This window comes from Zunongwangia sp. (assembly GCF_048269745.1).
Lineage (GTDB): Bacteria > Bacteroidota > Bacteroidia > Flavobacteriales > Flavobacteriaceae > Zunongwangia.
Map to the genome: position 1 here is coordinate 57672 of NZ_JBLXIB010000007.1, position 57671 is coordinate 115342.

The window sequence follows — 57671 nt, forward strand, 5'->3', positions numbered from 1 at the left end:
ACTTATGGAATATATACCAAAGAGTGGTTTTCTAAAGAACAACAAACCGAAAGGTCTAGTCTTATTTATGGAGGCTTAAAATCTCAAGATGTAAAATTGTTGAAACTTCTGAAACAACAGCATAAGCTGATAATAACCGAATTCAATACATTTGCTTCTCCAACTTCAAGTAAAAATAGACGTGATTTTGAAGAGTTATTTAATGTGGAATGGACAGGTTGGACAGGCCGTTATTTTGCAACTTTAGATACTTTGTTGAATCCGGAATTACCACGGTGGTTAATTAAAAATTATAAGGAACAACATAAAAATACCTGGCCTTTTAAGAAATCCGGGATTGCATTTGTGCATGCTAATAATACAGTAATAGTTTTAGAAGACAGTTTACATTTGGAGCAACCTTTGCCAAAAATTATTAGTAATAATTATGGGGAAGAATATTTTAATTTACCCGCTAGTATTAAATACCCTTTTTGGTTCGATGTTATTAAGTTGCCAGATACCATAAATAAAACAGCTGCAAATTTTCAGATAACACCCTCCAAAAAAGGAAAAAAAGAATTGGCTAAATATGGGATACCAACAAAATTTCCGGCGGTAACCTACCATAGCGGTGACGATTATACATTCTATTATTTTTCAGGAGATTTTAGCGATAATACTATAAATTTTAATTTTTCTTATTTTAAAGGAATAGGTTTTTTTAATCGATTTTTTTACGATCAAAAAGATCCTTTGGGGCGAGAAAGCTTTTTCTGGAAATTTTATAAACCCATGCTTCAACAAATTCTGGAAGACTATATTGAAAGGTGAAAAAATGGTCTACTTCTTATTCCAATTTTTTTAAAAATAAAGTCTAAAAAGGATTCTAAAACTGCCTAATTCGAGTTGTATACATTTAATTAAGATTAAAGAATTTAAGTCTATATTTTTTCTCTTAAACATATTTAAAATCTGTCGTTAAAATTTCTTAATCGAATACAGCAATTCTAGTCCTTCTACTACCTTTAAAAGAAAAAACTATGGATTTAGGGATTAAAGGAAAAACTGCAGTTATTACTGGAGGAGATTCAGGAATAGGTTTTGAAACTGCTAAAAAATTAATAGATGAAGATGTTATTATAATTCTTTCAGATCTTAAAAAAGACGAATTAGAAAAAGCAGAAAAAGAACTACTAGTATATAATAAAGAAGCAAAAATTGCTTCAAAAGCTTGCGATTTAAATGATAATACTCAAGTTAAAGATTTTGCTAAGTGGGTAGCTGACAATTATGGCGGTGCCGATATTTTAGTAAATAGTGCCGGAGCAAGAGGAGCTGCAGGAGATTTTTTAAAGCTTACTGATGAAGATTGGTTAGAAACTATCCAGATTGATTTAATGGGAGCAGTACGGATTTCTAGAGCATTTATCCCACAGATGCAAGCTAAAAAATGGGGCCGTATGGTTATGGTTTCTTCTGAAAATGCCTTTCAACCTTATGTAGATGAGAGTCCATATAATGCCTGTAAAGCAGCAATTATTAATTTATCGAAATGTTTATCTAGAAAATATGGTGAAGAGGGAATTTTAGTAAACACAGTTTCTCCTGCTTTTATTGAAACACCAATGACAGATGCTATGATGGAGCAATTAGCAGAAGATAGAAATACTGATATTGATAGTGCCGTTGAATGGTTTTTACAGAATGAGCGCCCGCATTTAACCGCTAAACGAAGAGGAAAACCGGAAGAAGTAGCGTCCGTAATTAGTTTTCTATGTTCTGAAAAAGCTAGTTATGTAAACGGAAGTAATTATCGAGTAGATTCCGGCGCAGTAGAATCTGCTTTTGGATAAAATAGTGTTTTATAAAAAGGAAAGTCCCCGTTTTCGGTTTTTAAGTTGAATTCGGGGGGGGTTATTTAATTTTTTAGCCTCAATCGTGATGATGATCTTTTTCTTTTTTTTCAGAAATTAATAAATCACAGCTTTCAGAATCTAATTCTGTTTCAATAGTATAATGATTAAAATTGAATTTTTTCAGAATAGATTTTACCTCTTTTTTTACTTGTAACAAGCTTTGGAAGTCTGTTATGTTTTTCAATTTTAAATGAGCCGTAAAAACATGATTTTCTCCTTCTAAAGACCAAATGTGCATATGATGTACAGATGCTACATTATCGATTTTCAATATTCTATTTTCTATTTCTTTTGGTTTTATTTCTTCAGGAACTCCTTGTAAAAAAATAAAGAGCGTGTCTTTAAGTCTCAGAATTACATTATACAAAATGTAAAGTGTAATTAATACCGATAAAGCAGGATCTAGATATTGATTATCGGTAAAGTTTAGCACAATAGCTACAATAAGCACAGCGACCCAGCCTAGAACATCTTCTAATAAATGCCAAGAAACGGTTTTTTCGTTTAAGCTTTTACCACCGCTTAGTTTCCAAGCGGCATATCCGTTTACTAATACGCCAAATATGGCAAAAATTATCATTCCTTGCGCATCTGAAGGTTGCGGGTCTAAAAGCCGCTGAATAGCTTCAGAAATAACATAAATAGAACCGCCTATTAAAACAATACTATTAATTAATGCTCCCAAAAGTGAAAATCGACGATAACCAAAACTAAATTTCTCATCGGCTCCTTTATGCGATTTTTTATCTAAATACCAAGCTGTCCCTAAAGAGAGGCTATCACCTAAATCGTGTACTGCATCAGAGAGTATTGCTACACTATTTACATATAAGCCGCCAAATATTTCTAAAATGGTAAATCCTAAATTCAGAAAAAATGCAATTTTTAGGTTTTTTCCCGATTGGTGTTCGTGGTGATGGTGGTGTGAATGTGACATGCCACAAAATTAGGATTCAATTTCTGCAATTAGAGTGCATATTTTGTTTTAATAATTATTTCTATCAAAATTAATATTGGTTACAAAAGCACGATATTTTAAAAGCGCTACAAATACTACTCCTCCAATCGAATTCCCGATAATTGCAAAACATTGAAATTTTAAATAATCTAAAAACGTAATTTTAGAAGAAACAATTAAACCACTAAATACTTCTACATTGCCTACAATACTGTGGTGTAATCCTGTGAAAGCCATTGTACCGGTTACAAAATAAATCATAAAAATACGACTCATCGTATCTCTAGATGAGGTAATAAGCCAAGAAAGTAAGCCCATAAGCCAACCGGCTAAAATTGCGCTAATAAATATAACAATGCCATTATAATCAGTAACATGATGCGCTATTTTTTCGATAGCATTATGCTCAAAAATACCGAGTTTAGGGCCTATCCAAATTAGAATGAAAGACATGATGTACCCACCAATTAAATTTCCAAGAATTACAATTCCCCAAATTTTTAGGAGGCTCTTGATAGATCGTTTATTATTTAGCCACGGCAGTGTAAGCAACGATGTTTGTTCGGTAAATAAAATAGATTGGCCTAAAATTACAAGAACAAATCCAACAGGGTATACTGTTGCCATTAATTTAAAAAGTGCTTTTTCATCGAGATAATCGCTAAAAAAAGAAAATACAGTACATAATAAAAGGTAGCTAAAACCAATTTCGAGTCCTGCAGTAATCGAACTTAAAAAAATGCTACTTGGAGACCGATTGTAGGTTTCTTGGCCTTCAATTATTTGTTGTTTTAAAATTTCTCCATGTGATTTTGTACTATCACCCGAAACTGATTTTGAATGTTTTAATTCATTATCGATATTTTTTTGCATTTCTTTTTCCTGCTGCTCTTCTTTATATTTAGAAGTCTCTTCGTGGGTCTCTTTTTCCATAGTCGTTCAATTATTTTTAGCGAAGATTAATTCCCTAAAAAATTTGAAACGAAAATAGCTAATTAAGTGTTTAGTATATGGAATGTATTCTAACTTAAGGAATTTTTTAACAGCTTTTGTAATTTTAGCAAGTTTTATTGTATTATTGAAAAATCATAAAAATGTTTAATTTTTGCGAATTAATCTATTTTTATTGTAAATTACCATAGCCCTAACCAATGCCTTTTTGACTTTTTTTGCCTATTAAAATGTTATGAAGTACAGTGATTTATCTTCCTTTTTTTATACTTTAATTATCAAGAAACCTAAAATATGGGCATGGCTTGGAAAGTATACTTTTGATGTTATTTGGTGCATTGATATTGCAGATGAACTTATTTGGAATAACAAAAATACTGCGGAAGAAATAGCGAGTCATTTAACAGAAAGCGAACATTCTTTAGAGAATTATTCTGGATTTTTTAAAGATTTAGTTTTATTTATTGCCAGTAAAAAAAAGAAAACAACTTTTACCTATAACCAAAGTGATAGCGTTAAAACAATAGAAATTCGTCGGTTTAAGTATAAAGAAAAAAAATATATTCTTGCTCTAGAAAAAAATAGAAATCGAAAAAAAGAATTAATGAGTTTTTTTGATGAGGTTTCTTATTTTGAAAAATTAAATGAGATTTACGAGAAAACAAATGAGTTGGCTAAAGTTGGTGGGTGGATGGTTGATTTTGTTTCTGAAAAAATTTTATGGACAAAAGTTACTAAACAAATTCACGAAGTTCCGGAAGATTATGAACCCGATTTAACCTCTGGAATTAACTTTTATAAAGAAGGAGAAGATAGAGAACGTATCAGTAAACTTTTTGGAGAGATATTTGAAAATGGTGGGTTTTATCAGGATAATTTTCAATTAATTACAGCTAAAGGGAATGAAATTACCGTCCAAGTATACGGAAAAGCTGAACAAGAAAACGGAAAAACAGTACGTGTTTATGGTTCGTTTCAAGATATAACAGAGAAAAAAAGAAAGGATCAGGAATTAGCTATAACACAATCACGTTTTAAAGAAATTTTTGAAAATTCTCCGTTGGGTATTATTTTAATAAAACCTAACAGAGAAATTTTTCATATAAATAAGTCAGCTTTAAATATTTTTGGATTTAATGATATCGATAAGAAAAATATTTCACAAATTTCTTTTTCAGAGGTAATACATGAAGATTATTTAGAAGAGGTAATTGAAAAAGGAAAACAATTAGTTGAAGGGAAGTTGAGCAATTATAAACTAGAATCGAAGTTTTATAGAAAAAGTGGGGAAGAATTTTGGGCACAAATACATAGCTCTTTACTACGAAATGAGAATGGAGAACCACGAGTAATTATAACTCAAGTAGATGATATAACCGAACGGAAAAGGTTAGAATTTGTTTCTCGAAAAAATGCAAAAGAATTTAAAAGTGCTTTTGATTACTCTCCAAACGGAATGGCTCTTGTAGGCTTAAATGGTGAGTGGCTGCGAGTAAACCATAATATTTCTAAAATGTTAGGTTATTCAAATGAAGAATTGGAAGGAATGTCGTTTATGCAAATAACCCATCCTGATGATCTGGATTCTGATTTGAATGAACTTCGAAAATTATTAGAAGGAGAAATTAATAGTTATACTATTGAAAAACGATATATCCATAAAAATGGAAGCTTTTTTTGGGGATTACTAACTGTATCATTATTACAAGATGAAAATGAACAGCCACTATATTTTATTTCTCAGATAAACAATATTACAGCTATAAAGCAAGCACAGCAACAAATCCAAAAAGCACTGCTTGATTTTCAAAATTTGATGGATGCTACCAATCAAGTTTCTATTATAGGAACTGATTTGGAGGGTAATATTACAAAATTTAATAAAGGAGCAGAAAATTATTTAGGCTATTCGGCAGAAGAGGTAATTGGAAAAAAAGTTTTCTTATTTCATGATGAAGATGAAATGAAAAAACGATCGGAATATTTGTCTAACAAATATAACCGTAAAATTGAAGGTTTCGAAATTTTCACTTTTAAACCTCATTTGCTCAATTACGATGAGTTAGAATGGACATATATTAGAAAAGATAAAACTACATTAACGGTTAATTTAATAGTTACTGTTGTTAAAAATCCGGAAGGTGAGGTTATTGGATATCTAGGTGTCTCTACCGATATAACGCAACGTAAAGAAATGGAAAATAAGTTGGTAGAAGCAAAATATAGAGCAGAAGCCGCTAGCCGATCTAAATCAGAATTTTTGGCAAATATGAGTCATGAAATTCGAACGCCATTAAACGGAGTTATTGGTTTTACAGATATATTAATGCGATCTGAATTAAGTAAGAATCAGCGCCAATATATGGAAACAGTATATACCTCTGCCAATACACTGTTAGATTTAATTAATGATATTCTCGATTTCTCTAAAATAGAAGCCGGAAAATTAGAATTGAATATTGAGAAAATTAACATTTTTGATTTATGCCAAGAAACTATAGATGTTATAAAATATAAAGCTCATAATAAAGGATTAGAAGTTTTATTAAATATAAATCCAGAAATGGATAACTACATTTATGGAGATCCTATTCGAATTCGTCAAATTCTAATAAACTTATTGGGAAATGCTGTAAAATTTACCGAGAGTGGCGAAATTGAATTAAAAATTCAAGTAGAGGCTATAGATTCTGAAAATAAATCAGTCTATAAATTTAGTGTACGAGATACCGGAATTGGTATTGCCCAGCATAATATAAAAAAGGTTTTTAATGCTTTCGATCAGGAAGATTCAAGTACTACACGTAAATACGGAGGTACCGGTTTAGGGTTAACCATAACCAACAAACTCTTGTCTTTAATGAATAGTGAATTAAAAGTAAAGAGTGAATTAGGATCTGGTAGCGAATTTTACTTTAGTATTAGCTTTAAAACTGAAAATGAAGATGATCCAGTAAACGATTATCTTGATAAAATAAATCGAGTTTTAATTGTTGATGATAATTATCAAAATCAAGTTATTCTGCAAGAAATGCTGAGTATTAAAGCGATAACCTGCGAAACAGCATCTAATGCTATAGAGGCTCTTCAAGTTGTAGAAAATAATAATTTTGATGTTGCTATTATAGATTTTAAAATGCCTTATATGACAGGCTTAGATTTAATAAATCATATTAGAAATCAATTACATATAGATTCAGAAAAACTTCCTGTAATTTTATTGCATAGTTCTTCTGAAGAAGAAAATATTGCAAAAAAAGCTAAAGAATTAAATATAAATAGCGTATTAACAAAACCCATAAAGACTGAACAACTTTATAAAATGTTGAATCAAATTAAAGCCCCAAAAGAAGTTGATTCGGAAGAGAAAAAGCAAGAAACAACAGTAGCATTTTTTGAATCAGAATTTAAAATTTTAGTAGCAGAAGATAATCCTGTAAATACCTTTTTAGTTAAAACAATTTTACTAAAGGTAATTCCAAATGCTAATATATTAACGGTAGAAAACGGATTAGAAGCGTATAAAACATATACACAACAGCACGAGAGTTTGGATATTATTTTTATGGATATACAAATGCCTATAAAAAGTGGTTTTGAAGCAACTGAAGATATTCGAGATTATGAAAAATCAGAACAACTTTCTGCAATGCCAATAATAGCATTAACAGCTAGAACAGTAAAAGGTGAGCGAGAACGTTGTATAGATGCCGGCATGACAGATTATATAACCAAGCCTGTAATATTAGATACTATAAAAAATATTATTCAACAGTATTTAATAGATAAGAACCACCAATTACAAGAAGCAAAAACGGAAAATGAATTGGGAAATCTTGAGCATTTTGATAAACAAAGTTTATTAGAAAAGTTTGATGGTAATCAGGATAGTTATCAGGAGTTACTAAAAATTGTAAATAATAGTTTCGATGAAGCTTTAGTAGCGATTAGAAAAGGTATAAAAAAGGAAGATTTACAGGAACTTCAAAAAATAGGTCATAAGCTTAAGGGTTCGGCTCAAAATTGCTGTTTTAATTATTTAGAAAAATTAGCTGCCAAATTAGAGAATTTGGTAGTTTTTGAAGTAGATGAACTTCGTTTACTTCAAAACGAAATTCAAAATGAAATAGATTTACTAAGAAAGCAGTATTAAATTAAATTTGTAAGATGGAGGAATACCCTCAAATATTAATTGTTCATACTAATTATGATAAAATATCGGCTATTGCAGATTTTTTAAAAAATAACGGTTTTTTAGTTAAACATATTGTTTCTCCACTGGAGGCCTTCAAATTAATTCCAACTCTAGATCATGTAGTTGGATATTTATTGCAAAAAGAGTCGAAACCGTTATCAGCATATAAGATGATAGATTATATTAAAACGGAACTAAGACAGAATAAAATTTTTATTGTAATTTCAGAAAACAAAACAGATAATTTATCGAATGTTGAAGAGGAATTGGCAGATTTCGAATTACCGGAAAATCCAAATAAAAAAGATTTAGATAAATTATTATTGATATTTAGTGGAACGCAAAAAATACAAACTAATAAAGAGAAAATTTATAGTTTAGATTATTTAAAGGAAGTGTCTGATAATAATCTGGACTTTATACAAGAATCTTTAGAGCTTTTTAAAGAATCTTTAATTAAAGATTTAGAAGATTTAGAATTTAATTTAAAATTAGGCGCTTATAAAGAGATAAGAAGTTTGGCACACAGAATAAAACCATCTTTTGCGATGTTATGTAACCAAAAGGGGGTTAAAATTTGTGATGAAATTACTTATGATTCTGAAGATTCAGAATTACCAAAATTAATTTCAGAATTAAAAAATACGTATCTTGAGATGATAAATTTAATTAAGAGCGATTTCCCAAATTTAAAATAAAAAAATGGAAAAGATATTAATAATTGAAGATAACACGATGGTTGTAAAATCTCTTCAGTTTAAACTAAAAAAGGATGGTTACGATGTATCGGTTGCTGAGGATGGTAGAGAAGCATTACGACTTATAAAGGAAACGACATTCAATTTAGTGTTAACCGATCTTAATTTGCCTTTTGTAACCGGTAATGAAATTATAGCCTACTTAAAAGAAAATCAACCAGAAATACCAATAATAGTATTATCTACCTCCACACAAGAAGATATCATTATGAATGCGTTTAATATGGGAGTAGAGGATTTTATAACCAAACCATTTAGTCCGAATGAGTTATCGTTGAGAGTTAGACGGTTATTGTCCAAATAGAGGCCAATATAGCTAAGGCATACATTTTAAGTAATGATAATAGATACTATAAAATATTTTAAGCCTTTTAATCAGCTGCTAGACAATTTACCTTCTGTAATGAGGGTAAACATTATAGTAAGTATAGTTTTTATAGTATTCATTGTCATATTTATATCGCTGATAATTTATTTACGATATTTTAAAAACTCTAGAAATAATAAAAAAGAAAAACAACGCTTACTTTTAGAAGAATTTCTTAATTCATATTTATTCGATGAGGATTTCGATGCTGAAAAAGAAATACTAAACTTCAAAAAACAGCATGTTATATCTAATTTGCAAAAGAAAATAGCTTCTCGCGAGATATTACTTTATAACAGTAATTTAAAAGGAGAAACTTCAGAAATGTTACGGAATCTGTTTTGTAAATGGGAATTAGATGAATTTTCTAAAAATCAGTTATTAAGCTCCAAGTGGTATTTAAAATCTAGAGCTATATTCAGTCTATCCGAAATGTTAATAGAGGTAGATCTAAACCTAATTATTCCTTTATTAAATCACCCTAAAGATGAAGTCCGCCAACAGGCTCAATTATATTTTATAAAAACAGCAAAAGCGGAGCCTTTAAATTATCTTACTCAGCTGAAACGACCGCTTACACTTTGGGAAGAAATTTTTGTAGAAGATGCTTTAAAGAATGAATATCATGGCGAAATTCCAGACTTTTCAAAATGGTTATATAGTAACGATGGTTTTACAATTTTTGCTATCCGAATGATTGCCCGATTTAATCAGTATGAAAATATACCAAAGTTATTACCATTATTAAACCATGCGTCTATTTCTATTAGATGTGCCGTGCTAAATACACTTGCTAAATTGGAATATTTCAGTATTTTACCAATCGTTAAAAATATGTTTGATGATTCAGAATATGAATTAAAAATGACAATTTTAGAAGTGGTAGAGCATTTTGAAGATACCGATTTATTACATGATTTAAAGACAAAAATTACTATAGAAGATTGGAATTTGAATTTAAAATTCTATACTATTGCTCAAAAGCTTCTTCCTGACGAAAAAGAAAATTTATACTTGACATTTAAGAAAGAAAAAGCAGTAGTAATTTAAATGAATATATCTTTTGAAGACATAGTAGAGTTTGCAAGCTGGTTCTTTCTAGTTTATGGAGTCTTAATAGCTTCAGGATATTTATTTTCTGCTTTTTTTTCAATTTTCGAAATACGAGAATATAAACGGAAAAACAATTTTGGTAACGAAACGGCTTTATTACAAACATCCGATTTGCCAAAAATTTCTATACTTGCTCCGGCATATAATGAGGGCTTAAATATAGTTGAAAATGTACGTTCCTTGCTTACCATTAATTATCCCGGATTTGAAATTATAATTATAAATGATGGTAGTAAAGATGATACTATGAGCCTTTTAAAGGAAGAGTATCAGTTAGAAGAGTATCAACATATCTATAATCAGGATTTATCAACCAAAAAAATAAGGGGCATCTATAAATCGAAAAATTCAGCTTTCGATAAATTAATGGTAATTGATAAAGAAAATGGAGGTAAGGCAGATGCTTTAAATGTAGGTATAAATGTATGTAATTATAATCATGTTTGTTGTATAGATGTAGATTGTATTCTAGAGTACGATGCAATGATAAAGCTAATTAAGCCCTTTTTAAATAATACTAAAAAGGTAATAGCATCTGGAGGAGTTATACGTGTAGTTAATAATTGTATAATAGAAGATGGACGAATTATAAAAGTTAGTCTTCCCACTAAATTAGTTGCAAGAGTTCAGGTTATAGAATATTTTAGAGCATTTTTAATGGGAAGAATGGCTTGGTCTCGTGTAGATGGATTATTACTTATTTCAGGAGCATTTGGTATGTTTGATCGTTCTATCGCTATAGAAGCTGGCGGCTACAATACCAAAACAGTAGGAGAAGATATGGAACTTTTAGTCCGTATGCGCCGTATGATGCGAGAAAAAAAACAACCTTATAGTGTAGGTTTTGTACCGGATCCTTTATGCTGGACAGAAGTTCCGCAAACATGGGAAATATTGAATAGACAGCGTAATAGATGGACAAGAGGAACCGCGGAGACGCTTATAATTCATAAAAAAATGTTATTCAATCCCAATTATGGGATTTTGGGAGTTTTAAGTACTCCATTTTGGTTGTTTTTTGAATGGATGGCGCCATTAATAGAATTTTTCGGATTTATTTTTCTGATTATTATGGTCTGGTTCGGTTATTTAAATTGGGAGTTTTTCTTAACTTTTTTGGTAGCAGCTTATTTATTTGCAGTTTTGTTTTCGGTAACGGCTATTTTTTTCGAAGAGTATTCGTTTCAGCAATATAAAAAACCAAAGTATATCTTACAATTATTAATAACTGCATTAGTAGAACCTGTTGTGTATCACCCTAGGGTTATGTGGGCTGCAGTTTGTGGTAATTTTGATTTGCTTAGAGGAAAAAAAAGTTGGGGAGAGATGAGCCGTGCAGGATTAAAAAAAATGTCTAAATAAATATTGAAGACCTATTGAAAACATATTACAATTTTTTGTTGCTATTAGTATTGAGTAGTTTTTCTGTTGTTTCTCAGACAACAACTAGACCTTCTGAAGATTTTATAGAACGTTTATATGTATCTGCAAATTTTGGAATTATAAACTACGATTATGGCTTTAATTTATTAAAGAATGGAAATACAGCTAATTCAATATCCAATACTTCTACTTTTGCCGGTAGGTTTGCTGTTGGGACGCATTTAAAAAAGGGGTGGGATGTGCAATTAAGTGTTATGCGTCCTGCAGAATGGGTACAATATGAAAATGTAAACGGGAATACTTATAATAAATCGGTCTGGACAAATATTTGGGGTATAAGTGCTCGTAAAAATTTATTGGTATTTCATCGATTTCGAGTTTTTTTAGAAGCAGGTGTAAGTAATGTAATGCGAAATGGCTTTGAATTGAATGGAGAAGAAATAATTAAAGATGTTCAGTATATCTATCCTATTTTTGGAGTGGGTATCTATTATCCTATCGGAAAAAAAATAGATGCAGTAATTAGCACAACATATTCGCCAGAGAAATCTAAAGATAATCAACCTGCTACCTTTTTTATTAGTGGAGGTATTACTTTTAATGTAGGAGAACAATCTGAAGAAGTTTTGCGGAAAAAAAAGGAGTCACCTTACTATTTTCCTCGAGATTTGTTTCAGGTAGGATATGTTAGTGATGAATTTGGATTCGATATCAATAAACAATTTTCAAGCGGACTATCTACTAGTATTCCTGTATTCTGGTTGGGAGATGTATTTGTAAAGCAAGGAATAATTGCTACGTATCAGTACGATTTATTCCACACTTATAAAAATTTCTCATTAAGTGCTGGAATAAATTATGCACATTACGAAACTCAAAAAGGAGATCAATTTTCTGCAATTTCAATATATCCTTTAATAAAATGGTGGTTTCTACGTACTAACCCTATTGATGTATATTTCAACTATTCGTTAATAGGACCTGCTTACATTTCTTCAAGTCGGCTAGATGGAATCGATACCGGAGAAGAGGCTACTTTTCAGGATTATTTAGGAATCGGATTTTTATTTGGTAAAAACCGACGTTATAATTTAGATTTCAGGATAGCTCATTATTCAAATGGAAATATATTTGGAGATAATCCTGGTGTTGCCATTCCATTAAGTATAAATTTAGGCTATGCTTTATATTAACTAACTTCTAAAAGCCGTTAATCATATCTTCCATCGCTTTTACATCTTCAATTTTAGTCTTTTTTGCTTTTGTTGAAATGTAGCCTTCTTTTTTTAATTCAGAAATTAAGCGAATAGCAGATTCTGTAGCGGTACCAACAATGTTCGCTAGATCTTCTCTAGATAAGTTTATTGATAGAAATCCTTCATCATCGGTTCCAAAATTGGTGTAAAGGTATAGAAGAGATTCTGCAATACGTTGTTTTACGTTGTTTTGAGACATATTAACAATAAAGTTGTCTGAAGCTCGAAGATCTTCAGCCATAACTTTTAACAAGTTCCTTGTAAATTCTGGATTGTCGTTTATTTTGTCAATAATTAATTGCTTTGGTATAAAACACATTGCAGTATCATTAAGGGCTACAGCACTTAAGTTGGTTTTTTCATCAGAAACCACCGATCGTTGTCCTAATATTTCACCCTTTTTAGCAATTTTAACAATTTGATTTTTTCCGTTAGGGCTTAGTTTAGAGAGCTTAGAGACTCCGTCTCGAACACAAAAAACACCATTTAATTTTTCACCTTCTTTAAATATAAGATCACCCTTTTTATATTCCATCATTTTTTTCTGATCAGAGATGGATCTAAGCTCTTCTTTGCTGAAGGCTTTTAGCGCATTAAATTGGCGAATTACACAGTTCTCACACCTATTTTCTGGCTTTTTCATTTAGAGGGTCTTTTAGATAAATTGTTGGAGAACAAATATAACAAATTCTAGGCATACTGATAATTATCATATTTTATATTTTATAAATATTTAAAATTTGCACCACGGTTTAAGTTGTGCAAAATATGAATAAGTGTTACCACTGCGGAGAAGATTGCAGGGAGGATACTTTCTTGTTGGATGGAAAGTATTTTTGTTGTAACGGCTGCAAAACGGTTTATGAAATTTTAAGTACTAACGATCTCCAATATTATTATGAATTGGACGATCGGCCAGGTATTTCGCCCAAAACTCAACAAGGCAAATACGATTATCTTCAAAATGAAGAGATTGTTGCTAAATTGTTGGAGTTTGACAGCGATACTGTTAGTATTGCTAATTTTTTAATTCCCGATATTCATTGTAGTTCTTGCATTTGGATTTTGGAGAATTTGTCGCGCTTACACCCGGGGGTTTCTAATTCTCAAGTTAATTTCCCGGAAAAGAAAGTTAGAATCACTTTTTATTCAGAAGCAATTACATTAAAACAAGTTGTTGAATTGCTTTGTAAATTAGGGTATGAACCTTATTTGTCTTTATCAGATTCTAAAAAGGAAGCAAAAGATATAGACCGTAGTTTAATTTATAAACTAGGCGTAGCTGGTTTTGCTTTTGGTAACGTAATGTTTTTATCGTTTCCAGAATATTTTGAAGTAAAAGAATTTTGGCTCGATCAATTCAAATACGTATTCCGCTACTTAATGTTTGCATTTACATTACCGGTTGTATTTTATTCAGCCAGTAGTTATTTCGTTTCAGCGTTTAAAGGACTAAAAGCAGGTATTCTAAATATAGATGTGCCAATTGTTTTAGGTATTTCTGTTTTATTTATTCGTAGTGCTGTTGAAATTATATTGGATATCGGAACCGGATTTTTCGATAGCCTTACCGGATTAGTTTTCTTTTTATTGTTAGGACGTTATTTTCAGCAAAAAACATATTCTTATCTTTCTTTCGAACGTGATTATAAGTCGTATTTCCCAATTGGAGTTACCCGAATTAATCATAAAGGAACCAATAACGAAAACGAAGAACAGGTTGAGGTTTATAAGTTACGAAAAGGCGATTGTATACTAATTCGTAATCAAGAATTGATTCCTGTAGATGCTATTTTAAAAGAAGGTAATGCTTATGTAGATTACAGTTTTGTAACTGGGGAGGCAGAACCCTTAGCCGTTGAAGAAAATAAAAAAATATACGCCGGAGGTCGGCAAACAGGAGGTATAATTCATGTAGAAGTGTTAAAGCCTGTAGAACAATCCTATCTAACTCAGCTTTGGAATAACGAGGCTTTCGATAAATCTTCTAAATTAACTTTTCAAGATATAACCAATAAAATAAGCGGCTATTTTACAAAGGCTATTTTGATAGTGGCAGTTGTAGCTACAATAGCTTGGTTTTTTATAGATAGTAGTAAAACTTTAGAAGTTTTTACCGCAGTATTAATTATTGCTTGTCCTTGTGCTTTGGCATTAGCAGCACCTTTTACATTAGGAAATTTGCTACGTGTTTTCGGACAAAAAAAGTTTTATTTAAAAGAAGCAAACGTCATTGAGAAAATGGCACATATAGATACTGTAGTTTTTGATAAGACCGGTACGCTAACAACTAACAATTCTAATAAAATTGTTTATGAAGGAGAAGATCTTTCTGAAGAAGAAAAAGTATTATTGAATAGTACTTTGCGTGCTTCTAATCATCCGCTAAGCAGATCCTTGTATCAGCTTTTAGAACAACATAATATTAAGACACTTGACCATTTTTCTGAAAAAGTAGGAAAAGGTATTGAAGCATCTTCTTTAAAAAATTCAATTAAAATAGGTTCTCGGAAATTTGTTGATGAAGCTACCAATAATAAAGAGCAAATCAATCAAACCAGTGTTCATATAAGTACTAATAATGCTTACAAAGGTTGTTATATTTTAAAAAATGAATATAGAAGCGAAGTAGTTCCGCTTTTTAATGAATTAAGTAAAAAGAAAAAATTATTTGTGCTTTCAGGAGATAATGAAGGAGAGAAAGATGTATTAAGTAAAATGCTGCCTATAAGTACTAAAATGTGTTTTAATCAAAAACCACATGATAAGTTGCAGTTTATTAAAAAATTGCAACAAGAAGGAAGAAAAGTAATGATGGTAGGAGATGGACTAAACGATGCAGGGGCATTAAAACAAAGTGATGTGGGAATTGTAATTTCAGAAAATATTAATGTTTTTTCACCAGCTTGCGATGCTATTTTAGATGCTTCCGTTTTTGGTAAATTAGGTAGTTTTTTTCGATTATCTGAAAAGGGCCACAAAATAATAAAAGCTAGTTTTATATTTTCGCTTTTTTATAATTTAATAGGGCTTGGTTTTGCTATTTCAGGGAATTTGTCACCAATTGTAGCCGCTATTTTAATGCCGCTTAGCTCTATTAGTATAGTAACGTTTACTACCTTGGTTTCTCAAGTAGTATCACGTAACGAATTTAAGGAAAATAAAAACTGATAAATGTCATTTTTTACGAGTGAGTATCATAATAATTTTACAAAAAATTAAGAATCAATGAATATCATCTACGTTTTGTTAGGTATTAGTGTTGTAGTAGCGGTGATTTTCTTTGTTGCTTTTATAATTTCAGTCAAAAAAGGGCAATATGATGATACATATACACCCTCAGTTAGAATGTTGTTTGATGATGAAGTTGTTGAATCCAAGAAAAAATCAAAAATCACCGATAAATAATTCTTTTAAATCTTATGGAAAAAGATCAGTTTTATTACGATAATAAAATCGTAAGGAAATTTATCAATGCCACCATTTTTTGGGGCGTTGTAGGGATGAGTGTAGGGCTACTCCTCGCTTATATGTTTTTATTCCCGAATGTTACCGACGGAATTCCTTGGTTAAGTTTTGGGAGGTTAAGACCTTTACATACAAATGCTGTTATTTTTGCATTTGTAGGTAATGCGATATTCGCAGGGGTTTATTACTCTTCCCAACGCTTATTAAAAGCCAGAATGTGGAGCGATGCTTTAAGTAATATCAACTTTTGGGGTTGGCAACTTATAATTGTATCCGCAGCAATTACATTACCACTAGGATATACTACTTCTAAAGAGTACGCCGAATTAGAATGGCCTATCGATATAGCAATTGCTTTAATTTGGGTTGTATTCGGAGCTAATTTAATTGGAACGATTTTAAAAAGGCGACAACGACATTTATACGTAGCTATTTGGTTTTATTTGGCAACTTTTGTTACGGTAGCTGTACTACATATTGTAAACAGTATAGAAATACCGGTAACTGCTTTAAAAAGTTATTCTGCATACGCAGGTGTTCAAGATGCATTAGTACAATGGTGGTATGGGCATAACGCAGTAGCATTTTTCTTAACAACTCCCTTTTTAGGACTTATGTATTATTTTGTGCCAAAGGCTGCTAATAGACCTGTTTATTCTTATCGTTTATCTATTGTTCACTTTTGGTCATTAATATTTATTTATATCTGGGCAGGGCCTCACCATTTATTGTATACTGCTTTGCCGGATTGGGCACAAAATTTAGGAGTTGCTTTCTCGGTTATGCTTATTGCTCCGTCTTGGGGAGGTATGATAAACGGTCTTTTAACATTACGTGGTGCATGGGATAAAGTAAGGACAGATCCTGTTTTAAAATTTATGGTAGTAGCTATTACAGGATATGGTATGGCTACGTTTGAAGGACCAATGCTTGCATTAAAAAATATTAATGCCATTGCCCATTATAGTGATTGGATTATTGCGCACGTACACGTAGGCGCATTGGCATGGAATGGTTTTTTGACATTTGGTATGATCTACTGGTTAATTCCAAGATTATTTAAAACAAAATTATGGTCTACAAAATTAGCTAATATCCATTTTTGGATTGGTACATTAGGTATTATTATGTATGCATTACCAATGTATGTCTCTGGTTTTGTTCAAGCTTCTATGTGGAAACAATTTAATCCTGATGGAACATTAACCTATGGAAACTTTTTAGAGACTTTAACTGAAATTATTCCAATGTACTGGATGCGCGCTATTGGAGGTACTTTATATATTATAGGAGCACTTATTGCTTTATATAATGTTGCTAAAACAGCACGTCAGGGTAGTAAAGTTACTGATGAACTTGTAGAAGCAGCTCCATTACCAAAAATTACAAGTAGCAGAACTAATAAAGAGGGCTACCATACTTGGTTAGAAAGAAGACCAGTAAAATTAACTATTTATGCTACTATAGCTATTTTAATAGGTGGGGCAGTACAAATTATTCCATCACTAATAGTAGACGATTATGTGCCAATTATATCTAGTGTAAAGCCATATACGCCATTAGAATTAGAGGGTAGAGATATTTATATTCGAGAAGGTTGTGTAGGGTGTCACTCCCAAATGATACGCCCGTTCCGAAGTGAAGTGGAACGATATGGAGAATATTCTAAATCTGGAGAATATGTGTATGACCATCCATTTCTTTGGGGTAGTAAACGTACCGGTCCTGATCTATTCCGTGTAGGAGGTAAATATTCTGATAACTGGCATTTAAATCACTTGTATGATCCACAAAGTACGTCTTCAGGTTCTATAATGCCTAGTTATAAATGGTTATTGGACAGAAAGCTAGATAAGTCTAATACTGAAAGTAAAATGGAAACCATGGTTGGTTTAGGGGTTCCTTATACTCAGGCACAAATTGATAGTGCGCAAGCTTGGATGGATACTCAAGGAACTCAAATTGAGAAAAATCTTTACAATGATCCTGATTTTGTAAAAACGTATGAAAGCGATAAGCAATATGCTAAAAAAGTTGGTGCTGATTTTATAGAAATGAAAGACCGTGAAATTGTAGCATTAATTTCTTACTTACAACGATTGGGAACAGATATTAAAGTTAAGTCTCCTAATGATGGAGAAGAAGTAACATCAAAATAATAAGTCTATGCTTAAGTTTATAAAAGGAAATTTAGAACAAATTGATGGGGTAACAATTTACCCCATAATTTCCCTTATTATATTTTTCACATTCTTTGTAGCGCTATTTATTTGGGTAATGTCCGCTAATAAAGAACACATCAAAAAAGTCAGTAATATTCCTTTAGAGGACGATAATAACGAAATACAACCATGAGAAGTCTTGCATCGTATATTAGAGTTTTAGTAATTACCGGATTAGCGTATCTTTTTCTAGAATTAACAGTAAGTACAACAACAGGAGAACTAGCAATAGTAGAATATCCAGTAATTTGGGCTGTATTAGGCATATTATTGATATTTGGTATTGCTATGGAAGTTGTATTGGCTAGTATTCAATCAATATTGTTTCGTAGTTTAACTCCAGAAGCTCAAGAACGTTACATACAACAAACAGCTGCAAAGAAAAATCTTCAATTTGCAAAAATTAAAGCATTTTTCAAAAAACTAAATAAAAGTAAACCTGTTGAAGAAGAGGGTGAAATTATTCTTGACCATAACTACGATGGTATTCAAGAATTAGACAACGATTTGCCGCCATGGTGGATTTATCTATTCTATGTAACTATTGTTTTTGCAGGAGTATATTTAGTAAGACATCATCTTTTTAATGCACCTAATCAGCACGAGGAATATATAGCTGAAGTTCAAGAAGCCAAAAAAGCGATTGAAGAATACAAAAAAACAGCTAAAGATTTAATCGATGCTAATACAGTTGAATTACTTACCGGAGAAGAAGATGTTAAAGCCGGTGCAGCAATTTTTGCAGGCAATTGTATTGCTTGTCATAAAGCAGATGCTGGAGGGGGAATAGGTCCGAACCTTACCGATGATTATTGGATTAATGGAGGAGGAATAAAAAATGTATTCCATACTATTTCTGAAGGAGGAAGACCTGGTAAAGGTATGGTTGCTTGGAAAACCGATCTAAAACCTAGCGAAATAGCTCAAGTAGCCAGTTATGTAATAAGTTTACATGGTACAACTCCGGCAGATCCTAAAGATCCTCAAGGTGAATTATGGGTAGATGAAAATGCACCGGTTGAAGATGTAGAGGTTACAAAAACTGATTCTACTTCAGTAGAAGTTATTATAAAAGATGAACCCGTAACTGATTAGATAGCGCAAAATAAATATCATGAGTACAATCCCCGAAAATAATTTTAGAGACTCAATAAGTACAGTAAACGAAGAAGGAAAACGTAACTGGTTATATCCTAAAAAACCTTCCGGTAAATTTTATAAATACCGTAAAATAGTAAGTTATATATTATTAGTTATATTATTTACTTCGCCATTTATTAAGATTAATGGGAATCAATTCTTATTATTCAATGTTTTAGAACGGCGTTTTAACCTTTTTGGATATCCTTTTTGGCCACAGGACTTTTATTTAATTGTTTTAATGATGATAATAGGGATTGTATTCATCATTCTATTTACTGTGGCCTTTGGGAGGATATTTTGTGGATGGATTTGTCCTCAAACTATTTTTATGGAAATGGTTTTCCGTAGAATAGAATATTGGATTGAAGGTGACCGAGGAAAACAAATGCGGTTAAACAAACAACCTTGGAATGCTGAAAAAATACGTAAAAAAGCAATTAAATGGACGTTGTTTTTTATTATCTCATTTTTTATTGCAAATATTTTTTTAGCTTATATAATTGGTAGTGATCGTCTCTTAAGATATATAACAGAGGGACCATTTGTAAATTTATCAACCTTTACTTCTCTGTTAATTTTTACAGGTATTTTCTATTTTATTTTTGTATGGTTTAGAGAGCAAGTATGTTTAATTGCTTGCCCTTATGGTAGGCTTCAAGGAGTTTTATTAGATAATAAATCTATTGTTGTTGCTTACGATCATAAAAGGGGTGAAAAGGAAGAAGGAAGAGCCAAGTTTAAAAAACGAGAAGATCGTGCTGCTACCGGAAAAGGAGATTGTATCGATTGTGCTCAATGTGTACAAGTTTGTCCCACCGGTATCGATATTAGGAATGGAACTCAGCTAGAGTGTATAAATTGTACGGCTTGTATAGATGCTTGCGATGCAATGATGGAAGCTGTAAATCTTCCAAAAGGCTTAATACGCTATGCAAGCGAAGAAAATATCGAGAAAAAAGCTAAATTTAAGTTTACTCCACGTTTAAAAGGATATACAGCAGTTTTAGTGATATTAATTGGTGTTCTTACTGGATTGTTATTTGTAAGAAACGATATAGAAGCTAGAGTTTTACGCTTACCTGGGCAGTTGTACGAGCATCAAGATAATAACCGTATCAGTAATGTGTTTACATTTAAATTGGTTAATAAAACCAATAAAGATATTAAAGATATAGAATTTAAATTATTGTCTCATAAAGGAGAAGTTAGACTAGTTAAAAATGCAGATTTTACAGTTCCAGGACAAGGCCTTTCAGAAGGTACTTTATTTATAGAGATTCCAGCTGGTTCTTTAAAAGGAGAAAAAGAAAAATTAACAATAGGGATTTATAGTGACGATAAATTAATAGAAACAACAACCACAACATTTTTAGGCCCTCGTAGTTATCGATAAAAAAGAATAAGATATGAAATGGAATTGGGGAACAGGTATCGTAGTAGGAATGCTCTGTTTTATGAGCTTTATTATGTTCATGATTGTAAGAATGAGTACCGAAAAAAAATTCGATCATGATTTGGTGACAGAAGATTATTACGGTAAAGAGCTGCATTTTCAGCAAGAAATAGAAGCCGAGAAAAATTTAAAATTATTTTCAGGAGAAATAAAAACTCAACGAATTCCTGAAGGTTGGGAAATAGTTTTTCCTGATGGCGCAGATAATATAAAAGGAGAAATCACTTTTTATCGTCCATCTAATAAAAAACTAGATTTTACAATTCCATTAAAAATAGTAGATCGTAAAATGATAGTGCCAAAAGAAAATTTAGTAGAAGGACGTTGGAATATTATACTCGAAATGAAGTATAAAGGGAAAGATGTGTTATATAAACAAGAAATTTTATATTAATAAATGTTAGTAAGCGCTCTGTTATTAGGATTGTTAGGAAGTTTCCACTGTGTGGGAATGTGCGGTCCTATTGCTTTTTTGTTGCCGCTTAACAGAGCGAATAAATGGCTGATGTATTTTCAGTTATTTTTATATCACTTAGGAAGAATTATTTCTTATGCATTTATAGGATTGTTATTTGGATTGTTGGGTAGAGGATTGCACTTATTCGCTGCCCAACAAAAATTATCGATAGGTATTGGTGTTTTTATGGTTTTAATTGTTCTACTTTCTTTTGGAACAAAGAAATTTCAAAAATTAGGAAGTCCTTTTTATCGAATTATCAGTAAAATAAAATCAAAAATAGGAGCTAATCTAAAAAAACAAACACCCGATACCTTTTTATCCATAGGTTTACTAAATGGGTTTTTGCCATGCGGATTAGTGTATATGGGAGTTTTAGGAGCAATAGCACAGGCAAATGCGGCATACGGAAGCTTGTATATGGTTTTTTTCGGATTTGGAACTATCCCGTTAATGACTATTACTGTAGCCTTAGGAAATTGGATTGGTGTTAATACTAGAAATAAAATCCGAAAGTTTATACCGGTTTTTGTAATGCTTACCGGAATATTATTTATACTAAGAGGTGCAGGGCTGGGTATTCCATATGTGTCTCCAAAAGTATCTGATGATAAGGTAAACGCAACTATAGAGTGTCATCAGCCACTTAGTCTTCAAGAAAACGAATAGCTAATTATTTCGAGAGCTTTTCGATAATTTCGGTATTAAATTCGTGACCACCATTATAGCTTATAATTTCAAAATTATAGGGAAATAAAGTGTTCATTCTTTCTTCTTCAACTTTAATAATCCCTTTTTTTAGGTAGTTATCTTCCGTTCCGTAGAGATACGTAGTTTTTGTATTTTTTAAAAAAGCGAAATCTTTAGGATGTAATTCCGAAGGAACTTTGCCTGAATGCAAAATTAATTGTTCGCATTCTAATTTTTTTCGTGCTAAAAACCGAGTAGCTATAGAAACACCTTGCGAATAACCCAAAACAATTAAATTAGGAGCATTTTTTAGATTTTCTACTTCGTAAACTTTTTCCAAATACTGCAATACATTTTCAATTTCTGTATCGGTTTTTTCTTTAGTTAACCAAGAAGCACCAACATGTCGATAATTATCTTTTAAATAATATTTAGATTGTGCTTGTGGTGCAATAATATAGTTTTCATCAGAATTCAAGCCTATAAAATGCCGGATAAAATAACGGCTTAAATAGCCAAGTCCGTGGAAAACTAGCCATACATTTTTCGTATTTTGGGTAAATTCATTTAAAACATTATAGGTATTGCTAATTTGATAAGAAACCTGTTTTTCGTAGCTCATGCTGTAAATTCAATTTTGTACTTTTACAAAGTAATTAATACAATACTATGAACAAAGCGGAAATTCTGGGAATGTGTGCAAAAATGTGTAAAAACACATTGATGGAAACCTTGAATATTGAATTTGTAGATGTAGGAGAAGATTTTTTAACCGCTAAAATGCCGGTAACGTCCAAAGTGCACCAACCAGATGGCGTGCTGCATGGCGGTGCTAGCGTTGCCTTAGCTGAAAGTGTAGGTAGTGCTGCAAGTTATCTGTTTTTAGACACTAGGGACTTTGTGATTCGTGGGATTGAGATTTCTGCCAATCACCTTAAAAGTATAAAAGAAGGAGATGTTTTTGCTAAAGCAACCTTTATTCATAAAGGACGAACAACACAGTTGTGGAATATTCATATTACCGATAAATCCGATAATTTAATTTCGCTTGTAAAATTAACAACTATAGCATTACCAAAAAATAAATCATGATGCAGACGATGGCGTTTTTTAACGCACTAGAAGAGCATATCAATAAAAAATTACCATTTGTAGCGTATCGAAAACCAAGTGAAACTGTATTAAAAGCATTTTTACAGAAAGATTTGCACTCTTATAAAACCACCAATTTTTCAGAAAGTGGATTTGTTTTGTCTAATTTTATAGGAACCCAGAGCCTTTTAATTCCTGAAGAACATTCAGAAATTATTACTTCGGAATATAAAATAAACGCTTCAATTGATGAACCGTCAAAATATATTTCTAAAATAAATACTACTACCGAGCAAGAGAAGCATGAAAAATTAGTAGCAAAAGCTATTGCTGAAATAGAATCGGGAAGTATGAAAAAAGTAGTGTTAGCTCGGAAAGAAAAGATTGATATAAAACTTTCTGCACTTTCAATTTTTAAAAATTTGTTGGAAAACTATCCAAAAGCCTTTTGTTATATCTGGTCGCATCCTGAAAGCGGAATATGGATTGGAGCTACTCCTGAAACTTTAGTGAAAGTAGAACGGAACCGATTTAAAACAATGGCTCTGGCAGGAACTCAAGCTTATAAAGGAATATTAGAAGAAGCCACTTGGACGCCAAAAGAAGTTGAAGAGCAAAAGATTGTTTCTGAAGAGATTGTTCAAAAATTAACAGACTTTAACGTAACTTCCGGAGAAATAAAATTTAGCAATCCGTATACGGTAAAAGCAGGTAATTTACTACATATTCGTACCGATATTTCTGGAATTTTAAAGGATGAAAATTTAGCAAATTTAATAGAAAGTTTGCACCCAACTCCTGCGGTTTGTGGTTTTCCTAGAGAGCAAGCCAAAAATTTTATTATTGAAAATGAATATACCGATCGTGAATTTTATTCAGGATTTTTAGGGGAAATCAATGTAAAACAAGAAGTAAAAAGAAATTTGAACCGGAGAAATCAAGAGAATCAGGCGTATGCCAGCATCCGAAAACAATCTGATATTTTCGTGAATCTTAGGTGTATGAAATTAGAAGAAGGTAAGGCCGAACTTTTTATTGGTGGAGGAATTACAGCCGATTCTAATCCAACAGCTGAATGGGAAGAAACAGTAAATAAAAGTTATACTATCAAATCGGTTTTAGTCAAATAGAATTAAATTTCTACTAAAGCATAGGTAAATTACTCTCAGACTTCACAAATTTTAAAATCTGTGAGGTTTCTTATTTATCAGCCAGAAATCGTTAAATACTTTTTAAAGCAGCTAACTAAGTCTGCCATTAATTGTAATTTTGAAGAAGCAGTAAATATGTGGTATTTTCTCAACTTCTCTTGAAAATATCGCTTACGAAAAAATAAATTGTGAAGTACTCTAAAATACCTGTAGCGCGTAATGTGATTTCACTTTGCGTTTCAAAAAATATAAAACATGTTGTTATTTCTCCCGGTTCACGTAATGCGCCGCTCACCATTGGTTTTACACACCATCCCGATATAAAATCGTATAGTGTGGTAGACGAACGATGTGCAGCGTTTGTAGCCTTGGGTATGGCACAGCAATTGCAACAACCAGTAGCTCTAGTTTGTAGTTCAGGTTCAGCATTGCTTAATTATTATCCGGCAATTTCAGAAGCTTTTTATAGCGATATTCCGCTAGTAGTAATTTCTGCAGATCGGCCTATTGAGCGCATAGATATTGGAGATGGACAAACTATTCGACAAAAAAATGTATACGAAAACCATATTTTGTATTCAGCGAATTTGTATTCGGAATTAGTTTTGGAATCGGAGCCAATTGAAAAAAAATTACAACAAAAACAATGGGAAACGCAAAAACATAACGAACGCGAAATAAATTTAGCGTTAAATAAAGCTATTGAAGGAAAAGGCCCCGTACATATTAATGTGCCACTTTACGAGCCACTTTACGATACTGTTGAAGATATAGCTGTAAATCCTCTTGAAATTCTTCCTGAAGTTACTAAAAAGCAATATTCAAAAGATGAATTATTGGTCTATGCCGATATTTGGAATTCTGCCAAGCGAAAAATGGTAATTGTAGGAGTAGCACAGCCAAATATAGTTGAGCAAAAATTTTTAGAGAAATTAGCTAAGGATGATTCGGTGATTGTGTTTACCGAAACGACTTCAAATTTACATCATAAAGAGTTTTTTACAAGGATCGATACCATAATTGGTCCTATTGAAAAAGATGAAAATAAAGAAGAGCTTTTTGAAGCTTTACAGCCCGATATTTTATTAACGTTTGGCGGAATGATTGTTTCTAAAAAAATAAAAGCTTTTCTTCGAAATTATAATCCTAAGCAGCACTGGCATATCGATCCTAAAAAAGCGTACAATACGTTTTTCTGCTTAAATAAACATTTTGAAACTTCGGTTAACGATTTTTTTACTGATTTTTTTCCACTAACCACTAAAATTGATAGTGATTATGGGAAATTCTGGAAAAGTGTACGTAAAAATCGTCAAATTAAACATGATGTATATATGGAAGAGATTCCATATTCCGATTTAAAAGCAGTACAATTATTAGTATCTAAAGTTCCGAAGAATACCATTTTACAACTCGCGAATAGTTCCACTATTCGTTATTCGCAATTATTTAGCTGGGATCCAAGCTTAAAAATATTCTGTAACCGAGGCACAAGCGGTATAGATGGAAGTATTTCCACCTCGGTAGGAACTGCTATAGCTAATAGAGCGCCTGTTTTAATGCTAACCGGAGATTTAAGTTTCTTTTACGATAGCAATGCGCTTTGGAATAAATATATACCTGCAAATTACCGAATTATAGTTATAAATAATTCAGGAGGTGGAATTTTTAGAATTTTACCCGGGAATAAAGACAATGAGAATTTTGATACGTATTTCGAAACTATTCACGATCTTAAAGCGGAACATCTAGCAAAAATGTACAATTTCGAGTACGAAACAGCTGCTTCTGAAACCGAAATTAGCAGTGTTTTAAGTACATTTTTTTCAGCTTCAGAAAGACCGAAAATTTTAGAGATTTTTACTCCTCGAAAAGTTAATGATGAGGTTTTACTTAATTATTTTAGTTTTATGAAATAATGAGCCAAACAGAGCAATTAAATGCTAATTATAAATATCGAATTAATCGAGTTTTTGATTATATAGATCAAAATCTAGAAACCGATTTGTCGTTAACTAAACTGGCTGAAATTGCTTGTTTTTCACCCTATCATTTTCATCGGATTTTTAAATTTATAACAGGAGAGACTCTCAATGAATTTATAAAAAGACGCAGAATCGAAACCTCAGCCTTAGAATTATTGCATAACAATAGTAGCATAACAGCTATAGCCCATAAATTTGGTTTTAGCGATAATTCCTCTTTTTCTAAAGCTTTTAAAAACTATTTTAAAGTAAGCCCAACAGAATTTAGAAAGCAAAATCCACATCGGCATACCAGGATTAGTCAGTTAAAAAGCAAGAATGGACAAGCTTATCCGGATTCCGAAAAATACATTTGTATTCTTACTAATCTAAAAAAATGGATAGCAATGAATGCAACGGTAAATGTTAAAACAATACCTAAAATGGATTTAGCTTATGTCTCAGCTATAGGAGCTCAAAATCTGCAAAGTGCTTATAGAGAATTAATGCGTTGGGCCACACCTTTAGGTTTATTAAACAAACAAACTAAAATGTTAACCCTTTATCATGATAGTTTTAAAGTTACAGCAGCTGATAAAGTGAGGATGAGTGCAGCAATGCTTATTGATACTCCACTTTCTATTACAGGTGAAATTGGTGTTACAAGTATCCCAGCAGGAAAATGTATTGTAGCTAATTTTACGATAGGAGTAGATGAATTTGAAAAATCATGGACCGGTTTATTTTTATGGATGAATGAAAATGGATATGCGAAAGCCGAAAGGGAACCTTTTGAGATTTATCATAATAATTTTAATGAGCATCCTGAGAAAAAGGCAATAGTTGATTTTTATATTCCAATTCAATAAAACCGAGCTGTTTTTTAATATTTAGAAGTTTTTAATATAAGTATAAGTTTTCTTAAGAATATATTGACGGTTTTTCAATACTTTAATTATTATCTTGTAAATAACTAATAAATAATAATTTATGGCAACGAAGACAGATGAACGTGTAGGGAAATATATTCAAGATTTTAAAGAAAATATAGGAAAAGAGCCCGATGTAGGTTTGATTAGAAATATAACCGAATATCTGCATACGGTAGTATTTAGAGACGATGCCGAGACCGTAGCAGCAACCGATAAAACAGAATTAGAAACCGTCAAAAATAATTTTTTAATAAAAAAATTAGGACTACCCGATAATAGCGATTTAGATGTCGGCTTAAATGCTATGATAGAAAAATATGGAAAGTCTAACCGAAATAAATATCGAGTAGTACTTTATTATTTACTAACTGAATATTTTGAAAAAGAAGCTATTTTCAAATAAGATATACGGAAAAAAATTAATAATCCGCTTTCTATGTTTAGAGAGCGGGTTTCTTTTTTATGTTTCACAAAAAATAAAAGTATCTTTGCATTTTAAATTTGGATTATGCTAACTATAGGGGAATGCCATCGATTAATTATTGATAGAGAAACAGAACCGGGATTATTTCTTCGGAATGAAGAGGGTGATGAGGTTTTGTTACCCAATAAGTATATTCCCGAAAATTTCGAATTAGAATCTGAAATTGAAGTTTTTGTTTATTTAGATCATGAAGAACGTCCGGTTGCAACTACTTTAGAACCTTACGTAAAACTTGATGAATTTGCTTTCTTAGAATGTGTAGAAACAACCACATTTGGTGCTTTTTTAGATTGGGGACTTGAGAAACATTTATTTGTTCCGTTTAAAGAGCAAGTATATCCAATGCAAGAAGGACATCGATATTTAATTTTTTGTTATTTAGATTTAGATACTAATCGATTGGTAGGTTCTAGTAAAGTACATGCTTTTTTAGATAATTCAGAATTAACAATAAAACCTTTTGATGAAGTAGATCTTATTATAAGTAATAAAACCGATTTAGGGTATAATGTTATAATAAATGAATTGCATCTAGGCTTAGTATATAATGATGATGTTTTTAAACCTATAGAAATAGGAGATCAACTAAAAGGATTTATAAAAAAGACTAGAGAAGATGGTAAAATAGATGTCACTTTACAACGTCCTGGTTACCGTAGTATAGAACCCAATGCTAAAATAATTTTAGAAGAATTAGAAAGGAATGATGGTTTTCTGAATATTTCTGATAAATCCTCTCCAGAAATGATAAAATCTGTTTTAGGAATGAGTAAGAAAAGTTTTAAACGTGCAGCAGGAAACTTATTTAAACAACGAGTTATAGAAATTAAAGAAGACGGAATCGCATTAACCGATAATCAATAATTATAAGTTCGATTATTGTAATAATAAGGTCTGGTATACCTCCCCATTCCATTATTATAAAGTGAATTATGATATTGGTAAAACGGGTTACGATTGTTTGGGGAATTAAAATTTTGGATATCTGAGTTAAGTTGAGTTCGATCCTCGTTTCCTGAAAATCGAATAGATTTTTCTTCTTTTTTAATTTGGGTTTGTGGTAAATTTATATCAGCTAGGCGTTTTGCCTTAGCCATTTCTTTTGCTCTGTTTTCTTGATTTATAATTCCTACCATATCAAATTTTTCAGGCCGTTGGTTAGTTACACCAATAAAAGTACCTGAGGGTAAGTTAGGATCGTAATCTAAAAATTTTAAAAAAGGATCGGATTGCAATTCTGATAAAGCCGGAGCAATCGACCGATTTTCTCCTATCTGAAGATATACTGTTTCATTTGAGGCATTGTCTTGTGCCCATAAACATGCACCAAAACTAAGAAAGAATAGTATACAGCAAAATTTCTTCATTAAACCTTAAAATTTATAATGGTTATTTCAAAAACTGTGCTAAACTTAAAACAGCTTCACTTAAAATCAAAATAACGAATATAGTTTTTAGCCTACTAAGTCTTTTTTTATTGATTGTAAACTATTTATAAAATAAAGAATATTCTATTGCAGATTTTTTTATTAAAAAGTAGAATTATTCAAAAATAGGGCTATTTTAGTTCAACTAATTAATATAACAACTAATCATGAAAAAAATAATTTTTATCCTTTGCTTTGTCTTAGGAACAAGTGCATTCGCTCAACAAACAGAAAATGATGCATTTCAGAAAAAAGCAGTGGAGTTAATTAAATTAACCTCAGGGCAACAATTCGAAATATTAAGCGAGCCTATTGTTAACCAAATTCCTGAAAGTAATCGTGAAGCCTTCAAAGAAGAATTAGATAAAAGTTTACAAGGATTATATGTAAAATTAGCAAAAATTTATCGTGAAGAATTTACAGAAGAGGAACTGGATAAAATTTTAGCATTTTACGATACACCAGTAGGTGAAAAAATGGTAGAAACCACCCCAAAAGTAATGCAAAAAGCTATGACTGTTGGTCAACAATGGGGAATGGAGTTGCAAGGTATTATGCAAAAATATATGCAGTAAGTAGTTTTAAAAGATATAAAAAAGCCTGGTTTAAACAACCGGGTTTTTTTATATCTTTTTGTTTTTATAAGTAATCTACACAATATACGTGTAATATGAAAAACTTTATATTGATAATATCCTTTATTGTAGCATTTTATAAAGCAAATGCTCAAGAAAGTATTTCATGTGAAGAACAACAACAAAATGCAATACAAGATATTCAAAATGGAATATATAAATATAAAATTCATAGCGGTTTTAAAACAGTTGATCAGTTAAAATTTGACTTTTATTTTAAAAATTATCTTTTTACAAAATTCAATATTGAATATTTTTATTTAGGTTGTATATCAGGTTTACAAAAAAAAGAAGGTTGTTACTGGTCAACTATGGATAGTTTATTTACTCAAAAATTTGGAGCAAATTTTATTGAAAAACAGTTTCATAAAATAAATGAATCCTATTATAGGCTAACCGAAAAAGAAAAATCTGAAATTTTATCAGAGGATAAAGTATTTAGAGCTCATGAATTAGAAAAACCAGTAAAATTTGTTGGAGATATTAATGAAGTAAAAAAATATTTTAAAGAAAGATACCGAATTCCCGATAGTATTTTTAATAATTGGTTAAATGTTCTTGAAATTGGAATTGATGGAAAAGTTGAAGATTATCAATTAAATGCATTTGAATCGAACACTAAATTTTATCCAATTAATAGTAAAGAACAAAAATTAAACGACCTTAAAAATATAAATAAATTAGGCATATGGAAGCCTGGTTGTATTTATGGAAAAAAAGTTCGGTCAGATTTCTTTTTATAAAATACAGTTGTAAACATCGTAAAACAAAGCGTATTTACGGCGCGATTTTGTAATGTCTAATCTTATTAAAATTGCTAAAACCTGTTCTTAACTAAAATTACTATGTTAATTCGTAACCGGCGGTTATACAAAATCGTTAAACAGGTTTATTTTTTTAGTACCTAATGTATCGTAAACAATAATTTAATTCTCATTTTTTTATAGCTGATAAACTGTAAAATTAAACGTTCATGGGGTTTAAAAGCAATGCAAAAAAACTTAGATTTTTTTATTGCTAAATTCTAAAATTTTCAGTTCGTTTTATAAACTGAATGCAATACCTTATTTTTACTTCATAAATTTTATAATATGGAAAAAGCGGACTGGAAAACAGTTAAAGAATATGATGATATTACCTACAAAAAATGCAACGGTGTAGCTCGAATTGCATTTAACCGTCCTGAGGTTCGTAATGCATTTCGACCTAAAACTACCAGCGAGTTACTCGAAGCTTTTCACGATGCTCATGAAGACACTTCTATAGGTGTAGTTTTACTTTCTGCAGAAGGTCCTTCACCAAAAGATGGCGTATACTCGTTTTGTAGTGGTGGCGATCAAAAGGCTAGGGGAAAACAAGGTTATGTTGGGGAAGATGGTTACCATCGCCTAAATATTCTAGAGGTACAGCGTTTAATCCGATTTATGCCAAAAGCAGTTATTTGTGTAGTTCCTGGTTGGGCAGTAGGTGGCGGCCATAGTTTACATGTAGTTTGCGATTTAACACTGGCTAGCAAAGAACATGCTATTTTTAAACAAACTGATGCCGATGTAACGAGTTTTGACGCTGGTTATGGCTCAGCATATTTGGCAAAAATGGTTGGTCAAAAGAAAGCTCGTGAAATCTTCTTTTTGGGAAGAAATTATTCCGCTCAGGAAGCTTATGAAATGGGAATGGTAAATGCTGTAATTCCGCATGAAGAATTAGAAGATACGGCTTATGAGTGGGCGCAAGAAATTTTAGCAAAATCACCAACATCCATAAAGATGCTAAAATTTGCTATGAATTTAACTGACGACGGAATGGTAGGACAACAAGTTTTTGCCGGTGAAGCTACACGTTTGGCATATATGACAGACGAGGCCAAAGAAGGTCGTAATGCTTTTTTAGAAAAAAGAAAGCCTAACTTCGATAAAAAATGGATTCCATAAAAGCTAATTTTAGTAACAATACCATAGATATTTCAAACTTACCCGATTTTGAGCAGGTTGCACTGAATCCCGTAAATAAAAAGCTATTAACCAAACATCTATTACAGTTAGGTGTTTGGTTTATTATTTTTATAACGATAAGTGACTTTCTTTATTATTTAGATCAAATTTTTTTAAGCGCACTAGTTGGAGTGTTTTTAGCTTTAATTAGTAGTTGTTTACTTTTTATCTGTATTAAAGAACAGTCAATTTACGGATATGCTATTCGAGAAAGAGATCTTATTTATCAAAGAGGATATTTAATCACTAAAACAACTATAATTTCTTTTAATAGAATTCAGCATGTATCTATTAATCGTAGTTTGTTGGATAAGTGGTTAGGTTTGTCAAGCTTAAAAGTTTTTACAGCAGGAGGCAACGGAAGTGATATTAGCATAGCCGGTTTAGAGCCACAGTTAGCTGAAAAATTAAAACAAGCTTTAGCTGGAAATATCGCTGAAGAACATGAATAAACCTTTTAGTATACCACAACGGCAATCTGCACTTGGTATTGTGTTGATTTTTACTTCTACACTTTATAAAGTAATAAGAGGTTTTTGGGCAGTACTAATTTATTTTCTTATTAAAAAACCAAGTCAAGAGCTATTGCTATATGTAATTGTTGGTATTTTTATTCTATTTATTATAGTCGCTATTTTTAGTTATTTCGATTATCGTAAATTTCTTTTCCATATCGATTATGAAGCTGAAGAATTTATTCTGAAAAAAGGTGTTTTTACTTCTGATTTTATAGCGATTCCTTTTGATAAAATTCAGCAGATTAATTTTGAGCGGGGTATTGTACAGCGTATTGTGGGCGTGTATAGTGTAGTAATTGATACTGCAGGAAGTAAAGAAAAAGAAGTTAAAATAAAAGCGGTACATACAGAAGAAGCAAATCAATTAGTAACTATTCTGAATCAGCTTAAAAACGAACCAAAAAAATCCTCAGAATCAATACAAAATACGGAAAATTTAGAATCTTCAGAACCTTCTATTTCAGATGAAAAATGGACCTATAAATTAAGTTTTTCAACCTTATTAAAAACAGGTGTTAGCAGTAATTTTTTTAGAGGATTCGGATTAATTTTCGTGTTTATATCGACAATTTTTAATGAATTGAATCAGTTTTTTGAAGAAGAAACATCTAATTTTTGGAATACTCAATTTGCTGAAAATATGGGTGGTGTAGCTACAAAATCGATTTTATTTTTTTCTGGTATTGTTATCATATTATTGATGTTAAGTATTATAATTACTACCGGAGAAATTTTTATAAAGTATTTTAATTTAAAACTTACTCAAACTAAAAGTAGTTTAGATCTCCAAATGGGGCTAAAAACAAATACACGTGTTTCTTTAAAACCAAAGCGAGTTCAAATTTTAAAAATAATTACAAATCCTATCCAAAAAAAATTAAATCTGTATCAAGTAGGATTATGGTTAGCCAGTAGCGAAGAACACCAAAAGAAAGATAAAATTCAGATTCCCGGTTTAGAAAAAGATACAATTCAAAAAATAAAGCAATTTCTATATCAAACTAAAGAAAGTGATTCAGGAGTAATCTTTAGGCCACACTGGGTAGAGCTTTACAGAAGAATGATAATTGGAATTATCCCGATAGTTATTAGTGGAATTCTTCAATACTCTACGAAATTTATTGAAGTAAAAAGCTGGGGTATTTTTGCGACTTTGTATTTACTTATTTATACCATTTGTCAATATCGAATCTTCAACTCTTTGGAATTGCACATAGGAGCAGCGTTTATTCGTAAAAAATCTTCACTTTGGGATGAAACTAGTGAAATAATTGAAATGTATAAATTACAATCACTCTCTATTAAACAACCGTTTTGGTATAAACGAAGAAATTTGGTTCATGTTGTTTTTCACACTGCTGCAGGAGATATTACTTTTCGAACTGTAGACCGAGCAATACTAAGAGAAATAAATTACTGCCTTTATCTGATAGAACGAGACAATAAAGCTTGGATGTGAATTTTTATAAATTAAATTAACAATAATATTTTCATTTTAATCTATATAGTTGTTTTTAACAAACCGTTTCTCAATATCAAATAAGTGAAGAAGATAGTTAGGTTCTAAATGCCAGCGTAATAATTCATATAGAAAGACAATTAAGAGCTGTTATTTGAGACGAAAATGGAAACAGAATTCAATTGTAATAAAAAAAGCCACTAAATAAGTGGCTTTTTTATAGTATTGAGATTGATTATTTTACATCAATTTTGGGAATTTTTCGGGATTACTTTCATGCATAATAGCATAAACCTTTTCAAAAACATCTTCGCTAGATGGTTTTGAGAAATAATCACCATCACTACCGTAAGCAGGTCGGTGTTCTTTAGCTGTAAGTGTTTGTGGTTTACTGTCTAAATATCGCCATGCATTTTGTTCTTCTAATATTCTTTGCATGATATAAGAAGAAGCTCCACCCGGTACATCCTCATCGATTACTAATAATCGATTAGTTTTCTTTACACTTTCTACAATGTCTTGCGCAGTATCTAGCGGAATTAAAGATTGCACATCAATAATCTCAATATTAATTCCAACTTCAGCAAGTTCTGCTGCTGCTTGTTCTATAATTCTTAGGGTTGAACCATAAGAAACTACAGTAAGATCTTTTCCTTCACGTATCGTTTCAACTTTACCAATAGGAGTTTTAAATTCACCTAAATTTTCTGGTAATTTTTCTTTTAAACGATATCCGTTAAGGCATTCTACAATAAACGCAGGATTATCTAAATCTAATAAATTGTTATAAAAACCGGCAGCTTTGGTCATGTTTCTAGGAACCAAAACAAAAACTCCCCTAATTAAATTTAAAATACCACCAAGCTGAGAACCACTATGCCAGATACCTTCTAATCGATGACCACGTGTTCTAACTATTAATGGATTTTTTTGTTTTCCTTTAGTTCTGTAGTGTAATGTAGCTAAATCGTCACTCATTGTTTGCAATGCATACATTACATAATCTAAATACTGAACTTCGGCTATAGGCCGTAAACCCCTAAGTGATAATCCAATTCCTTGTCCTAAAATTGTTGCTTCTCGAATTCCGGTATCGGCAACTCTATACTTTCCGTATTTTTTTTGAAGTCCTTCAAGTCCTTGATTTACATCTCCAATTTCTCCGGCATCTTCACCAAAAATTAATGTTTCAGGTCTGGTTTCAAAAATCTTATCGAAATTATCTCGAATTACGATTCTAGCATCCACAACTTTAGCTTCTTCAGCATAAATCGGTTTAATTTCAGTATCTATTTTTTTATTTGTACTGTATAAATGGCTGCCAAAAGCAGTGTCAGCTTCAACTTTAAAGTTTTTAATCCAATTAAGTAGTTCTGTTTTATCTTCACCATTATAGTTTACGATATAACGTAAGCTTTTTCTGGCGGCTACAATTAAATCTTTCTTTAAAGGTTCTTTTGTTTCTTTAAGCTTTTTAATAAACGGAATTAAATCTTCTTTTGCATCGCTGTTTTTAGCGATATTGGTTAATATAAGAAGTAATTCTTTGTGTTTTTCTTTGTTTGGAGCAATGTAAGCATCCCAAGCTCGTTTTTTTCCTTCACGAACTTCTCGCTTAATATCTTTTTCTATTTGACTAATGTCTTCAGGAGTACTGAATCCATTTTCAATAATCCATTCTCTAAATTTTACATTACAGTCAAATTCTTTTTCCCAAGCCAAACGTTTATCATTTTTGTAACGTTCGTGAGATCCGGAAGTAGAGTGCCCTTGTGGCTGAGTTAATTCTTTTACATGTATTAAAACCGGGCAATGTTCAGTTCTGGAAATTTGTTGCGCTTTGTCGTAAGCTTCTACTAATGCTACATAATCCCATCCGTTAACCACAATAATTTCATATCCATTTTTTTTACCTTCATCACGTTGGAAGCCTTTTAATACTTCGGATATACTTTCTTTAGTGGTTTGATATTTGGCGTGAACAGAAATTCCATATTCATCGTCCCAAACACTTAGTACCATAGGTACTTGCATTACACCGGCTGCATTTACGGTTTCCCAGAAATGGCCTTCGCTAGTACTGGCATTTCCTATAGTTCCCCAGGCAATTTCGTTACCGTTATTAGAAAATTTTTCGGCATCTATTCCTTCAACATTTCGATAGATTTTAGATGCTTGAGCTAACCCAAGCAGTCTAGGCATTTGTCCGGCAGTTGGAGAAATATCAGCACTTGAATTTTTTTGTTTCATCAAGTTTTTCCAACTGCCATCTTCATTTAGATTGTGAGTTATAAAATGACCTCCCATTTGGCGTCCACCAGACATTGGTTCATTTTTTATGTCGGTGTCTGCATATAATCCGGCAAAAAAGTTTTCGATTGTTAATTCACCAATGGCCATCATAAAAGTTTGATCACGGTAATAACCCGATCTAAAATCACCATTTTTAAAGCTTTTAGCCATGGCAAGTTGAGGCAATTCTTTTCCATCTCCAAAAATCCCGAACTTAGCTTTTCCGGTAAGTACTTCTCTTCGGCCAAGTAAACTACATTCTCGGCTGGTAACCGCAATTTTATAGTCTTCTATAACCTGTTTTTTAAAATCTTCGAAAGAAATGGATTCTTTAATTTCGATTTCACTTTGCATGAACTTCATTTTTGGATATGAGCAAAGTTAACGAATTCTTGTATTATATACAATTCATAAAAATTCAATTATTTTAAATATAAATTATTTTAAGAGTGTTTTAACTGAAAATATTTAACGAAAGTTGCTAAAAATGAATTTTTTATTATCAAATTTTTATTTTAATGCTGTTGAATAATAGAATTTAATACCACTTACGCGTGAATAATTTTATAAGTGTATTCAAATCTAATGCGACAATAAATCGAATTCTATTTTCGTAATCCGGAAGACTGGGTTCCCAGCCTAAATTTGAGTAAACCGGGAAGAAAAGCTCAAAATAATCTTCTACCAGACTTACACGAATCCCAGAATCGTATAAAAATTCGGTACTTTCTCCTTTATTTTTTATCAGTCCTGCATCACCATAGGCAAAAATCCATTTCCAAATATTAGTGCTTGTATTTAAAGAAGTAATCCATTGGTTGGCGTATTGTGGTGTTAATTGCGATTTAAAACCACCCTCTGCCATAATTAGTTGTTGGCTGAATAAACCACTACTTTCACTTCTTCCATAGTAATTATAATCGAACAAGTAATCGGTAGGCCTATCTAATGCAAAACTAAAATAATTAGAATCTCTAGTATCGTTGTAAATGAAAGCTCCTGCAAAAAGACGAAGGTTTATTTGACGACTATTCTCAAATAACTTTCTGTATTTTAAAGTAACTGAAGCTTTGCTGAAATGTTTTGCTAATTGATAATCGATCAGTGCTGAAGTTCTATCAACCAAAAACGCATCAAAAAATGCATATTTTACATTAAATATATTATAGTCGGGTTTATTGATGGTTTGGTTAGGATCGTTATCGCGAGTCACATTTACATTCCGAATTAATAAGTTTTGGCGTTGATTGTCTCTTAAATTTAAAGGCCTAAAGGCAAAACTTAAAAAAGGAGTATATTTTTTATAATACAAATCGTAAGCATATGAAAATCGAGTTCCACTAACCCCAAAGCGGATAGATCTTAAGCGTTTGTCGCGAAACTGTTGCTGGTAAGAGAAGCCTGCGCTACCTAATATTGTATGGCTTGCAAAACCATATTTTGGTGCTATTTTATAATTAAAATTTTTAGACAAAAAGGTGGTGTTGTACATTTTTGGTCCTATGGAAAAACCATCATATAAATTATAATCAAATTCAGGAATAAAAAATACTTGAGCATATTTGGGATCTTCTACATCTTCTAACAATCTAAATTGAATTGGCCGATTTAGTAGTGTAGTAACTTTTTTAAAATTATTACGTTGGTTAAATTCCGGTACAATTTGTTCGTAATTTAAAGCGATCTTGTCAGCATTATTTCTAGGAATTGTAATTGTTTTTTTATCGCTTATGCTGGTAACCCAGCTTTTATAAATAATACTATCATTTTTTAATCCGTATACCGGAATAGGTACTGTTGCATCTTTTTTATTCTGAATAGTAACTTTAAGCGAATCACGACTTTTTTTGATTTTCGATATTTTAAAATCGATTTTTTTATTAGTATTAAGGTAGTCTTCAAAAAACCAAGAAATATCTTTTTTTGCATTTTCTTGAAGTAGATCGCCAAAAACTTCAGCTTTTACAACTTCTAATTGATGTTGCTGATAAAATTCTGTAATAGTATTGTTTACGGTATTATCGCCTAAATAATTTTCTAGATATTTAAAACCAATACCTGCTTTGTATGGATTGGCTATATTGGAATTAAACTTTAGTAAAGAATCTTTTTTAGTTTCTAATGCCTGATCGATATTAAGCCTAGCCATATTCATGTAAAATAATGGATACCGATCGTTAAATTCTAAATCTGCTAGATGAAACCAACGGATGCCTATAAAATTGCTAAGGCTACCAATCAATTTCATCTTAGGATAAAAGGTATCCACATAATCCATCATTAAAGAAGTCTCTATGGCATCGTGTAACCATTGTTCTTCTCTAGGATTAACTAGTAAAGTTTGATTTAGAAAATAGTTAGTAATAGTTTTTAATTGCTTGATATCGTATTGAAAACCGTCAGGAAACGGACGAACAAATGATGGTAACTGATTTAAACCATATACCGGATTTTTAAGGTATTCTTCTTTAGTTATTAATAAATTTTTATGCGGAAATTTGCCTAATCTCGATTCTAAAAAATTTAGAATACGTTCTAAAAAAGTAGATTTTAACTCATTTTGTAAACCATCATCTTCTAAATTAGTAATAATAGTATGCCGATCTAGATTGATTTTATCAAACTCATAAGTTTGAATACAATATAATGGCTGATTAGTTCGGCTTAAACCTGTTAAATGAATATATCGGGAATTTTTAGTTGTTTTCTCGCTAGCAGTATTTAAAGAACTATAAATTTGAAATTCCTTTGGAAGCGTTAACTGAATATTTATAGTTGTGGGGGGAGTAAATTGCTTACCTAGATCTTTATGGCTGTAAATTTTCCATCCATTTTGATAGACTGCAGGTGTTAAATACCAAAACCTAAGTTTATAATTTCCATTTTTACTAACTCCGAATCGTGTAAATTTATCGGAAGGTACACGAATACTATACTGTAAATTAAAAGTTATTTCTTCTGAAGGAGCTAAGGCTTTGTTTAATTGAATTTCAATAATATCTGGATGTAATTTTGGTCGGATCCATTTTATATTTTCAGAATTGCTAGTAATGCTTTGTATAGAAGTAAATCCTTTTTCCTCATTTTTTGAGAAATGAATTTTTCTAATATATTCTTCTCCAAATCGTTTTGCTAAAGGAGTAAACTGGTCTTTAAAAGCATTTGCCCAGTCATTTAAAAAGATCGAGGTAAGTGGAGTAGAAGCGGTATTTGTATAGGTTAACTGCTGGGTTATATGCAGTGTTTTTTTATCTTTATTTAGTGTAACCTGAAGGTAAGTACTATTCTGTGACCATAGCCCGCTACAAATAAAAAAACAACTGCATAATAATAACCAACAATTTTTCAAAAGCCTAAAATTTTTGCCCCAAAGCAATTAGAAATTAGGACTTAAATTATATTCATCATAGAATTTATTCAAAATTTCAATAACTTCTTCAGGAGTATCTACAACTTGCACAAGATCAACATCTTTTTCACTGATGTTTTCAAAGCTATCTAATAACGTAGTTTTTATCCAATCTACCAAACCGCCCCAAAAATCGCTTCCAACTAAAATTATAGGGAATTTATCAATTTTATGGGTTTGGATAAGTGTAATTGCTTCAAAAAGTTCATCTAAGGTTCCAAATCCCCCCGGCATAACTACAAAACCTTGTGAATATTTTACAAACATTACTTTTCTAACAAAAAAGTAATCGAAATCCAAACTCTTGTCGTTATCAATATATGGATTGTCGTGTTGTTCAAAAGGTAATTCTATATTTAAGCCAACCGATGTTCCACCAGCCAAATGTGCTCCTTTATTACCAGCTTCCATAATACCTGGTCCACCACCGGTTATAATACCGTAACCATGTTCTACAATTTTATTTGCTACCTCTTCGGTCAGCTTGTAATACTTCATGTCGGGCTTTGTTCTGGCAGATCCAAAAATAGATACACATGGGCCAATCTGGCTTAGTTTTTCGTATCCATTTACAAACTCTCCCATTATTTTAAAAATGGCCCAACTATCGTTTGTTTTTATTGCATTCCAGGTTTTACTTCTTTGTTTCGGTCTCATTATATTTTTATAACTAATCTATTATTGTAATTCTTTTTTTAGGAATTTTGCGGTGTAGCTTTTTTTATTTTTAGCTACTTCTTCTGGTGTTCCTTTGGTAATAATTTTACCGCCACCTTTGCCACCTTCAGGACCTACATCAATAATATGATCTGCCATTTTAATAACATCCATATTATGTTCTATGATTAAAACAGTATTTCCTTTATCGGTTAATTTGGTAAGTACTTCCATTAACACTCTAATATCTTCAAAGTGAAGACCGGTTGTTGGTTCATCTAAAATATAAAACGTATTTCCGGTATCGCGTTTCGATAATTCTGTGGCTAATTTTATACGTTGCGCCTCGCCACCCGATAAGGTTGTACTTTGTTGTCCTAGTGTAATATAGCCTAAACCAACATTTTTAATGGTTTTTAATTTTCGATATATCTTTGGAATCGGTTCAAAAAAATTGGTAGCTTCATCGATCGTCATTTCTAACACATCGGAAATCGATTTTCCTTTATACCGAATTTCTAAAGTTTCGCGGTTAAATCTTTTTCCGTGGCAGGTTTCACATTCAACGTAAACATCGGGTAAAAAGTTCATTTCAATTACTCGAAGTCCACCTCCCTTACAGGTTTCGCAGCGTCCCCCTTTAACATTAAAACTAAATCTTCCTGGTTTGTAACCTCTAATCAAAGCTTCCGGTGTTTTAGCAAAAAGGCTTCTAATTTCAGAAAAAACTCCAGTATAGGTTGCCGGATTACTTCTTGGCGTACGCCCAATAGGGGACTGATTAATATCGATTACTTTATCGATATGCTCTAAGCCTTTTATTTTTTTATACGGTTTGGGTTCTTTAACGCCGTTAAAATAAAAAGCATTCATAATCGGGTAAAGGGTTTCGTTTATTAAAGTAGATTTTCCACTTCCCGAAACTCCAGTTACCGCAATCATTTTGCCTAATGGAAATTCTACTGAAACGTTTTTTAGGTTGTTTCCAGTAGCTCCTGTTAGTTTTATTGTTTTTCCGTTTCCTTCTCTTCTTTTATTCGGAACAGCAATTTCACGTTTTCCACTTAAATAATCAGCAGTAAGTGTGCTGTTATTATGAATATCGGATGGAGGTCCTTGGCTAATAATTTGTCCGCCATGTTTGCCGGCTTTAGGGCCAATATCGATTACATGATCGGCACGTTCTATCATATCTCGATCATGTTCCACAACTATAATCGAGTTACCAATGTCTCGTAATGCTAATAGTGAATTTATTAGCTTTTCGTTATCGCGTTGGTGTAAACCAATACTTGGCTCATCTAAAATATATAAAACCCCAACTAATTGTGAACCAATTTGAGTAGCTAACCGAATTCGTTGTGCTTCACCGCCCGATAAAGTTTTAGAACTTCTATTTAAATTTAAATAGGTTAGCCCGACATCTTCTAAAAACTGAAGTCGAGTACGTATTTCTTTAATAACCTCTGAACCAATTTGTTGTTGTTTTTTTGAAAGCTTATTTTCCAAACCTTCAAAAAATGTTATTAAATCGGAGATATCTAAATTCGCTAATTCAGCGATATTTTTATTATTTATTCTGAAATAAAGTGATTCTTTACGCAATCGGCTGCCGTTACAAGTAGGGCATTCAATTTTGTCCATATATTCTTTTGCCCAACGGCGTAGCGATCGAGAATCGTTATTTTTATAGGTTTCTTCAATAAAAGTAGCAATACCTTCAAAATCAATTTTATAATCGCGAGTAATTCCTAGTGATTTCGATTCTTTACTGAATTTTTCCTTTCCGCCATACATAATCATATCCATGGCTTCTTTTGGAATTTCGGAAATTGGATCGCTTAAGCTAAAGTTGAAGCGTTCTGCTATTACTTCAAGTTGAGAGAATATCCAGTTTTTCTTTTGTGGGCCATGTGGTGCTAAACCTCCATTTTTAATAGATTTTGAAGGGTCAGGAATAATTCGTTCTTCATTTACTTTATAAAGTGTCCCGATACCACTACAGCTAGGGCAAGCTCCTTTTGGAGAATTAAAAGAGAAGGTATTTGGTTCTGGATTAGGATACGAAATACCGGTAGTAGGACACATTAAATTTCTACTAAAAAATCGGACTTCTCCGGTTTCTTGCTCCATAATCATCAGTACATCGTCACCATGATACATCGCTGTTTGGATACTTTCATCTAAGCGTTTTTGTGCTTCGGTATTATCCGTAATTTTGAGACGATCGATTACAATCTCGATATCGTGTGTTTTATATCGATCTAGCTTCATGCCTTTAACAATATCTCGAATTTCTCCGTCGGTACGGACTTTTACGAAACCTTGTTTAGCAATATTTTCGAATAATTCTCGGTAATGCCCTTTTCTAGATCTAACAGATGGCGCTAAAACACTTACTCGTTTATCTTTATAATCTTGGATGATAAGATCTTTAATCTGGTTATCGGTATAACTTACCATTTTCTCTCCGGTATTGTAGCTATACGCTTCTCCGGCACGAGCAAAAAGTAATCGTAAAAAATCGTAAATTTCAGTAATTGTCCCTACGGTACTACGCGGATTTTTACTGGTTGTTTTTTGTTCGATTGCAATTACTGGCGAAAGCCCTTCAATTTTATCGACATCTGGTCGTTCTAAACCGCCTAAAAACTGGCGTGCATAGGCCGAAAATGTTTCGATATAACGGCGTTGTCCTTCAGCATAAATAGTATCAAAAGCTAGAGAAGATTTTCCGGATCCTGAAAGTCCTGTGATAACCACTAGCTTTTCACGCGGAATTTCTACATCAATGTTCTTTAAATTATGAACTCGAGCTCCTAAGACTTCTATTTTTTCTTCTGTTTTTGTCATTTTCTTCATCAAGGGGGCAAATGTACTTAATGTCCTGCTAACTAAAAAGCAGGCATTGTTTCAGCATTGTTAATTTCGATGTAAAAATTAAGAAGGTTTTCTTTAATTTTAGGAATAATTAAGGTTTAAGGCTTCTATTTTTTTCTTGGTGAATCTTTCTAACTCTAGAAAAAAGCTATAAAATTCATCTTCAAAGTAATAATAGAACTCTTGTAACTCGTTTACAGAATTTTCCATATTCGACTGAAATTTAGTACGACGACTCATTTGTTCTAAAATACGCCCAATTCCTTCTATAGTAGCATAAGTAACTAGCCAATTATGCTCTACCATATATGGCATGAAATTTTGTACTTTTTTAGGAATTAATTCGATATTGTTTTGAATAAGCTTATAGAAATCTTGACTATAGTCTTCAAGATTAGTTTTATGAAATTCACTCCAGTTTGCTGCTAAAAAATGATCGTACAAGATATCTACAATTACACTACTGTAATGCGAATATTTATCGAATAACCGGTGTACGCTTTTTTTTACAACTGGGTGAGTATCTGTAAATTCATCGATACTTCGATGTAATGTAATGCCTTGCTGAATAGGTTCTGGATACTTTAAAAAGGCTTTTCCTTTTACAGAATCTGCAATAAAATTACCAATTTTTAGCATTTCATTGTCTCCGGAAAGGTAAATATGGGCTAAATAATTCATTATCTAAAGATACGGAATCTACATTAAAATTTTGATACGTTTTTGAGCATAGTATATTTGTAGTACTAAGGCTGGAAAAAAATCAGCTATAAATTAACAAAGCTATGAGTTTAATTAAATCTATATCTGGAATTCGAGGGACTATTGGAGGTAAAACCGGAGATAATTTAACCCCAATTGATGCTGTAAAATTTGCTGCTGCCTATGGCAGTTGGCTAAAAAAGAATTCAGAATCAAAAAAAATAAAAGTAGTTGTAGGTAGGGATGCCAGAATATCAGGAAATATGATACAGCAACTTACCTTACAAACCTTGGTTGGTTTAGGCATAGATGTAGTTGATCTAGATTTATCTACCACACCAACTGTTGAAATTGCAGTACCATTAGAAAATGCCGATGGCGGAATTATACTAACAGCTAGCCATAATCCAAAACAATGGAATGCTTTAAAACTTTTGAATGAAAAAGGCGAGTTTTTAAGCGGTGAAGATGGTGCAGAAATTTTAGAGATTGCCGAAAAGGAAGAGTTTACTTTTGCTGATGTAGACGACTTAGGGACAGTTATAAAAATTGAAGATTACATTGATAGGCATATCGAAGAAGTTTTAAAGTTGAAATTAGTAGATGCTCAAAAAGTATCAGTAGCTGGTTTTAAAGTAGTGGTAGATGCTGTAAATTCTACCGGAGGAATTGCTATCCCAAAATTATTGAAAAAACTTGGCGTAGAAGTAATAGAACTTTACTGTGAACCAAATGGGCATTTCCCACATAATCCAGAACCTTTAAAAGAACACTTAGGCGATATTTGCGAATTGGTAAAGAAAGAACAAGCTGATCTTGGTGTGGTAGTAGATCCAGATGTAGATCGTTTAGCATTTATTGATGAGAACGGAAATATGTTTGGAGAAGAATATACCTTAGTAGCTTGTGCCGATTATGTTTTAAGTAAAACGTCCGGTAATACGGTAAGTAATCTTTCATCGTCTAGAGCTTTACGAGATGTTACTGAAAAACAAGGCGGAACCTATAAAGCAAGTGCCGTAGGAGAGGTAAATGTAGTAACACTAATGAAGCAAAGTAATGCGGTAATTGGAGGAGAAGGAAATGGCGGAATTATTTATCCGGAAGCTCATTATGGTAGAGATAGCTTAGTAGGAGTAGCTTTATTTTTAACATATTTAGCTGAAAAGAAAATAAAAGTTTCGGAACTACGAGATAGTTATCCTGAATATTTTATGAGTAAAAACAAAATTGAATTAACGCCACAAATCGATGTAGATGCTATTCTGAAAGCTATGAAAGAAAAATATGCGTCAGAAGAAGTAAGCACGGTAGATGGTGTGAAAATTGATTTTCCAGAAAATTGGGTACATTTACGTAAATCGAATACCGAACCAATAATTCGAATTTATACGGAAGCCAAAACACAAGAAAAAGCTGATGAGCTTGCCGAGAAAATGATAGTAGATATTAAAAAAATTATCGCATAATTTGTAGTATATCTTAAAAAAGAAAAGCCGAAATTATCGAATTTCGGCTTTTCTTTTTTAATTGGTAATTTATTCTAATTCGATTCCGTTTATCAGGACGTCTTCTAGTATTGAAGCAAAATAAATAGTGGTGTTTAACGGGTATTCTTTATCTATAGTTTGGCTAAAAGAAGTAATTTTAGATCTTTCAAAATCTAAAGTAAATGTAGGCTCTTTTTTTCCTTTTTCGTAAACCATTAAATTTCCCGACCATTCTTCAGGATTCCCTTTAAGCCAATTTAAAAATGGTTTATCGATTTGGCTTACTAAAGATGCTGAAAAATGAACTTTAAATTTTTTTGATTGTTCTAATGAATAGCTGTCGCTATCTAATATATAATCAATTTGGCTGATTGAATAAATTTGTTGAATTTTTTGATTCTTTTTTAGCACAAGCTGAATGCTATCTAGTTTTTCTTCAGCAATAGTATCAGTATTTTTTTGTGCATTAGCAGAAAAGCTTATAGTGAAAATAAGTAGAGCAATTAATGTTCTCATAGTGTTCGTTTTTTAAATTAAGTGTTGATAATTACTTCTTAGTATCTAAAAACTATATACAGGTTAGTTAGATTATTACTAATAATCGATAAGCAAAAATCAATTTTTTTAAAGTAGTAATTATCCCTGTTTCCAGTGAAAGTGTTATTTTATTTTACCTATACATTAGTTGCTGATTAAGAATGTTTGTTTTTTAAGAGAAATTGAACAAGCTAGAATTTAATCTGAAAATATAAATGTAATTTTGTAGCAATTTGGTTGAATATGGGTATAAAAAAATATGTGTTATTGTTGTTTTTGGGGGTTATATTTCAACTTCAATCTCAAAATGATAAAGTTTATTTTAGATCTTTTTCAGTATTACCAACAGATGTACCTAAAAATTTGTATAACCGATTAGAAGCTGAAGAAAATCCTTCAGATCGTTTGCAATATTTAGACACCATTTCTCAGATTTTCAAAAATTCCGGAAATGTAGACTCGTTATTAGTTTACGGACAAAAAATACAACGAGAATCGAAATTAATAGATAATCCGCCACTTCAGAAGAAATTTAAACAATTAGGATTATATTACGAAGCTGTTGGTAAAAGGGATATTGGCCTATTAGACGAGGCTATAGCGAGTTTTATAAAAGGTATTGAACTTTCAGGAGATGCTAAGATTACTACTTTTTTAAAATTAGGATTAGCTGAAACTTATTTTCTGAAAAGAGATCGTGATAAAACGGTTTTATATTTAAAACAGATAAAAAATCCTTCAAACAATTTAAAGCTGGCATTTTCTGTAGATGCTTTAAAAATTGATGTAGCTATTCTGGATAAAGACTTTGATAAAGCACAAGAATTAATCGAAGAAGTGTTCAAAAATCAAGAAATTAATAATTATTTACCGTTAAAATTACGTGTTGAAATAGCAAATGGAAGAATAGCTGCTTTAACCAATAATCAGGAAAAAGCGATACAAATTTTTCAAGAAAGTAAACAGAAATCTTTAGAGTTTAGTTTGTACGATTTATATATAAAAAGTGTTTTGGCAGAAGGTAGCCTTTACATCCAGATGAAAAATTACCAAATGGCAGAGTTTGCATTGAGTACAGCATACGCCAATACTATAAGTTGGAATCGATTAGAATTACAGCGCGATGTAATTAATTTATTGGTGGTACTTTATAAAGCTCGTGGAAATTATAAAAATGCTTATGGTTTAATGACGCAAAAAGAATCGATTACACGATCTATTGCAAAAAAACAAAATCAGCGATTAGTTAGAGATATCGAGCTTAAATACGAAACCTTAAAAAAGGAGCAAGAAATTAATAAATTACAAAAAGAGCAATTAAAAAAGCAAGCAGAGATTGATCATCAAAGAACTACAAAAAATGCTTTTTTAATAGGATTTTTAGTTATTTTAATTCCTATAATACTTTTATTAATTGTGTATTACCAGAAGTTACAAGCACAGAGTTTGTTAACTAAAAAACAAGAAGATTTAAATAAAAAAGAAGTTCAAGCTTTATTGCAAAAACAGGAATTAGATCTAACCAAAACAAGTATTAAAGCTCAAAATGAAGAGCGTAACCGTATAGCTCGTGAATTGCACGATAGCATAGGTGGTAATTTAGCCGCTATTAAATTACAAATGGATAAAGAGGAAGGTGATTCCGGAAATAAAACAATTGTTGCTCAGTTAGATGCAACGTATCAGCAAGTACGAGAAATTTCGCATAGTCTTATTCCTAAAGAATTTACAGAACAAGCTTTTACAAGCTTAGTAACAAATTATCTAGATAAATTACAGGGAACTTCCAATTTAGAGATAGAGTTTAATGCTTATCCAGAAACGCGTATAAATAAAGTGTCCGAAAAAATGCAAGTAACACTTTTTAATATATGTAAAGAGTTAGTGACAAATGCAATAAAGCATTCCGAAGCTAGTTTGGTAAGTATACAAATAATTATGCCTGAAGAGGAGCAAAGTTTATCTTTATCATACGATGATGATGGGATTGGTTTTAATACTGAAGGTAATTTTAAAGGCATCGGTTTTAGAAACATTACTCAGCGTGTTCAAGAATATAATGGAACTATCGCTATAGATAGTGCTAAAAATAGGGGAACTGTAATTAATATTGAATTTCCTAAAATAAAATTTATTGAAAAATAATGAAATATACTATAATTATTGCCGACGATCATGCCATGTTTATTGATGGCGTAAAGAGTATTTTAAACGATGAAGAAAATATAGATGTAAAACTTACTGCGGCTAATGGAGAACAGGTGCTGAAGTATTTACAAATAAATACAGATGAAGCAATAGATTTAGTAATTACAGATTTAAGCATGCCAGGAATGGATGGTATCGCATTAAATTCAGCAATAAAAAAGGAATTTCCGAATGTGAAAACCTTAGTGGTTAGTATGTCAGAAGATGGAGAAACTATAAAACAACTTACCGAAATAGGTATAGAGGGGTATATTTCTAAAAATTCTGAAAAGCGAGAATTATTAACTGCTATTACAACTATTTTAAGTGGAGAAACTTATTTTTCAGCACGTATTAAACAGGTGTTAATGAATACAATGCTGGAAACTCGAAAAAAACCGGTTGTAAAATTAACTAAAAGAGAAAAAGAGGTTTTAAAATTAATCGCTAAAGAATATACTACTCAAGAAATTGCAGATGAACTTTTTTTAAGTAAGCATACCATAGAAAGTTATCGAAAAAATCTAATATCGAAATTACAGGTTCGTAACTTGGCAGGTTTAACTCGTTATGCTATTGAGAACGGTATTTTAGATTAATACTCCCTGAAAACAGGGTGTATTTTTTCCCAAAATACGGTTTATAAATGAAGGAGTACTTCGTTGCATCTTTGTAAAAAATAAAAATTACAAATTATGATTTACGGTATTACTCTCATCTTATTAAGCATTATTGCAGTTCCATCTTTAATTCTTTCAAAAAAGCCGAATGCAGAAGAATTGTTAGCTAAAGTTGCACCTTATCAGGGTTGGATTGGCCTTGTTTTTTGTGTCTTTGGAATTTGGGGAATTATTTCAGCTATTCTTAATTTAGGTTGGTTAACTTCAGCACCAATTTGGTGGACAACTTTATTAGCTGGTAGTGTGGTAGAGGCTGGTTTAGGTTTTATGTTAGGCTTTGCTCTTATCAATAGTTTAGTATTAAAAAATAATGCGGCGGCACAAGAAAAGGCAGCTACATTGCGTGAAAAGATAGCACCTAAGCAAGGCAAATTAGGAATTTTAGGTTTAATTGTAGGTAGCTGGATGATTATTGCTTCCTTTCTATTTGCAGTTTAGTACAATAATAATTTATAACTAAGAATGATGGTAGAATTGGTTAAAATTCTACCATCATTTATTTATTTTTAATTGTTTTGTCCCCATTCTTTTCCTTCAGGAGTAAATCTCCATTCAAAATATTCATTTAAAACTTCTAAAGAATTTTCACTTGGTACATTACCTAAATGCGGATCAGCATCTAGATACATAACTTTTGGATTATCCTTACTGAAAGAAGACCATTTAGGAACTGTTTTTCCGTTAGGATTTCCATATTTTGCAAAGTTGGTCCAGTAGGTTCCCATTATTTCAGCTAATTTTTTATCGGAAGCTGAAATGTTTCCTTTATTTACAACATCTAAATTCATAAACGCATAGGCAACGTCTTGACCGTGAGGAGAACCATACCCGTATTGTGGAGAATCTTTTGGGTAGTCAGGATGTTTATCGAAATAATAATAAAATACAGGAGTATTTCCTTTTTGAGATTGTAGATTAGCCCATTTCCAGGTATGCCAACCAAAAGCGGCATCACGCATTAAATCTCTAGCTGTTTTAGGAACACTATTTTCAGAAACCGGATATGCTTCAATAAGTTTATTGGCAAATTTTCCATAACGGTTTCGTGTGTTTTCAATATATTGATCTGGTGTTTTTTCTCTAGAGAAGCTAGCTCCTTCATCAGAATTATATCCGATTAAAACAGGAACATCATTAAAGTCACCTTCTTTATATAAATGATATTGAGTATCTGGAATAACATAACCATCAACTATCGGCCAGTTACTTCCCATACCCATTCCCATAGGTAATTTTTCTGCTGGTAATTCTCGTAATTCTTTAATAGATGCTACACCGGCTTTTTTTACATACTCAACACCATTAGCTTCTGCTTGTTTAAGGGTTTTTATGTTTTCACCAGGATAGGTGTTTTTTCGAGTAGGACCAAATGAACCGCCACTCTGTGAAATAGCACCATTAAATAAACCTTTTGCTAAAGGAGATGCACATAGCATACTAACTGAAATGCCGCCGGCAGACTCACCAAATATGGTAACGTTATTAGGATTTCCTCCAAAATTTTTAATATTATTTTTCACCCATTTTAATCCGGCAATTTGGTCTAATAAGCCATAATTTCCCGATGTATTAGATTTGTTTTCTTTGCTTAATTCAGGATGTGCTAAAAAAGCTAAAGGACCTACTCTATAGGCAATAGAAACTAAAATCACTCCTTTTTTTGCCAGAGAAGTTCCGTCGTAAACAGGCTCTGCGGTATTACCAAAGCTAAATCCTCCACCATAAATCCATACCATAACTGGTAAATTCTCATCTTTAGTTTTGGCAGGTGTCCATACATTTAAGTAAAGACAATCTTCACTTTTTCCGGCAACAGGATTTCCAGGCTGAAAGGGAGAATGGGCATAATTAGTAGTTTTTTTTATGCCTTCCCAACTTTTTACCGGTTGTGGAGCTTTCCAACGTAATTCATCTATTGGTGGAGCTGCAAAGGGAATACCTTTAAAAATAGTTAAATCGTTTTCGTAATAGCCTTTAACAAACCCACCTTCAACTTTAGTTTGAGTAAGATTTTGAGCATTGATAAGCATATTATGGCATAGTAGTGCAAGAAATAGTAAATACTTCATATTCAGTAGTATTAATGCGTTATGTTATTAGTGAATTTTATTTTTTATTAAATAAGTATAAAAAATACACTTATAAATAATGCTAAATTTACGAATAAATTGAAAATGATTTTCATTTTTAGAATTCAAATTACACGTTTCTAAATAAAATTGCTACATTTTATTTAGTGAAGTAGTAAATGTTAACTTTTTACTAAAAATCGCTTATTTTTATTTGTATTAAATCTAAATAAAAATATATTTGTAGCCGCAAATCCCTACTGTATGCGATTTATTACTTTGTTATTTATATTAAGTTGTACATTTTCGTATAGCCAAACACGGCTGACGGGTAGAGTTATAAGCGATGAAAACAATCAGGCTCTCGAAGATGTTTTAATTACCGAGGCTAAAACTAATGCGTGGACGCTTACCAATGCCAAAGGATATTTTTCAATAGCAATTAGCAACCCTCAGCGTTTTGAATTAAATTTTAAAATTCTGGGTAAAAAAGAACTGCAAATCACGCAAGATGATATTAAAAATTTTAGTGAAATCCTTACTGTTCGGTTGCAAGACGACAACCTCAAATTAGATGATGTCACGGTAACTGCCGTGCCCAAACGAAGTAAAGTAGGATCTGCAGTAGTTTTAGATGATTATGCCGTTAACCAACGCCAATCGTTTAGCCTTTCTGATATTTTACAACAATTACCTGGGCAAGAAATAAAACCGCCCAATTTCACTGAAACTAAAATTTTAAATTTAAGAACGGCTGGAGAGTCTACAACAAATGCATTTGGTATTGCGTATATGATTGATGGCTTGCAAATTTCTAATGATGAAAATATGCAAACTTATAATGGGGGCAGCAATAACGGTCTAACCAGCCTAGATAATCCGTCTAATGGTTTAGATTTAAATACCATACCGGCTTCTAATATTGAAAAAATAGAAGTAATAGCCGGAATACCGGATGCTGAATATGGAAATTTAACTACCGGTTTAATTAAAATAGACCGAAAAGCTGGGATAAGCCCGTATCGGGTAATGGCTAGTTTGCGGCAAGGAACTACTCAGGTAAGTTTAGATAAAGGATATAATTTGGGAGAAAAAGCTGGCAATTTAAGTTTCTCTATTAATTATTTGAATGCGAATAATAATCCTACCGATCAGTTAAATAGCTACGATCGGGTAACGGCATCTGCTATTTGGACCGTAAATTCTCACGACAAAAAATTTCGAAATTCATTTTCTCTTAATTTTCATGATAATTTAAATGATATCTCTTACGATAAAGAGAATGAATCTGGAAAAAGAGAAGCTACCTTTAAAAAGGATAGAGGAATTCGACTCAGTAACCGTTTGTTTTGGAATGCCAATACGGCTATAATCGATAATATCGAATTTAATGTGGGATTTTCGTATGCTAAACAACACTCCTATCATCAATCATTTATAAATAACGGAGGACGAGTAGTCCCTACCGCAATGGAAACCAGTTTATATACTGGTAATTATACCCCCGTTTCTTACTTGTCTGTAAAAGAAGTTTTTGGACAACCGCTAAATTTAAACACTAAATTATCGTTTAGAAAATCGCTGAATAGCGAAAAATTTAGTCATAATTTATCAGCCGGATTCAATTTTAGCTATAGTGATAATACAGGCCGTGGCAAAGGTTACGATCCTGATAAAGCGTATTCAGATCTTACCTTTAAAGGCACAAGTGGAGAAGATGTAGGTTTTAGACCTACTTCGTATAGAAATTTAGTGACTCCAAGAAAAAATTACGGAATTTATTTTCAAGATAACAGTACCTATACTTTTGCAAATGGCCACGATTTATTTGCGAATATCGGGGTGCGCTATGATAATCAAAATGGTTTTTCCAGTATCAGCCCGCGTATCAATTTTGGCTACGAACTATCTAGAAAATGGAGTATACGAGGCGGTATAGGTTTTGCTTCTAAAGCGCCTTCACTTTCGCAAATTTTCCCGAGCGATAAATATTACGATTATTTAATTCGAGATATTAGAACCAATGATTATGCATTTAATTTAGTACAAACCTATAAAATTGCGATTGACAAATTAGATTTGGAGCCTTCCAAAATTTGGAAATACGAAATAGGTGCTAATTACAATGCTAATTTCGCTAATTTTAGTCTAACCGCTTATTATAACCGAACTTTTGATGGAATTGTTGGGGTTAAACAATTAGTGAATTTTGATTATCCTGAAGTTGAATTTACTTATCCGGAAGATAATACAGCTCCAGATTATGAAGTAACCGGATATTCTAATCGAGTAGAAACCTATAGTTTACCACAAAATTCTCAAGAAACAACAGATGCTGGGATAGAGTTTTTTGCAACTTTCAAAAAAATTGAAGCGATTAATACTTCGTTTAGTTTTTCAGGACGATATGTATATACTGAGAATAATTCGTTTAATGAAATTATAGAATCTAATTCCGATAAGGCCAATACTGCTGTTCCTTATGGAATTTTTACAAAATATCCTGATAAGTCTGACGATTTAAAATTGCGTGGGACGGCAAGTTATCATTTATCTGAATTAGGGTTATTAATTTCGCTAACTGCAGAACAGTTTACCCGAAGAACCACTTATGCTACAATAAAATCAATTTATCCGAGTGCATATATTAATGGGAATGGTGATCGCATAGCTATCCCAGCAGAAAATCGAGACGATCAGAAATTTCAGAGTTTACTTAAAAATCCATTAAATTCTAGAGATCAAGTCACGCATCTGTATCATAATTTTCATTTACGGCTAACCAAAGAGTTTCAGAATAATTTAAGCTTATCGATGTATGTTACCAACTTTTTAAATTATCAACCACAAGTAGCAACAGGGAATCATAAGACCCGAAAAAATGATCCTATAAGTTTTGGCGCGCAAATTAATTATCAATTCTAATCTAAATATACAATCAATGAGAAAGTTTTATCTATTAGGTTTAATAAGCCTATTATTTTTATCGTGTAGTGACGATGACAATTTCCTGTCGGTAGTTTCACACCAGTTTTCAATAGATCTTGGCGAAGACGAAAATAACATGCCGGCTGAATCTGCTCGCATTTCTTTAGAAAATATAGAAGATGGTAAAACCTATACTGTTACTACCGATGCTTCAGGGAATGCAACTATAGAGGTAGTACCCGGCACCTATACTATAAATGTGGCTAAACAATTTACAGCGGAGGAATATACCGCCTTCTCAGGAAAAGAAGCTACTGATGAGGTAATATTTAATGGTAGTTTAACTAATGTAAGTATTTCAGAAACAAACACCACTACAGAAGTCTCTTTAGTAACCGGGCAAATTGGAGATTTAGTGTTTAAACAAATCTACTTTTCGGGATCTGATGTACGAAAAGGAGCTGTATTCCGCGACCAGTTTGTAGAAATTCATAACAACTCTAATAAAACCATTTATTTAGATGGATTATATTTTGCACAAATAAAAGGACAAACTAGTATTAGTTCTACGGTTAGAGATTATAATTTATCTAATGGTCAGTACGATTGGAGTCAATCTATTAATCAACAAGATCCCGACAATGCAAATACCGCGTATGTATATGCTGAAGAAGTATTGCAAATTCCGGGTAGCGGAGAAGAATATCCGCTTGCATCAGGACAAAGTGTAATTATTGCAGCTACTGCAGTAAATCATAAAGCTCCATTAACTACCCAAAATAGTGACGGAGAAACTGTAACTTATGAAGTAGAAGATCCATCATTAACGGTAGATTTAAGTCAGGCTCCTTTCGAGGCGTTTTATCAAGATTATTTTGCTTCTACCGGCGGAAATGGAATAGACTCTGATATTGACAATCCAAATTCGATAAATTTAAATATCGTTTTTAAAACCTTTAAAGGAAACGATTTAATATTAGACACCAAGGGTCGTGAGGCTTTAGTTATTTTTAGAGCTAACGAAGAAGAATATCAACAAATAAACTCAGTGCCGCTGCCCTCTATCAACGATGATAGATTTGATGAAGAAACCTCAACATTCATGCAGGTGCCTGTAGCATATGTTTTAGACGGGGTAGAAATACAAAATACAGATCCGGCTAAGCCAAAACCACCAAGATTACCAAATAGCGTGGATGCTGGTGAAATAGCAACAATTAGCGGGAAATTTTCTTCAGAATCAGTAATCCGTAAAGTGAAGTCTGAAAAAGATGGAAAAGTATTTTATCAGGACACTAATAACAGTAGTAACGATTTTGAAGTACTAGATAAACCTATTGTAGAAATTACAACTACTTTTTAAATGAATCGGTATCGTTTTTTACTTTTAGGTATAGCCATTTTTACTATAAATATAGTAGCTCTAAAAGCACAGGAATTTACTCCAGGCGGTAATACTTTTTTTACAGATATTATAACTGCTAAAAGGGGGAATCCATTCAACTATTTGTATTTGCCTGTAAAAAACTATACCGAAACAGGATTGTTTTATACTGCTGAAGGAGGGGATTTTAGAGATGCTAGAATCCCTTCCCAAATGCAGGATTTTGGATTACAAACTCAAGGAATTTTTAAGAATGAAAGCGGAATTTTATTTTACGGCAATTTATCGATTACTAAATCGTACTATAAAAATTTAAAATGGAATTTAAGCTATCAGCTTCCGGAAAACGCACTTATGGAAGATCCGCATTATTTTGGAGTAGCCAGGCCTGGTAATTGGAGTAATCAAGATTATGATATTAATGGCGGAATTGTATTTCCTATAAATGATAAATGGCATGCATTAGCCGAAGTTAAGTATCATCTTTTCAATAAATACAGGAACGATAGAGACCCTCGTGATAAAATTACCTTTAATGAACTTGTATTTAATGCCGGATTTAATTATCAAATTAATCAATCTCAGTACCTAAATATAAAAGGAACATACGGAGCGACCGATATTACCAATAGACCCTCTTTTAATGTGGATAGTAATAATACTCCTCGATATTATAGACAACATATTAAATGGTTAATTGGGTATGGTTCGTTTACCAATCCGTTTTTTGAGCATACCATGCGTAATTATCATCAAGCGGGTGTTTCTATAGGGTATCTATTAGATAACCAAAATTATAATGTTAGTGTAAATATTGGCTACCTTCAAAAACAACAAGATACTTATAAAAATGGTAATGTAAATAACAAGCATAAAGAAAAAGAGTTTTTTGCTGAATACAAACCCAAAACCTATTCTTTGGATGCTTTGGTATTAAAAAAACAAACCGAAAACAGCCATTTAAAACTTCAATTTTCAGGATTGAATACAAAGGCAGAAAATGTACTTACTAATAAAGGAGGGAAATCGTATTCTACTTCGTTAACCGAAGCTTCGTTACTTTTCGGTTATTTAAAAATCGCGCAAAACAAACCAATAATCGATTTAGGCGTTGGGGTAGAATATACGAACTCTAACCAGAAAGATGTGTTGGAACAGTCTCGTTTAGAATTTTCATTTTTGAAACCAAAATTTTATGCAATGAAGCGTTTTAAATTGACCTCCGTTTTAGATTTTTTACCTAGAATAAGTGGACAAGCAAATATTTCTTTACAGCAGATTAATAATTACCCTAGTTTACAATTTAACAATATAGATGATAGTGATTTTTTCGGTTTAACCCGTAAGCTTTTTTATGAAGAGGTAACACAACCCAATGCGGAGTTTTTTGGGGTTTCAAACTGGCAAACCAACATCGATTTAGGATTCAACTTTAAATCCTTTAAAAATCTTGATACTTATTTTACCATTGGTGGAGCTTACCAAGAAAGCTTCGACAATTTGCAGAACTGGAATAATGCCACTCCAAATAGATGGAATTTTTCAGCAAGTTTAAAAGTATATTATTAAAGCATGAGACATACAATATTCAAAATTTTAATTTTCTCAATAGTTTTAAGTTTTTTTGGTTTTAAAGCTTATCAAGAATATAATATAGATCAGTTACGTGAGGTTTATAGTAGTGGAGACCCATCTACTTGGCCAAAACCTACGTTAGATTCAACAATAAACAATTCTGATTTTAAGGATATAGGAAGTTTGCCTGATGTTCAATTTCCTACAGATAATCCATATTCTGAAGCCAAAAAAGACTTAGGAAAAAGCTTGTTTTTCGATCCACGTTTATCATCAAGCGGACAAATATCCTGTGCTAGTTGCCATGATTCAGAACTGGGTTGGGGAGATGGAAGAAGGCATAGCTATGGGCATTTAAGAAGAGAAGGTAGAAGAAATTCAATGACGATTTTAAATTCTGCTTATGCTGAAACTTTATTTTGGGATGGTCGCGCTAGTTCGTTAGAAGATCAGGCGCAATTTCCTATTCAGGATACGCTAGAAATGAATTTTCATATAAATTTGGCTTCTGAAGATATCGCAAAAATTGAAGGCTATAAAGCTTTATTTAAAGCCGCTTTTGGGGATAAAACAGTTAGTAAAGAACGCATTCAAAAAGCAATTGCTACCTACGAGCGTACGATTGTAAGCGGGCGCACTCGTTTTGACCGATTTATAGATGGAGAAAGTAAAATGTTTACCGATCAGCAGGTATTAGGAATGCATTTGTTTAGAACTAAAGCTCGATGTATCAACTGCCATAATACCGGTTATTTTTCAGATAATAAATTTCATAATACCGGTTTAACGTATTACGGGCGACCTTTTGAAGATTTAGGACGTTATGAAGTTACCGGAAACAAAGATGATGTGGGGAAATTTAAAACTTCAACTTTACGAGAAATTAGCAGAACCGGGCCTTATATGCATAATGGGT

Annotated in this window: 47 protein-coding genes (2 of these 47 cut by a window edge); 35 read left to right on the forward strand and 12 right to left on the reverse strand. The window is 31.9% G+C overall.

Features of this window, described 5'->3' with window-relative positions; genetic code table 11:
- Both ACN0WI_RS09815 and ACN0WI_RS09820 read left to right on the forward strand, forming a co-directional pair.
- Positions 1-813, forward strand: partial view of a hypothetical protein gene (locus tag ACN0WI_RS09815; protein WP_417886569.1) — the 3' portion only. 282 nt of this gene lie to the left of the window's left edge; 813 of the gene's 1095 nt are visible here — the last part of the coding sequence; the start codon falls outside the window, past its left edge; the stop codon is at positions 811-813.
- A gap of 209 nt (positions 814-1022) precedes the next feature.
- Positions 1023-1835 carry an SDR family NAD(P)-dependent oxidoreductase gene (locus ACN0WI_RS09820; protein WP_417886570.1) on the forward strand — a complete coding sequence of 271 codons (813 nt, stop codon included), beginning with the start codon at positions 1023-1025 and terminating at the stop codon, positions 1833-1835.
- A gap of 79 nt (positions 1836-1914) precedes the next feature.
- Here the strand turns inward: ACN0WI_RS09820 and ACN0WI_RS09825 are convergent, their stop codons facing one another.
- Positions 1915-2835 carry a cation diffusion facilitator family transporter gene (locus ACN0WI_RS09825; RefSeq protein ID WP_417886571.1) on the reverse strand — a complete coding sequence of 307 codons (921 nt, stop codon included), beginning with the start codon at positions 2833-2835 and terminating at the stop codon, positions 1915-1917.
- Positions 2836-2883: 48 nt separating this feature from the next.
- Positions 2884-3789, reverse strand: coding sequence for a formate/nitrite transporter family protein (locus tag ACN0WI_RS09830; RefSeq protein WP_417886572.1), 906 nt, complete (start codon positions 3787-3789; stop codon positions 2884-2886).
- 253 nt (positions 3790-4042) lie between these two features.
- Here ACN0WI_RS09830 and ACN0WI_RS09835 point away from each other — a divergent pair, with 253 nt between their 5' ends.
- Genes ACN0WI_RS09835 through ACN0WI_RS09860 form a run of 6 tightly spaced genes read left to right on the forward strand, consistent with a single transcriptional unit; the run spans position 4043 to position 12816 of the window.
- Complete coding sequence (locus ACN0WI_RS09835) at positions 4043-7960, forward strand: PAS domain S-box protein (RefSeq protein WP_417886573.1); 3918 nt, start codon at positions 4043-4045, stop codon at positions 7958-7960.
- Between the two features lie 14 nt (positions 7961-7974).
- Positions 7975-8700: an Hpt domain-containing protein gene (locus tag ACN0WI_RS09840; RefSeq protein ID WP_417886574.1), complete on the forward strand. Its 726-nt coding sequence runs from the start codon at positions 7975-7977 to the stop codon at positions 8698-8700.
- A 4-nt stretch (positions 8701-8704) separates the two neighbouring features.
- Entirely contained in the window at positions 8705-9064 is a 360-nt protein-coding gene (locus ACN0WI_RS09845) for a response regulator transcription factor (RefSeq protein ID WP_417886575.1), read from the forward strand.
- A gap of 33 nt (positions 9065-9097) precedes the next feature.
- Complete coding sequence (locus tag ACN0WI_RS09850; RefSeq protein WP_417886576.1) at positions 9098-10177, forward strand: HEAT repeat domain-containing protein; 1080 nt, start codon at positions 9098-9100, stop codon at positions 10175-10177.
- Complete coding sequence (locus ACN0WI_RS09855; protein WP_417886577.1) at positions 10178-11602, forward strand: glycosyltransferase family 2 protein; 1425 nt, start codon at positions 10178-10180, stop codon at positions 11600-11602. It abuts the gene before it with no gap.
- Positions 11603-11616: 14 nt separating this feature from the next.
- Positions 11617-12816: an acyloxyacyl hydrolase gene (locus tag ACN0WI_RS09860; protein ID WP_417886578.1), complete on the forward strand. Its 1200-nt coding sequence runs from the start codon at positions 11617-11619 to the stop codon at positions 12814-12816.
- Positions 12817-12823: 7 nt separating this feature from the next.
- On the opposite strand, the gene ACN0WI_RS09865 is transcribed toward ACN0WI_RS09860, so the two are convergent.
- On the reverse strand, positions 12824-13522 hold the full coding sequence (locus tag ACN0WI_RS09865) for a Crp/Fnr family transcriptional regulator (RefSeq protein WP_417886579.1): 699 nt from the start codon (positions 13520-13522) through the stop codon (positions 12824-12826).
- Between the two features lie 125 nt (positions 13523-13647).
- On the opposite strand from ACN0WI_RS09865, the gene ACN0WI_RS09870 reads away from it, so the two are divergent.
- The 8 genes from ACN0WI_RS09870 to ACN0WI_RS09905 are packed head-to-tail and all read left to right on the forward strand — an operon-like array spanning position 13648 to position 22291.
- Positions 13648-16050: a heavy metal translocating P-type ATPase gene (locus tag ACN0WI_RS09870; RefSeq protein WP_417886580.1), complete on the forward strand. Its 2403-nt coding sequence runs from the start codon at positions 13648-13650 to the stop codon at positions 16048-16050.
- 57 nt (positions 16051-16107) lie between these two features.
- On the forward strand, positions 16108-16287 hold the full coding sequence (ccoS, locus tag ACN0WI_RS09875) for a cbb3-type cytochrome oxidase assembly protein CcoS (protein ID WP_417886581.1): 180 nt from the start codon (positions 16108-16110) through the stop codon (positions 16285-16287).
- A gap of 14 nt (positions 16288-16301) precedes the next feature.
- The gene (ccoN, locus tag ACN0WI_RS09880) at positions 16302-18506 is read left to right on the forward strand and encodes a cytochrome-c oxidase, cbb3-type subunit I (RefSeq protein WP_417886582.1); all 2205 of its coding nucleotides are present in this window, start codon (positions 16302-16304) and stop codon (positions 18504-18506) included.
- Positions 18507-18513: 7 nt separating this feature from the next.
- The gene (locus tag ACN0WI_RS09885) at positions 18514-18702 is read left to right on the forward strand and encodes a cbb3-type cytochrome c oxidase subunit 3 (protein WP_417886583.1); all 189 of its coding nucleotides are present in this window, start codon (positions 18514-18516) and stop codon (positions 18700-18702) included.
- Positions 18699-19664 (forward strand): cbb3-type cytochrome c oxidase N-terminal domain-containing protein, encoded by a 966-nt coding sequence (locus ACN0WI_RS09890; protein WP_417886585.1) that lies wholly within the window; start codon positions 18699-18701, stop codon positions 19662-19664. The genes ACN0WI_RS09885 and ACN0WI_RS09890 overlap by 4 nt, the downstream gene beginning before the upstream one ends.
- Positions 19665-19683: 19 nt before the next feature.
- Complete coding sequence (ccoG, locus tag ACN0WI_RS09895; protein ID WP_417886587.1) at positions 19684-21105, forward strand: cytochrome c oxidase accessory protein CcoG; 1422 nt, start codon at positions 19684-19686, stop codon at positions 21103-21105.
- A gap of 13 nt (positions 21106-21118) precedes the next feature.
- Positions 21119-21559: a FixH family protein gene (locus ACN0WI_RS09900; protein WP_417886588.1), complete on the forward strand. Its 441-nt coding sequence runs from the start codon at positions 21119-21121 to the stop codon at positions 21557-21559.
- A 3-nt stretch (positions 21560-21562) separates the two neighbouring features.
- On the forward strand, positions 21563-22291 hold the full coding sequence (locus ACN0WI_RS09905; RefSeq protein WP_417886589.1) for a sulfite exporter TauE/SafE family protein: 729 nt from the start codon (positions 21563-21565) through the stop codon (positions 22289-22291).
- 4 nt (positions 22292-22295) lie between these two features.
- Here the strand turns inward: ACN0WI_RS09905 and ACN0WI_RS09910 are convergent, their stop codons facing one another.
- Positions 22296-22934, reverse strand: coding sequence for an alpha/beta hydrolase (locus ACN0WI_RS09910; protein WP_417886590.1), 639 nt, complete (start codon positions 22932-22934; stop codon positions 22296-22298).
- 47 nt (positions 22935-22981) lie between these two features.
- Between ACN0WI_RS09910 and ACN0WI_RS09915 the strand changes: the two genes are divergently transcribed.
- The 6 genes from ACN0WI_RS09915 (at position 22982) to ACN0WI_RS09940 (ending at position 28799) form a co-directional block, all read left to right on the forward strand.
- The gene (locus ACN0WI_RS09915) at positions 22982-23404 is read left to right on the forward strand and encodes a PaaI family thioesterase (protein ID WP_417886591.1); all 423 of its coding nucleotides are present in this window, start codon (positions 22982-22984) and stop codon (positions 23402-23404) included.
- Positions 23401-24534 (forward strand): chorismate-binding protein, encoded by a 1134-nt coding sequence (locus ACN0WI_RS09920; RefSeq protein WP_417886592.1) that lies wholly within the window; start codon positions 23401-23403, stop codon positions 24532-24534. Before ACN0WI_RS09915 ends, ACN0WI_RS09920 begins: the two co-directional genes overlap by 4 nt.
- Before the next feature lie 209 nt (positions 24535-24743).
- The gene (menD, locus tag ACN0WI_RS09925; RefSeq protein ID WP_417886593.1) at positions 24744-26474 is read left to right on the forward strand and encodes a 2-succinyl-5-enolpyruvyl-6-hydroxy-3-cyclohexene-1-carboxylic-acid synthase; all 1731 of its coding nucleotides are present in this window, start codon (positions 24744-24746) and stop codon (positions 26472-26474) included.
- Positions 26474-27388, forward strand: a complete 915-nt coding sequence (locus tag ACN0WI_RS09930) for an AraC family transcriptional regulator (protein ID WP_417886594.1) — start codon at positions 26474-26476, stop codon at positions 27386-27388. The genes menD and ACN0WI_RS09930 overlap by 1 nt, the downstream gene beginning before the upstream one ends.
- Positions 27389-27509: 121 nt before the next feature.
- Entirely contained in the window at positions 27510-27854 is a 345-nt protein-coding gene (locus ACN0WI_RS09935; RefSeq protein WP_417886595.1) for a DUF2853 family protein, read from the forward strand.
- Between the two features lie 105 nt (positions 27855-27959).
- Complete coding sequence (locus ACN0WI_RS09940) at positions 27960-28799, forward strand: S1 RNA-binding domain-containing protein (RefSeq protein ID WP_417886597.1); 840 nt, start codon at positions 27960-27962, stop codon at positions 28797-28799.
- Here ACN0WI_RS09940 and ACN0WI_RS09945 read toward each other — a convergent pair.
- Entirely contained in the window at positions 28793-29302 is a 510-nt protein-coding gene (locus ACN0WI_RS09945) for a hypothetical protein (protein WP_417886599.1), read from the reverse strand. The genes ACN0WI_RS09940 and ACN0WI_RS09945 overlap by 7 nt on opposite strands.
- A 227-nt stretch (positions 29303-29529) precedes the next feature.
- Between ACN0WI_RS09945 and ACN0WI_RS09950 the strand changes: the two genes are divergently transcribed.
- From ACN0WI_RS09950 to ACN0WI_RS09970, 5 genes are all read left to right on the forward strand, one after another.
- A complete protein-coding gene (locus ACN0WI_RS09950) occupies positions 29530-29937 on the forward strand; it encodes a DUF2059 domain-containing protein (protein ID WP_417886601.1) in 408 nt (135 codons plus the stop codon).
- A 95-nt stretch (positions 29938-30032) separates the two neighbouring features.
- Positions 30033-30740: a hypothetical protein gene (locus ACN0WI_RS09955; protein WP_417886603.1), complete on the forward strand. Its 708-nt coding sequence runs from the start codon at positions 30033-30035 to the stop codon at positions 30738-30740.
- A gap of 348 nt (positions 30741-31088) precedes the next feature.
- Positions 31089-31928: a 1,4-dihydroxy-2-naphthoyl-CoA synthase gene (locus ACN0WI_RS09960; RefSeq protein ID WP_417886605.1), complete on the forward strand. Its 840-nt coding sequence runs from the start codon at positions 31089-31091 to the stop codon at positions 31926-31928.
- Positions 31916-32440, forward strand: coding sequence for a PH domain-containing protein (locus ACN0WI_RS09965; RefSeq protein ID WP_417886607.1), 525 nt, complete (start codon positions 31916-31918; stop codon positions 32438-32440). Before ACN0WI_RS09960 ends, ACN0WI_RS09965 begins: the two co-directional genes overlap by 13 nt.
- Positions 32433-33965 (forward strand): PH domain-containing protein, encoded by a 1533-nt coding sequence (locus ACN0WI_RS09970; protein WP_417886609.1) that lies wholly within the window; start codon positions 32433-32435, stop codon positions 33963-33965. Before ACN0WI_RS09965 ends, ACN0WI_RS09970 begins: the two co-directional genes overlap by 8 nt.
- A 240-nt stretch (positions 33966-34205) precedes the next feature.
- On the opposite strand, the gene ACN0WI_RS09975 is transcribed toward ACN0WI_RS09970, so the two are convergent.
- From ACN0WI_RS09975 to ACN0WI_RS09995, 5 genes are all read right to left on the reverse strand, one after another.
- Positions 34206-36611 carry an alpha-ketoacid dehydrogenase subunit alpha/beta gene (locus ACN0WI_RS09975; RefSeq protein WP_417886610.1) on the reverse strand — a complete coding sequence of 802 codons (2406 nt, stop codon included), beginning with the start codon at positions 36609-36611 and terminating at the stop codon, positions 34206-34208.
- Positions 36612-36795: 184 nt separating this feature from the next.
- Positions 36796-39606 (reverse strand): metalloprotease, encoded by a 2811-nt coding sequence (locus ACN0WI_RS09980; RefSeq protein ID WP_417886611.1) that lies wholly within the window; start codon positions 39604-39606, stop codon positions 36796-36798.
- 27 nt (positions 39607-39633) lie between these two features.
- Positions 39634-40323, reverse strand: a complete 690-nt coding sequence (locus tag ACN0WI_RS09985) for a TIGR00730 family Rossman fold protein (protein ID WP_417886612.1) — start codon at positions 40321-40323, stop codon at positions 39634-39636.
- A gap of 21 nt (positions 40324-40344) precedes the next feature.
- Positions 40345-43176, reverse strand: coding sequence for an excinuclease ABC subunit UvrA (gene uvrA / locus ACN0WI_RS09990; protein WP_417886613.1), 2832 nt, complete (start codon positions 43174-43176; stop codon positions 40345-40347).
- Between the two features lie 108 nt (positions 43177-43284).
- On the reverse strand, positions 43285-43884 hold the full coding sequence (locus ACN0WI_RS09995) for an ACP phosphodiesterase (protein ID WP_417886614.1): 600 nt from the start codon (positions 43882-43884) through the stop codon (positions 43285-43287).
- A 104-nt stretch (positions 43885-43988) separates the two neighbouring features.
- On the opposite strand from ACN0WI_RS09995, the gene glmM reads away from it, so the two are divergent.
- A complete protein-coding gene (gene glmM, locus ACN0WI_RS10000; RefSeq protein WP_417886615.1) occupies positions 43989-45374 on the forward strand; it encodes a phosphoglucosamine mutase in 1386 nt (461 codons plus the stop codon).
- 69 nt (positions 45375-45443) lie between these two features.
- On the opposite strand, the gene ACN0WI_RS10005 is transcribed toward glmM, so the two are convergent.
- Positions 45444-45911, reverse strand: a complete 468-nt coding sequence (locus tag ACN0WI_RS10005; RefSeq protein ID WP_417886616.1) for a hypothetical protein — start codon at positions 45909-45911, stop codon at positions 45444-45446.
- 264 nt (positions 45912-46175) lie between these two features.
- Between ACN0WI_RS10005 and ACN0WI_RS10010 the strand changes: the two genes are divergently transcribed.
- From ACN0WI_RS10010 to ACN0WI_RS10020, 3 genes are all read left to right on the forward strand, one after another.
- Positions 46176-48077, forward strand: coding sequence for a histidine kinase (locus ACN0WI_RS10010; RefSeq protein ID WP_417886617.1), 1902 nt, complete (start codon positions 46176-46178; stop codon positions 48075-48077).
- A complete protein-coding gene (locus tag ACN0WI_RS10015; protein WP_417886619.1) occupies positions 48077-48718 on the forward strand; it encodes a response regulator in 642 nt (213 codons plus the stop codon). Before ACN0WI_RS10010 ends, ACN0WI_RS10015 begins: the two co-directional genes overlap by 1 nt.
- Before the next feature lie 96 nt (positions 48719-48814).
- On the forward strand, positions 48815-49237 hold the full coding sequence (locus ACN0WI_RS10020; protein ID WP_417886621.1) for a hypothetical protein: 423 nt from the start codon (positions 48815-48817) through the stop codon (positions 49235-49237).
- A 68-nt stretch (positions 49238-49305) separates the two neighbouring features.
- Here ACN0WI_RS10020 and ACN0WI_RS10025 read toward each other — a convergent pair whose 3' ends face one another.
- The gene (locus tag ACN0WI_RS10025; RefSeq protein ID WP_417886623.1) at positions 49306-50868 is read right to left on the reverse strand and encodes a carboxylesterase/lipase family protein; all 1563 of its coding nucleotides are present in this window, start codon (positions 50866-50868) and stop codon (positions 49306-49308) included.
- 264 nt (positions 50869-51132) lie between these two features.
- Between ACN0WI_RS10025 and ACN0WI_RS10030 the strand changes: the two genes are divergently transcribed.
- The 4 genes in view from ACN0WI_RS10030 to ACN0WI_RS10045 are tightly spaced (at most 16 nt apart) and all read left to right on the forward strand, a layout consistent with a single transcriptional unit that may run on beyond the window.
- Positions 51133-53793, forward strand: a complete 2661-nt coding sequence (locus ACN0WI_RS10030) for a TonB-dependent receptor (RefSeq protein WP_417886625.1) — start codon at positions 51133-51135, stop codon at positions 53791-53793.
- A 16-nt stretch (positions 53794-53809) separates the two neighbouring features.
- On the forward strand, positions 53810-55159 hold the full coding sequence (locus ACN0WI_RS10035) for a DUF4876 domain-containing protein (RefSeq protein ID WP_417886627.1): 1350 nt from the start codon (positions 53810-53812) through the stop codon (positions 55157-55159).
- Positions 55160-56749, forward strand: coding sequence for a DUF6850 family outer membrane beta-barrel protein (locus tag ACN0WI_RS10040; protein ID WP_417886629.1), 1590 nt, complete (start codon positions 55160-55162; stop codon positions 56747-56749).
- A gap of 3 nt (positions 56750-56752) precedes the next feature.
- Positions 56753-57671 carry the 5' portion of a cytochrome-c peroxidase gene (locus tag ACN0WI_RS10045; protein WP_417886631.1) on the forward strand. 218 nt of this gene lie beyond the right edge of the window, so the window shows 919 of its 1137 coding nt (coding positions 1-919); its start codon is at positions 56753-56755; the stop codon falls past the right edge of the window.

Coding starts and splice junctions, on each gene's coding strand:
- ACN0WI_RS09820 (WP_417886570.1), top strand. CDS start 1,023: ATGGATTTAGGGATTAAAGGAAAAACTGCAGTTATTACTGGAGGAGAT.
- ACN0WI_RS09825 (WP_417886571.1), bottom strand. CDS start 2,835: ATGTCACATTCACACCACCATCACCACGAACACCAATCGGGAAAAAAC.
- ACN0WI_RS09830 (WP_417886572.1), bottom strand. CDS start 3,789: ATGGAAAAAGAGACCCACGAAGAGACTTCTAAATATAAAGAAGAGCAG.
- ACN0WI_RS09835 (WP_417886573.1), top strand. CDS start 4,043: ATGAAGTACAGTGATTTATCTTCCTTTTTTTATACTTTAATTATCAAG.
- ACN0WI_RS09840 (WP_417886574.1), top strand. CDS start 7,975: ATGGAGGAATACCCTCAAATATTAATTGTTCATACTAATTATGATAAA.
- ACN0WI_RS09845 (WP_417886575.1), top strand. CDS start 8,705: ATGGAAAAGATATTAATAATTGAAGATAACACGATGGTTGTAAAATCT.
- ACN0WI_RS09850 (WP_417886576.1), top strand. CDS start 9,098: ATGATAATAGATACTATAAAATATTTTAAGCCTTTTAATCAGCTGCTA.
- ACN0WI_RS09855 (WP_417886577.1), top strand. CDS start 10,178: ATGAATATATCTTTTGAAGACATAGTAGAGTTTGCAAGCTGGTTCTTT.
- ACN0WI_RS09865 (WP_417886579.1), bottom strand. CDS start 13,522: ATGAAAAAGCCAGAAAATAGGTGTGAGAACTGTGTAATTCGCCAATTT.
- ACN0WI_RS09870 (WP_417886580.1), top strand. CDS start 13,648: ATGAATAAGTGTTACCACTGCGGAGAAGATTGCAGGGAGGATACTTTC.
- ccoS (WP_417886581.1), top strand. CDS start 16,108: ATGAATATCATCTACGTTTTGTTAGGTATTAGTGTTGTAGTAGCGGTG.
- ccoN (WP_417886582.1), top strand. CDS start 16,302: ATGGAAAAAGATCAGTTTTATTACGATAATAAAATCGTAAGGAAATTT.
- ACN0WI_RS09885 (WP_417886583.1), top strand. CDS start 18,514: ATGCTTAAGTTTATAAAAGGAAATTTAGAACAAATTGATGGGGTAACA.
- ACN0WI_RS09890 (WP_417886585.1), top strand. CDS start 18,699: ATGAGAAGTCTTGCATCGTATATTAGAGTTTTAGTAATTACCGGATTA.
- ccoG (WP_417886587.1), top strand. CDS start 19,684: ATGAGTACAATCCCCGAAAATAATTTTAGAGACTCAATAAGTACAGTA.
- ACN0WI_RS09900 (WP_417886588.1), top strand. CDS start 21,119: ATGAAATGGAATTGGGGAACAGGTATCGTAGTAGGAATGCTCTGTTTT.
- ACN0WI_RS09905 (WP_417886589.1), top strand. CDS start 21,563: ATGTTAGTAAGCGCTCTGTTATTAGGATTGTTAGGAAGTTTCCACTGT.
- ACN0WI_RS09910 (WP_417886590.1), bottom strand. CDS start 22,934: ATGAGCTACGAAAAACAGGTTTCTTATCAAATTAGCAATACCTATAAT.
- ACN0WI_RS09915 (WP_417886591.1), top strand. CDS start 22,982: ATGAACAAAGCGGAAATTCTGGGAATGTGTGCAAAAATGTGTAAAAAC.
- ACN0WI_RS09920 (WP_417886592.1), top strand. CDS start 23,401: ATGATGCAGACGATGGCGTTTTTTAACGCACTAGAAGAGCATATCAAT.
- ACN0WI_RS09930 (WP_417886594.1), top strand. CDS start 26,474: ATGAGCCAAACAGAGCAATTAAATGCTAATTATAAATATCGAATTAAT.
- ACN0WI_RS09935 (WP_417886595.1), top strand. CDS start 27,510: ATGGCAACGAAGACAGATGAACGTGTAGGGAAATATATTCAAGATTTT.
- ACN0WI_RS09940 (WP_417886597.1), top strand. CDS start 27,960: ATGCTAACTATAGGGGAATGCCATCGATTAATTATTGATAGAGAAACA.
- ACN0WI_RS09945 (WP_417886599.1), bottom strand. CDS start 29,302: ATGAAGAAATTTTGCTGTATACTATTCTTTCTTAGTTTTGGTGCATGT.
- ACN0WI_RS09950 (WP_417886601.1), top strand. CDS start 29,530: ATGAAAAAAATAATTTTTATCCTTTGCTTTGTCTTAGGAACAAGTGCA.
- ACN0WI_RS09955 (WP_417886603.1), top strand. CDS start 30,033: ATGAAAAACTTTATATTGATAATATCCTTTATTGTAGCATTTTATAAA.
- ACN0WI_RS09960 (WP_417886605.1), top strand. CDS start 31,089: ATGGAAAAAGCGGACTGGAAAACAGTTAAAGAATATGATGATATTACC.
- ACN0WI_RS09965 (WP_417886607.1), top strand. CDS start 31,916: ATGGATTCCATAAAAGCTAATTTTAGTAACAATACCATAGATATTTCA.
- ACN0WI_RS09970 (WP_417886609.1), top strand. CDS start 32,433: ATGAATAAACCTTTTAGTATACCACAACGGCAATCTGCACTTGGTATT.
- ACN0WI_RS09975 (WP_417886610.1), bottom strand. CDS start 36,611: ATGCAAAGTGAAATCGAAATTAAAGAATCCATTTCTTTCGAAGATTTT.
- ACN0WI_RS09985 (WP_417886612.1), bottom strand. CDS start 40,323: ATGAGACCGAAACAAAGAAGTAAAACCTGGAATGCAATAAAAACAAAC.
- uvrA (WP_417886613.1), bottom strand. CDS start 43,176: ATGACAAAAACAGAAGAAAAAATAGAAGTCTTAGGAGCTCGAGTTCAT.
- ACN0WI_RS09995 (WP_417886614.1), bottom strand. CDS start 43,884: ATGAATTATTTAGCCCATATTTACCTTTCCGGAGACAATGAAATGCTA.
- glmM (WP_417886615.1), top strand. CDS start 43,989: ATGAGTTTAATTAAATCTATATCTGGAATTCGAGGGACTATTGGAGGT.
- ACN0WI_RS10005 (WP_417886616.1), bottom strand. CDS start 45,911: ATGAGAACATTAATTGCTCTACTTATTTTCACTATAAGCTTTTCTGCT.
- ACN0WI_RS10010 (WP_417886617.1), top strand. CDS start 46,176: ATGGGTATAAAAAAATATGTGTTATTGTTGTTTTTGGGGGTTATATTT.
- ACN0WI_RS10015 (WP_417886619.1), top strand. CDS start 48,077: ATGAAATATACTATAATTATTGCCGACGATCATGCCATGTTTATTGAT.
- ACN0WI_RS10020 (WP_417886621.1), top strand. CDS start 48,815: ATGATTTACGGTATTACTCTCATCTTATTAAGCATTATTGCAGTTCCA.
- ACN0WI_RS10025 (WP_417886623.1), bottom strand. CDS start 50,868: ATGAAGTATTTACTATTTCTTGCACTACTATGCCATAATATGCTTATC.
- ACN0WI_RS10030 (WP_417886625.1), top strand. CDS start 51,133: ATGCGATTTATTACTTTGTTATTTATATTAAGTTGTACATTTTCGTAT.
- ACN0WI_RS10035 (WP_417886627.1), top strand. CDS start 53,810: ATGAGAAAGTTTTATCTATTAGGTTTAATAAGCCTATTATTTTTATCG.
- ACN0WI_RS10040 (WP_417886629.1), top strand. CDS start 55,160: ATGAATCGGTATCGTTTTTTACTTTTAGGTATAGCCATTTTTACTATA.